At 60.7% G+C, this 57,671-nt stretch carries 47 protein-coding genes (1 of these 47 running past the window's edge); 17 read left to right on the forward strand and 30 right to left on the reverse strand.

All coding sequences use genetic code 11. The annotated features are described in order from the left end of the window. The 6 genes from P0D70_RS25220 to P0D70_RS25245 all read left to right on the forward strand — a co-directional run. Positions 1 to 609, forward strand: a 609-nt coding sequence (locus tag P0D70_RS25220) for a sugar phosphate nucleotidyltransferase (protein ID WP_408186458.1), incomplete at its 5' end; no start/stop codon positions are given. 475 nt (positions 610 to 1,084) lie between these two features. Continuing rightward, positions 1,085 to 2,575, forward strand: a complete 1,491-nt coding sequence (locus P0D70_RS25225; RefSeq protein ID WP_408186459.1) for a lipopolysaccharide biosynthesis protein — start codon at positions 1,085 to 1,087, stop codon at positions 2,573 to 2,575. Between the two features lie 9 nt (positions 2,576 to 2,584). Then, positions 2,585 to 3,586, forward strand: a complete 1,002-nt coding sequence (locus tag P0D70_RS25230; protein WP_408186460.1) for a glycosyltransferase family 2 protein — start codon at positions 2,585 to 2,587, stop codon at positions 3,584 to 3,586. A 158-nt stretch (positions 3,587 to 3,744) separates the two neighbouring features. Further along, complete coding sequence (locus P0D70_RS25235; protein ID WP_408186461.1) at positions 3,745 to 4,233, forward strand: acyltransferase; 489 nt, start codon at positions 3,745 to 3,747, stop codon at positions 4,231 to 4,233. Beyond that, positions 4,230 to 5,384, forward strand: coding sequence for an NAD-dependent epimerase/dehydratase family protein (locus P0D70_RS25240; protein ID WP_408186462.1), 1,155 nt, complete (start codon positions 4,230 to 4,232; stop codon positions 5,382 to 5,384). Before P0D70_RS25235 ends, P0D70_RS25240 begins: the two co-directional genes overlap by 4 nt. Positions 5,385 to 5,460: 76 nt before the next feature. Further along, on the forward strand, positions 5,461 to 6,369 hold the full coding sequence (locus tag P0D70_RS25245) for a glycosyltransferase family 2 protein (protein ID WP_408186463.1): 909 nt from the start codon (positions 5,461 to 5,463) through the stop codon (positions 6,367 to 6,369). On the opposite strand, the gene P0D70_RS25250 is transcribed toward P0D70_RS25245, so the two are convergent. The 3 genes from P0D70_RS25250 to P0D70_RS25260 all read right to left on the reverse strand — a co-directional run bounded on the left by P0D70_RS25250 (position 6,332) and on the right by P0D70_RS25260 (position 11,511). Beyond that, a complete protein-coding gene (locus tag P0D70_RS25250) occupies positions 6,332 to 7,678 on the reverse strand; it encodes a hypothetical protein (RefSeq protein ID WP_408186464.1) in 1,347 nt (448 codons plus the stop codon). The two genes, P0D70_RS25245 and P0D70_RS25250, sit on opposite strands and share 38 nt — an antisense overlap. A 125-nt stretch (positions 7,679 to 7,803) precedes the next feature. Then, positions 7,804 to 8,976 (reverse strand): dTDP-4-amino-4,6-dideoxygalactose transaminase, encoded by a 1,173-nt coding sequence (rffA, locus tag P0D70_RS25255; RefSeq protein WP_408186465.1) that lies wholly within the window; start codon positions 8,974 to 8,976, stop codon positions 7,804 to 7,806. Between the two features lie 168 nt (positions 8,977 to 9,144). Beyond that, entirely contained in the window at positions 9,145 to 11,511 is a 2,367-nt protein-coding gene (locus tag P0D70_RS25260) for a polysaccharide biosynthesis tyrosine autokinase (protein ID WP_408186466.1), read from the reverse strand. 932 nt (positions 11,512 to 12,443) lie between these two features. Between P0D70_RS25260 and P0D70_RS25265 the strand changes: the two genes are divergently transcribed. The 4 genes from P0D70_RS25265 (at position 12,444) to P0D70_RS25280 (ending at position 16,190) form a co-directional block, all read left to right on the forward strand. Next, on the forward strand, positions 12,444 to 12,674 hold the full coding sequence (locus P0D70_RS25265) for a hypothetical protein (RefSeq protein ID WP_408186467.1): 231 nt from the start codon (positions 12,444 to 12,446) through the stop codon (positions 12,672 to 12,674). Beyond that, the gene (locus tag P0D70_RS25270; RefSeq protein WP_408186468.1) at positions 12,671 to 13,819 is read left to right on the forward strand and encodes a glycosyltransferase family 9 protein; all 1,149 of its coding nucleotides are present in this window, start codon (positions 12,671 to 12,673) and stop codon (positions 13,817 to 13,819) included. The genes P0D70_RS25265 and P0D70_RS25270 overlap by 4 nt, the downstream gene beginning before the upstream one ends. Beyond that, on the forward strand, positions 13,782 to 14,843 hold the full coding sequence (gene rfaE1, locus P0D70_RS25275) for a D-glycero-beta-D-manno-heptose-7-phosphate kinase (RefSeq protein WP_408186469.1): 1,062 nt from the start codon (positions 13,782 to 13,784) through the stop codon (positions 14,841 to 14,843). Before P0D70_RS25270 ends, rfaE1 begins: the two co-directional genes overlap by 38 nt. Before the next feature lie 111 nt (positions 14,844 to 14,954). Then, positions 14,955 to 16,190, forward strand: a complete 1,236-nt coding sequence (locus P0D70_RS25280) for a glycosyltransferase family 4 protein (protein WP_408186470.1) — start codon at positions 14,955 to 14,957, stop codon at positions 16,188 to 16,190. A gap of 251 nt (positions 16,191 to 16,441) precedes the next feature. Here the strand turns inward: P0D70_RS25280 and P0D70_RS25285 are convergent, their stop codons facing one another. The 5 genes from P0D70_RS25285 to P0D70_RS25305 all read right to left on the reverse strand — a co-directional run bounded on the left by P0D70_RS25285 (position 16,442) and on the right by P0D70_RS25305 (position 24,656). After that, positions 16,442 to 17,275: a glycosyl hydrolase gene (locus P0D70_RS25285; protein ID WP_408186471.1), complete on the reverse strand. Its 834-nt coding sequence runs from the start codon at positions 17,273 to 17,275 to the stop codon at positions 16,442 to 16,444. 2,693 nt (positions 17,276 to 19,968) lie between these two features. Further along, positions 19,969 to 21,009: a hypothetical protein gene (locus P0D70_RS25290; RefSeq protein ID WP_408186472.1), complete on the reverse strand. Its 1,041-nt coding sequence runs from the start codon at positions 21,007 to 21,009 to the stop codon at positions 19,969 to 19,971. 344 nt (positions 21,010 to 21,353) lie between these two features. Beyond that, positions 21,354 to 22,454 (reverse strand): AGE family epimerase/isomerase, encoded by a 1,101-nt coding sequence (locus tag P0D70_RS25295; protein ID WP_408186473.1) that lies wholly within the window; start codon positions 22,452 to 22,454, stop codon positions 21,354 to 21,356. Positions 22,455 to 22,777: 323 nt separating this feature from the next. Beyond that, positions 22,778 to 23,641 (reverse strand): sugar transferase, encoded by an 864-nt coding sequence (locus P0D70_RS25300; RefSeq protein ID WP_408186495.1) that lies wholly within the window; start codon positions 23,639 to 23,641, stop codon positions 22,778 to 22,780. 736 nt (positions 23,642 to 24,377) lie between these two features. Further along, positions 24,378 to 24,656 carry a hypothetical protein gene (locus P0D70_RS25305; protein WP_408186474.1) on the reverse strand — a complete coding sequence of 93 codons (279 nt, stop codon included), beginning with the start codon at positions 24,654 to 24,656 and terminating at the stop codon, positions 24,378 to 24,380. A 13-nt stretch (positions 24,657 to 24,669) separates the two neighbouring features. On the opposite strand from P0D70_RS25305, the gene P0D70_RS25310 reads away from it, so the two are divergent. Beyond that, on the forward strand, positions 24,670 to 27,765 hold the full coding sequence (locus P0D70_RS25310; protein WP_408186475.1) for an acetoacetate--CoA ligase: 3,096 nt from the start codon (positions 24,670 to 24,672) through the stop codon (positions 27,763 to 27,765). Positions 27,766 to 27,804: 39 nt separating this feature from the next. Here P0D70_RS25310 and P0D70_RS25315 read toward each other — a convergent pair whose 3' ends face one another. The 8 genes from P0D70_RS25315 to P0D70_RS25350 all read right to left on the reverse strand — a co-directional run bounded on the left by P0D70_RS25315 (position 27,805) and on the right by P0D70_RS25350 (position 37,242). Further along, on the reverse strand, positions 27,805 to 28,539 hold the full coding sequence (locus P0D70_RS25315; RefSeq protein ID WP_091796500.1) for an ABC transporter ATP-binding protein: 735 nt from the start codon (positions 28,537 to 28,539) through the stop codon (positions 27,805 to 27,807). 29 nt (positions 28,540 to 28,568) lie between these two features. Next, complete coding sequence (locus P0D70_RS25320) at positions 28,569 to 30,509, reverse strand: branched-chain amino acid ABC transporter ATP-binding protein/permease (RefSeq protein WP_408186476.1); 1,941 nt, start codon at positions 30,507 to 30,509, stop codon at positions 28,569 to 28,571. Between the two features lie 8 nt (positions 30,510 to 30,517). Next, entirely contained in the window at positions 30,518 to 31,393 is an 876-nt protein-coding gene (locus P0D70_RS25325; protein ID WP_091796499.1) for a branched-chain amino acid ABC transporter permease, read from the reverse strand. A gap of 96 nt (positions 31,394 to 31,489) precedes the next feature. Continuing rightward, on the reverse strand, positions 31,490 to 32,707 hold the full coding sequence (locus P0D70_RS25330) for an ABC transporter substrate-binding protein (RefSeq protein WP_408186477.1): 1,218 nt from the start codon (positions 32,705 to 32,707) through the stop codon (positions 31,490 to 31,492). 225 nt (positions 32,708 to 32,932) lie between these two features. Continuing rightward, positions 32,933 to 33,955 carry a UDP-glucose 4-epimerase GalE gene (galE, locus tag P0D70_RS25335; protein WP_408186478.1) on the reverse strand — a complete coding sequence of 341 codons (1,023 nt, stop codon included), beginning with the start codon at positions 33,953 to 33,955 and terminating at the stop codon, positions 32,933 to 32,935. 12 nt (positions 33,956 to 33,967) lie between these two features. Then, positions 33,968 to 35,116, reverse strand: a complete 1,149-nt coding sequence (locus P0D70_RS25340) for a glycosyltransferase family 4 protein (protein ID WP_408186479.1) — start codon at positions 35,114 to 35,116, stop codon at positions 33,968 to 33,970. Positions 35,117 to 35,152: 36 nt separating this feature from the next. Further along, positions 35,153 to 35,983, reverse strand: coding sequence for a glycosyltransferase (locus P0D70_RS25345; protein ID WP_408186480.1), 831 nt, complete (start codon positions 35,981 to 35,983; stop codon positions 35,153 to 35,155). Beyond that, complete coding sequence (locus P0D70_RS25350) at positions 35,980 to 37,242, reverse strand: oligosaccharide flippase family protein (RefSeq protein WP_408186481.1); 1,263 nt, start codon at positions 37,240 to 37,242, stop codon at positions 35,980 to 35,982. Before P0D70_RS25350 ends, P0D70_RS25345 begins: the two co-directional genes overlap by 4 nt. A gap of 292 nt (positions 37,243 to 37,534) precedes the next feature. Between P0D70_RS25350 and P0D70_RS25355 the strand changes: the two genes are divergently transcribed. The 5 genes from P0D70_RS25355 to P0D70_RS25375 all read left to right on the forward strand — a co-directional run bounded on the left by P0D70_RS25355 (position 37,535) and on the right by P0D70_RS25375 (position 43,369). After that, a complete protein-coding gene (locus tag P0D70_RS25355) occupies positions 37,535 to 38,929 on the forward strand; it encodes a phosphomannomutase/phosphoglucomutase (protein ID WP_408186482.1) in 1,395 nt (464 codons plus the stop codon). Positions 38,930 to 39,159: 230 nt separating this feature from the next. Then, the gene (gene waaC, locus P0D70_RS25360) at positions 39,160 to 40,161 is read left to right on the forward strand and encodes a lipopolysaccharide heptosyltransferase I (protein WP_408186483.1); all 1,002 of its coding nucleotides are present in this window, start codon (positions 39,160 to 39,162) and stop codon (positions 40,159 to 40,161) included. A 49-nt stretch (positions 40,162 to 40,210) separates the two neighbouring features. Then, positions 40,211 to 41,095, forward strand: a complete 885-nt coding sequence (kdoO, locus tag P0D70_RS25365) for a Kdo hydroxylase KdoO (RefSeq protein WP_091796492.1) — start codon at positions 40,211 to 40,213, stop codon at positions 41,093 to 41,095. An 82-nt stretch (positions 41,096 to 41,177) separates the two neighbouring features. Then, on the forward strand, positions 41,178 to 42,494 hold the full coding sequence (waaA, locus tag P0D70_RS25370; RefSeq protein WP_408186484.1) for a lipid IV(A) 3-deoxy-D-manno-octulosonic acid transferase: 1,317 nt from the start codon (positions 41,178 to 41,180) through the stop codon (positions 42,492 to 42,494). Between the two features lie 125 nt (positions 42,495 to 42,619). Continuing rightward, positions 42,620 to 43,369, forward strand: a complete 750-nt coding sequence (locus P0D70_RS25375; RefSeq protein WP_408186485.1) for a Fic family protein — start codon at positions 42,620 to 42,622, stop codon at positions 43,367 to 43,369. A 4-nt stretch (positions 43,370 to 43,373) separates the two neighbouring features. On the opposite strand, the gene ureG is transcribed toward P0D70_RS25375, so the two are convergent. From ureG to urtA, 13 genes are all read right to left on the reverse strand, one after another. After that, positions 43,374 to 44,027 carry an urease accessory protein UreG gene (gene ureG / locus P0D70_RS25380; protein ID WP_091796489.1) on the reverse strand — a complete coding sequence of 218 codons (654 nt, stop codon included), beginning with the start codon at positions 44,025 to 44,027 and terminating at the stop codon, positions 43,374 to 43,376. A gap of 11 nt (positions 44,028 to 44,038) precedes the next feature. Beyond that, positions 44,039 to 44,719, reverse strand: a complete 681-nt coding sequence (locus tag P0D70_RS25385; protein ID WP_408186496.1) for an urease accessory protein UreF — start codon at positions 44,717 to 44,719, stop codon at positions 44,039 to 44,041. Then, the gene (gene ureE / locus P0D70_RS25390) at positions 44,706 to 45,395 is read right to left on the reverse strand and encodes an urease accessory protein UreE (RefSeq protein ID WP_408186486.1); all 690 of its coding nucleotides are present in this window, start codon (positions 45,393 to 45,395) and stop codon (positions 44,706 to 44,708) included. The genes P0D70_RS25385 and ureE overlap by 14 nt, the downstream gene beginning before the upstream one ends. 2 nt (positions 45,396 to 45,397) lie before the next feature. After that, positions 45,398 to 47,104: an urease subunit alpha gene (ureC, locus tag P0D70_RS25395; RefSeq protein WP_408186487.1), complete on the reverse strand. Its 1,707-nt coding sequence runs from the start codon at positions 47,102 to 47,104 to the stop codon at positions 45,398 to 45,400. A gap of 55 nt (positions 47,105 to 47,159) precedes the next feature. Further along, positions 47,160 to 47,465, reverse strand: coding sequence for an urease subunit beta (locus P0D70_RS25400; RefSeq protein ID WP_091796485.1), 306 nt, complete (start codon positions 47,463 to 47,465; stop codon positions 47,160 to 47,162). Between the two features lie 18 nt (positions 47,466 to 47,483). Then, positions 47,484 to 47,786: an urease subunit gamma gene (gene ureA / locus P0D70_RS25405; RefSeq protein ID WP_011487082.1), complete on the reverse strand. Its 303-nt coding sequence runs from the start codon at positions 47,784 to 47,786 to the stop codon at positions 47,484 to 47,486. A 175-nt stretch (positions 47,787 to 47,961) separates the two neighbouring features. Next, on the reverse strand, positions 47,962 to 48,765 hold the full coding sequence (locus P0D70_RS25410) for a transporter substrate-binding domain-containing protein (protein WP_408186488.1): 804 nt from the start codon (positions 48,763 to 48,765) through the stop codon (positions 47,962 to 47,964). 487 nt (positions 48,766 to 49,252) lie between these two features. Further along, entirely contained in the window at positions 49,253 to 50,134 is an 882-nt protein-coding gene (locus tag P0D70_RS25415; RefSeq protein WP_408186489.1) for an urease accessory protein UreD, read from the reverse strand. Between the two features lie 116 nt (positions 50,135 to 50,250). Next, positions 50,251 to 50,943, reverse strand: coding sequence for an urea ABC transporter ATP-binding subunit UrtE (gene urtE, locus P0D70_RS25420; protein ID WP_408186490.1), 693 nt, complete (start codon positions 50,941 to 50,943; stop codon positions 50,251 to 50,253). A gap of 45 nt (positions 50,944 to 50,988) precedes the next feature. Then, positions 50,989 to 51,852, reverse strand: a complete 864-nt coding sequence (urtD, locus tag P0D70_RS25425; RefSeq protein WP_091796480.1) for an urea ABC transporter ATP-binding protein UrtD — start codon at positions 51,850 to 51,852, stop codon at positions 50,989 to 50,991. Then, the gene (gene urtC / locus P0D70_RS25430) at positions 51,849 to 53,033 is read right to left on the reverse strand and encodes an urea ABC transporter permease subunit UrtC (protein ID WP_408186491.1); all 1,185 of its coding nucleotides are present in this window, start codon (positions 53,031 to 53,033) and stop codon (positions 51,849 to 51,851) included. The genes urtD and urtC overlap by 4 nt, the downstream gene beginning before the upstream one ends. A gap of 1 nt (position 53,034) precedes the next feature. Then, the gene (urtB, locus tag P0D70_RS25435; protein ID WP_408186492.1) at positions 53,035 to 54,696 is read right to left on the reverse strand and encodes an urea ABC transporter permease subunit UrtB; all 1,662 of its coding nucleotides are present in this window, start codon (positions 54,694 to 54,696) and stop codon (positions 53,035 to 53,037) included. A gap of 201 nt (positions 54,697 to 54,897) precedes the next feature. Beyond that, entirely contained in the window at positions 54,898 to 56,196 is a 1,299-nt protein-coding gene (gene urtA, locus P0D70_RS25440) for an urea ABC transporter substrate-binding protein (protein ID WP_091796478.1), read from the reverse strand. Positions 56,197 to 56,403: 207 nt separating this feature from the next. Between urtA and P0D70_RS25445 the strand changes: the two genes are divergently transcribed. Then, positions 56,404 to 56,562: a hypothetical protein gene (locus tag P0D70_RS25445; protein WP_408186493.1), complete on the forward strand. Its 159-nt coding sequence runs from the start codon at positions 56,404 to 56,406 to the stop codon at positions 56,560 to 56,562. 134 nt (positions 56,563 to 56,696) lie between these two features. Here the strand turns inward: P0D70_RS25445 and P0D70_RS25450 are convergent. Next, positions 56,697 to 57,671 carry part of the coding region annotated (locus tag P0D70_RS25450; protein ID WP_408186494.1) for a DUF3443 domain-containing protein on the reverse strand (this coding region is incomplete at its 5' end). Its footprint extends 307 nt past the window's final position, so 975 of the 1,282 annotated nt are shown.

A 57,671-nucleotide genomic window follows, 5' to 3' on the forward strand; every position in this document is an offset into this window, starting at 1 on the left:
CGGGAGTTCGTGGGTAATGATCCCTCGGCGCTGATTCTCGGCGACAACATCTTTTACGGTCATGATCTCGCCGGCCAACTTGAGCGAGCAAATACGCGTAGCGACGGTGCGACCGTATTCGCGTATCACGTGCACGACCCGGAACGTTATGGCGTAGTTGAATTCGACAAGAATTTCCACGCGCTCTCCATCGAGGAGAAGCCCGCGAAGCCGCGCTCGAATTACGCGGTCACCGGTCTCTATTTCTACGACAAGCAGGTGTGCGACATTGCCGCCGATATCAAGCCGTCGGAACGCGGCGAACTCGAGATTACCGACGTCAACTCATGCTACCTGCGGCGCAACGCACTCGAAGTGGAAATCATGGGGCGAGGCTACGCCTGGCTCGACACGGGCACGCACGACTCGCTGATCCAGGCGGCTACGTTCATCGAAACGCTGCAGAAGCGGCAGGGACTGGTGGTCGCGTGTCCCGAAGAGATCGCATTCCGCAGACAGTGGATCGACGAGGAGAAACTGCTTCAACTTGCAAAACCGCTTGCCAAGAATGCGTATGGCCAGTATCTGCTCAACCTTCCAAACGATCAGGTGGCGTGGCCAACCCGCTGACAAGACGACGGCTCAACCGGCGTGGAGTGGCTCGATGCCGGTACGCAAAGCGTTGAACGTGCGCCGCCGCACATTTAATTGGAAACTGGACAGGTACGCTTCAACGCATGGACCGCAGGGAGTGCATTGCTCGCCAGCGATTTTCAAGGGTTCATTCGCGAGGTCTGCGCAAGCGCCCGGAGGGCTTCTCCGATATCCGCGATATACCGCCGAGCGCATCAAGTAGCCTGCCAATACGTCGAGTTTGCGGGCGTGGTTTTCGAATCGTCGATACGTTGTGGTCAATCTGAATCGTCAATCCGCTGACGACCGGCCGGAATGATAGTTGAATCTTTCGGTCGCTTGACGAATCACGCGCCCGCCCTAAGGCAAGTTTGCGGCGAATTGACACCAACGACGGAGCCAATTCGATGTTCGCAAATCTTCCGGCGGCTCCTGCAGCGCTTATCTTATTTACAGGCAGACCCAGATCGCGATGTTGAGACGAAGCCTGCTCGCAAATTTTGTTGGCCAGATGGTGACCGTATCGCTCGGTATCGTCATGGTGCCAATCTACGTGCGTCATCTCGGAGTGGAAGCGTATGGACTGATTGCCATCAACGCCGTGCTCCTTGCATGGGTGCTCGTTCTGGATTTCGGGCTCTCACCTACGTTGTGCCGCGAATTAGGCAGTCTGCGTGCCGGTACTGGCTCGAAAGCGGAAGTGGGACTTCTGCTGGAATCGCTGGAGAAGCTGATTCTCTGCACAAGCGTGGTTCTGTTCATCGGCTCGATCTTCGCGGCACCTTATTTTGCCGAACGGTGGCTGAACGCCTCTACATTGCCGCCAGCCGAGATCCGCACGGCATTCGTTCTGATGATGCTGACTGCAATCGCGCGCTGGCTTTCCGCTCTATATCGAGGCGGGGTGGTCGGTATCGACCGGCAGATCGCGCTCAATGTCATTGGCGTTACTTTTGCTGTGATACGCAATGTGCTCGTTGTGCCGGTCATCATGATCTGGCCGCGCGTCGAATTCTTCTTTGTCTGGCAATTCCTCGCTATTGTCGGAGAGGCTGTCGCGCTCCGTATCCTGCTTGGCCGCACGATCGACATACCGTTCGTGTCGACACGTTTTTCGTGGAAGGTATTGTCGTCGCGCGCAAAGCTCTCGCTGTCGATCGCATTGTCGGCGCTGATCTGGGCGTGCACCGCGCAGATCGACAAGATCGTACTTTCGAAGGTGCTGCCACTGGCGGATTTTTCCGTGTTCAGCATGGCAACGCTGCTTGCGAGTGGCATCGTGTTGCTCGCCAACCCAATTCAGCAAGCCTTCATTCCGCGCTTGAACGCTGAAAGCTTCGGCGGCGGCGAGCGGATTCGTCAGATGTACGCGCTCGCCACGGAGGTGACGTCACTAGCGGTAATTCCCGTCGCAGCGGTGTTCGCGTTTGCGCCCGAAGCCGTGCTCCGATTGTGGTCCGCTAGCGCGCCGGTAACCCCTGATGCGCTGCGGACAATGCAGTGCTACGCAGTCGGAAACGCGTGTTCCGCGCTCGCCTCGCTCGCGTTCTTCGTGCAGTACGCAAAGGGGGATTTGTCTCTCCACCTGAAAGGCAACATTGGCTTTCTGATTCTCTTTGCGCCCGCGGTCGTATACGGCGGCATTCATCTCGGTGCGATCGGTGCGGCCTACGCGTGGCTCGGGATGAATGTTCTGCTCCTGTTCGGCTGGGTTGCGATCGTCCACCGCAAGTTTATGGCTGGAATCAACGCTAGCTGGTATCGCGGAGTCGCCGTGCGCGTCGCCGCGGTTATACCTGTCGGCCTGTTGGTGAGCTACGCGGACTTGACCACGTCTTCGCGTATTGGTCTTTTCTTTGCTCTGTCGGGCACATGGCTCGCCATGGTCGCACTGACCGTCGCGGTTTCGCCGATCGTTCAACGCAAGGCTCGCCACCTGGCGGGACGACTGGTCCTCAACTGAGAAAACAGCATGGATACAACTCTTCAGCATCCGGTCCACCAGCAGGCTGCGCCTGTGTTGTCGGTCATCGTGCTTTGTTATCGGCAAGGCGAATACGTTGGCGCATGCATTCAAAGCGTGCTCGACCAGAAGCTCGACGTGCCGTTCGAGGTTATCGTCGGTGACGATAACTCACCCGACAATTCACTCGAAGTGATCGAATCGTTTCAGCGGCGCTACCCGGATTTGATCAAGGTGGTGGCGCATGAAAAGAATGTTGGCTTTTCGGGCAATTTCGCGGACACGGTCGCTGCCGCGAGAGGCGAATTTATCGCCAACATCGACGGCGACGATGTCATGTCGCCCGGCAAACTGCAGCGTCAGATCGATTTCCTGAGAGCTCACCCGGAATGCGGTCTTGTCGTGCACAAGATGCGCCCCGTCGATCAGGATACGTTGGAGACGGTGCCGTTTCCGCTGGCGGAAAACAAGCCGGCAACGTTCGACGCTGAGTATCTCATCAAGAACGGGCCGTTCTTCTTTCACAGCTCCGAAATGTACCGGGCGCACTTGCGCCGCCGTCACCCTGTCGACGTCGGCCTCAAGTCAGTGGCTGACGTGGCCCATCTGATGCAGGTCTTGATGGGGTCGCAGGGCTGCTATCTGGATGAAGAGTTGGGGCTGTACCGCGTCAACCGAACGGGTTTGACTTCGGTGCGCATCAACAACCCCTCGCGCCATCGGGAATGTCTGAACGACGTGATCCAGACCTGCCAGATCGCGGCCGATCTCGGCATGGCAAGCGACGCGGTCAACCAGGGGCGAGCAAAGTTCTATCTAACCTCCGCGATCTTCTTTCTGGAGCATGGTCACGAGGACAGCTTCGAGGACTGCATCGAATCGAGCTGGCGCGCGGCACGAATCGGTTCGAAACAGACGGTGTTGTACGCCATGCGCCGCTGGCCTCGTATGCTGCGCACTGTCTATACAGGCCTTAAGCAGATGGCCGGGCGCCAACGGGCCAACGCATGAGTACGACCGTACACGAGAATGAGCGGCCTGCCGCCCGGAGGCTGAGGCTCCTTGATTGGTGTAACCGGGCTTTTCTTGCCTGGTATCGGCTGAAGACGCGCGTGTGGTACACGCACGTATTTCAGTCGGTCGGAGCGAAATCAACAATCTTTCGTCCCATGCTGCTCGTCAACGTACATCACGCGTCGATCGGCGAGCGAGTATTGATTCGGCCGGGCGCGCGCATCGAACTTGTCGTGACGGACCCCGCTGCGCCGCCGCGGCTCACGATTGGAAGTCGGGTCAATATCGAGCAAAACGTTCATATCGTTTGCGGTTCTTCGATTGAGATCGGGGACGGCGCGACCATCACAGGGAACGTGGCAATCGTCGACGTGGAGCATCCGTATGAAGACGTCAACGGCAAGGTTCGCATTGGCGATCGTATCCGCACGCGAGGCAATTACGTGTCGATCGGGCAGGGCGCCTTCATTGGATTTGGGGCGGTCATTCTGCCTAACGTAAAGATCGGCCGTCACGCCGTGGTGGGCGCGCATTCGGTGGTGACCCGCGACGTTCCCGACTTTAGTGTGGCCGCAGGAAATCCGGCGCAAATCATGAAGCGCTTCAACTTCGAAACGAAATGTTGGGAACGGGAGAAGCAATGAAAGTCCTGATTACGGGTGGCGCCGGCTTTATCGGCTCGAGTCTGGCGCGCAAGCTCTGCGCAAACAATGCGGAAGTTACGGTACTCGATAACCTCTCCCCGCAGATTCACGGAGAGAATCCCAGTGTCACGTCCGCGATTTTTGCGTCCTTGCCTGAAAGCGTGCACTTCGTGAAGGGGTCGGTGACCGACCGGGCCATGCTCGAACGTGTCATGCAGGGGCAAGACGCGATCGTTCATCTTGCGGCCGAGACGGGCACGGGCCAGTCGATGTACGAGGTCGATCGCTATGTCGACGTGAACGTGCATGGCACGGCCTTGATTCTCGACATCCTGGTGAAGAACAGCCGCAATTCCGTGCGCAAGGTCGTCGTTGCTTCTTCACGCGCGATTTACGGTGAAGGCAAGTACCGATCTCCGGCCGCGGGCATTCTTTACCCTGGGCCGCGAAAGGAAAAAGATATGCTCGAAGGTCAGTTCGAGCACCTCTGTCCGGTCAGCGGCGAAGCAATGGAGTGCGTGCCGACCGATGAGGAGTCGAAAATCCATCCGACCTCGCTCTATGGTATTACCAAGCAGACTCAGGAGCAGATGGTGATGACGACCTGCCGTTCCATTGGAATCGATGCGTCGGCGCTGCGTTACCAGAATGTGTACGGCCCGGGCCAGTCGTTATCCAACCCTTACACGGGCATTCTCTCGATCTTTTCGACGCGCATCAAAAACGGCAATCCGATCAATATTTTCGAGGATGGCCTGGAGAGCCGTGACTTCGTTTACATCGATGATGTGGTCGATGCGACCTATGCAGCACTGACGAATGCCAAAGCCGCGGACAACGTGTTCGGCATCGGCTCGGGCGTGCGCACTTCGGTCATGGATGTCGCAAAGACACTGTGCGATGTATACGCCAGCGATGTCAGCGTTGCAGTAACGGGCGCATTCCGGCTGGGCGATGTCCGCCATGTCTATGCCGATCTGACCAAGGCAAGGGACATGCTCGGATTCGAGCCCAAAGTGTCGTTCAGTGAGGGCATCGCACGCTTTGCCCGTTGGGTCGACCAGCAGCAGGTGATGGCCGATACCTATGAAAAGAGTATCGCCGAGATGCGGGAGAAGGGGCTGTACAAAGGCTGTGAACGCGCGGCCTGACAAAGGACGACACGCGCTCACGCCATGACGGAGGCGCCCCGACGGCTGCCTCCGCAATTCATTTGAAGGAAGCAATATGTCAACGAGAAATGCTTCGCCGCTGATCGGGATTGTCACCGTACTCTATCGCTCCGATTCCGTGCTTCCCGATTTTTTTAAGAGTCTGGCCGCCCAGCGCGATGCGAACTTCAAGCTATACGTGATCGACAACAGCGAGAAGGATACGGGGTGCGTGATATCAAGCGAGCTTGCGGCGCTCCATGGTCTCAATGCGGACATCGTGTTCAACAATGAGAATGTCGGCGTTGCCCGCGGGAACAATCAAGGCATAGAAATGGCCCTTGGGAACGGATGTGACTACGTTCTGCTGGCCAATAACGATACTGATTTTCCCGATGCCGATGTGATAGCGGGACTGGTACGGCACACCGAGCGGGCAAGCGCATTGGCAGCCGTACCCAAGATTACTTATCACGGCACTAACCGCATATGGTGTGCGGGAGGACGGTTCTCGCCGCTCACGGCCACCACACCACATGTCGGCGATCGGAAGGAAGATCGCGGGCAGTTCGATGAAGAAATGTTTACGGAATATGCGCCGACCTGCTTTATGTTGCTGCACAAGAGCATCTTCAAGACGATCGGTATGATGGATGAAAAGTACTTCGTCTATTACGACGATAGCGACTTCGTCTGGCGTATGAGGCATGCCGGGATCGGCCTACTGTACGTGCCGACCTCATCCGTTGCTCACAAGGTGGCAGTGTCCACAGGCGGCAATGAGAGTCCCTTTAGCCTGTTCTATACGGCGCGCAATCGCGTTTATTTCAGTCGCAAACATCTGGCCCCCGTGCATCGGGCGATTGCGATTGCGTACGCAATCGTCACGTTGACGCTCAAATGCGTGAAGTTTTCGCCGGCGGCCAGATCGAGCGTGTTCAAAGGCCTTAAAGCCGGCTTCTCACTGTCAATCGCCGATCATTGACAGCCGGACTGTCCGGCAGCGCGCCATTGCCTTGGCGTGCTGCCAGTTTCACGGTACGCACCCGGGCATAAGCGATGGCGATGAAAGTCCATGGCGCCAGATACGAGAATTCCGGAACGGAGATCATCATCATTACCCAGGTCGTGACGCAACATTGGCGCAATGCCATTCCCTCCGTCGACCAGTCTAGCCGGAAAGCCGGGTAAAGAATTAGCGTGCTCACCAGGATGAGTCCTACCACCCCCGTATTGACGAGCAAGGTGGAGAAAAGATCGGTCGATCGTATATAGCCGAAGCCGATCCCGAACAGTTGATTGCCGAGTGATCCCCCTGCCCACATTTCCATCGAAGCATGGAAGAAGCCGGATCTCTCGGCACCGGACACGTTGCGCCCGTCCATCTTGTCGATGATCATCTGCTGAAAGAGATCGCCGATGTAGTCCCATGCCAGATACGCCACCACACAAACCACGAGCGCACCGACCATGGCCTTGATCGGATGGAAGCCGATCTTTCTTATGCGAATGAGTGAGTAAACGACGTAGCCGATGAAAGCCGTCGACGAAGTACTCATGATGAGCGATGCCCCGATGATCCACACCGGCAGGCGGCGCTTGGATGTCGCGTTGAAGTAAGCCCAGAACGGGAACATCGACAAGGCATACATCGACGGTTCGCCAGTCAGGCTTTTCAGCCGTTGCATGTGGAAACCGTGGATGTCGACCCATTGAAAGGAGCTCCCGTTCAGCGGCTCGTCCCCTGCACCCGGGTCGCCATTTCGAAATTCGGAGCCGAAAGACCGGTTGGAAATGAAGTCCCCCGGCTGACCGGTCACAATGAAGTAGATCACTTCATAGATGCCGTACGCGGCAAAAATAGCGGCGGAGGCAAGCAACCACTGCTGCCACGACGGTTTGTAGAAGATATAGACATACGCTGCATAGAGCACCACAGCACCGAGATAGATCGTCTGGGTGAACAAGCTCTTTCTCAGGATGAATGTCAACACATCGCTGTCGTCGATGAGCAGAACTTTTGTAAAGTCGGGTTCGTACGTTGCAATGCTGTCAGCGAGCAGAGACGCCAGAAAGAAAATTGTCCAGATCACTGCCGCCGCGACGAGGAAGTTGATATAGCGTCTGCGCGAAGCGCCACCCCACGCCAATGCGAGCGGCAGCGAGAGAAAACACATGATGTAACCGACCGTCGTTCCCTGAATGGTGGGCACCAGCAGTACTGATGTCACGGGTACGGCGAAGACCCAGATGAAATAGTAAAGGTCGGCGTGCGACGAAATGCTCTTTTTCATGAGGTTCCAGAGGAAGCTTGCAGACCGCTGCAGCAACCGTAAAGGGACGACATCCGCTGCGCTGACAAAGACCTTTTGTCAACGCTGCGGATGTTCGCGTGTGCCGGCATGAAAGTCGGCGGACCCTATTTCAGCAACGCGTCAAAAATGTCGACTACTCGCATTTGCTGCGTTTCGGTCAAGCCAGCCCAGAGCGGAAGCCGGATCAGGCGTTTCGACTGGTTGATGGTGACGTCCAACGAGCCACCCACTCTGCCGTACCGTTCTCCGCCGGGAGATGAGTGAAGCGGAACATAGTGAAATACCGAGCCGATTTCGTGCCTTCTGTACTCGTCGAGTATGCGTTGGCGCACGTCTTCATCTTCAACCAGCACGTAATACATGTGTCCGTTGTGCTGGCATTCCTTCGGCACGACCGGCCGGCGCAGAGCGCCTTGGCGCTCGAACGGCTCGAGAAGCGCGTGATATTGGTCCCAATGCGCAACCCGTTCCTGCGTAATCTTCTCGGCACCTTCCAGCTGAGCCCAAAGGTAGGCGGCGATCAACTCGCTCGGCAAGAACGAGGAGCCCACTTCCTGCCAGGTATACTTGTCGACTTCGCCGCGCAGAAAGCGGCTTCGGTCAGTGCCTTTCTCGCGGATGATTTCCGCGCGTCGGCTGAGACCAGGGTCATTGATCAGCAGGGCGCCACCTTCGCCGGAGACGATGTTTTTGGTTTCGTGAAAACTGTACGCGCCAAGGTCGCCAATGGAGCCCAAGCCGCGCCCCTTATAGGTGGCCATGACGCCTTGCGCCGCATCTTCCACCACTTTGAGTCCGTGGCGTTGAGCGATTGCCAGGATCGTGTCCATTTCGCATGCCACGCCGGCGTAATGCACCGGTACGATCGCGCGGGTCCGTGGCGTGATCGCTGCTTCGATCAACCGCTCGTCGAGATTCATGGTGTCCTCGCGGACGTCCACGAAAACGGGCACACCGCCGCGTAACACGAACGCATTCGCCGTCGAGACGAACGTATACGAAGGCATGATGATCTCGTCGCCGGGCTGGATGTCCAGCAAGAGAACCGCCATTTCCAGTGCGGCGGTGCAGGAGTGAGTCAGCAATGCCTTGGCCGAACCGCTTCTTTCCTGGAGCCACTTGTTGCAGCGTCCCGTGAAAGAACCGTCGCCAGCGAGTTTTTTGTTGAAATGCGTTTCCGCGATGTATTTGAGTTCGTTACCCGTCATCGCGGGCGTATTGAAGGGAATACGGTTTTCGCTTACTCCGATTCCAATTTGCGGCGTAGATCGGCTCATGAATAGTTCACCCCACATGATCGAGAACCAAAGGTTCTCGCTGCGACACATCGTTGGATCTCGAAGGCGGATGGTTTCGAGGTCCCGCTTTCCGGCGAACTCGCCAGGTGTTTCAATGAAAAGGCTGCACGAACGCGCTTGTCATCAACCCCCAACAACTCTCCAGCCTTACACTTCGTCGGTCTCGTTGACCGTGCGCGTGTACTGCGCGGCCTGCTCGTAGCTTCTCCAGTTGCTGGCCCGCTTGGGTATGGCGTTGAAAACCGATCCAAGGATTCGTCCTCCCGCGCGCCGCACCTTTTTGACGGTTTCCGAAATCTCGTCCTCGCTCTGCATGCCGGAGCGAAGCACGAGGACAGTTGCACCCGCATGGGGGGTCATGATTGCGGCGTCGGTCACGACCAGGAATGGGGGCGTGTCGACTATGACGAGATCGAACTGCTCGCTCAGTTGATCGACCACCTGCTTGAAGTCGTGCATCATCAGCAGCTCTGATGGATTGACCGGATAGGCCCCGCACGAAATGAAGGAGAGGCCGCGAACTCCGACTGAGCGGATAGCGTCGACGCTGCGGAGCTTGCCCTGAAGAACTTCGGACAGGCCGCCGCGATTGGATTGCTTGAAGAAGGATGCGAGATTGCCGCGGCGCATGTCGGCGTCGATTAGCAGAACACGCAGGCCGACTTCCGTCAGAAGGATGGAAAGATTCGCTGCAACGAAGCTCTTCCCGGTGGACGGACTCGGGCCCGTCAACATCACAATGTTGTTCTTCTGGTTCAGCCGATCGCGGCACACTTGCGTGCGCACTTCGCGAAGCGCCTCGACCGAGGGCTCATGGGGTAGCCGGCTGGCGAGAATCCGAGCGGCCGCCTCACGCGCCAATCCGGGGCCGAAAGCGGCTCTCGAGGCCTGTTCATCGAGCGGATCCAACGTTAGCGCGTTCGGATCGGGTAAGCCCGGCACCCCGTCGTCACGCCCGGAGAGCGTTGGCTGGCTGGTCTGAATCGCGGATTCATTCTCTAGCTGAGCTTGTTGCCGGCTGAACAGCACTTCGCCGAGAACCGGCACGTCCAAACGTCGTTCGACAAACAGCGGGTCGGTGACACCGGTTGTCGCATAGCGTCGTAGCACGATGAAAAATGCGCCGATGAAAAAGCCCAGGCCGCAACCCGCGACGATGACTAAGGGGCGATTCGGCTTAACCGGACGATAGGGCTGCATCGCTTGGTCGACGATGTGTGCGCCGCCGGTTGCACTCGCGCGGCGCACGGAGAGCTCCTCGGCTTTGCTCACCATACCCAGATAGATGGTCTCCGCCACTTTCGCATCGCGAGTCAGTTCGGCGTTGCGCCTTTCGGAAGTCGGCATGCTGACAAAGCGCGAGTCGAATGCGCGTCTCGCTTCGGCCAACTGCGCAAGTTGCGCGTCGATCGTCTTGACCTGCTGACTGCTAGGTGTAAAGAGCGACGCTGCCTGCGTGCGTTGCAGTTGCAGTGCCGACGTGCGCTGCTGGAGTTCGATGCTACCCTGAAGATAGGATTGGGCTTCGGTCGTCGGGCGCATTGTTTCGGTAGACGATTGATAGTCGCTCAGCGCCTGTTCCGCACGGGTGAGATCGGCTTTCAGCCGCGGCAACTCGCCCTGAATGAATTCCAGCGTTTTCGTGTCGTTCAACTGGCGGCTCGAGACCGACGATGCAATGTATTGCTGAGCAACCGCGTTGGCGACCTCTGCGGTCAGAACTCGATCCTTCGATGCAAAGGAGATCTGTACGATGCCCGTGTCCTTGGTCACTTCCGCAATCTTGAGTTGACGTCGCAGCTCGTCGATTGCGTCGAGCGTATTGCGGTGGGTCACCGTAAACTGCGTACCGGGTCTGGCAACGAGTTCCTTGACTGTGAGCGATAGCCCATCCGGCGTGCTCGCGGGTTTGCCTGTTTCTCCATGCAGCAGAAGATCTCCGCTGGGCGTGCGAAGGTCGTACTGTCCCTCGTCGAGCGCGGTCAGTATGAGAGGCTTCTCCTCAAGGTGAGCCGGCACGTTGAGCGAGGGAATCTGGAGCTTTTCTCCGCCCCATGCAAATGAACTCAGTCCGAACCACGGCTTCGAAGGATGGCCCGGATAGGCGAATTGTTCCGCGAAACGTCCGAGGATCGGGAAGTTGTGCGGCACCACCTCGACATCGAACTGAAATTGGCGGACCACCGGTTCCAGCACGGAGCGGCTCTGCATGACTGAGACCTCCGCGCCGGTCGCTTGCGTGCCTGGTTGTTGCTGCGCCATGCCATCCTGGCGCGAGATGCCGAGAGCATTAGGATCGGGCGGAGCGGGCGGGTCAACACGCACTACGACATCAGCGGAGTAAGTGGGAGCTGAAAGGTAGGCGTAGCCGGTCGCGAGCGTGGTCGCTACAGCGACGAATGCCAGCAGTGTCCAGATATGGTCTCGCAACAGATGAAGCATTTCGCGCAACGAAAAATTACCCTCTTCGTTGCCTACGCGAGATGATCCGGAATTGAGAATATGCGTGTTCAAAGGCGCCATCTCCAAGGTGCGGGGGTAATAAGCTTCTCGATAGTGCGACAAGCTTCGCCGCGTCGATCATTGGAAACCGGCCCTGAGATTCGTCCAGGGCCGAAATTCGTACATGGGTTCGCATTGATTCGACGAATCGTCGGCTCAGATTTGATCCCCTTGCCGGTCCGCCACGCATCGATTCATCGCAGGCGCATCCATCGACGCGTCTCTGGGCAGGTACGATATGAATACCGCCTTTACCGCTTCGGAGTCTGTGGTTTAGCGCACGTTGCACTACGCTGATGCGTTTCTGTCCGTGAATAGTCGGAAAACAAGCGCGGCGATTTATTTTGCCGATTGTGATGTGCGAGGATTGGCGCTAGTCGCGTCATATTTACCTGCTACGGGCGTCGGCAATATGAAGGACGGAAGTCTGACGTAAGCGCTAAATCGACGCTTGCCGCAAATTCAATTCCATAAGCAAGGAATATAAGCGCGACTTTGCGTGGCGACAGCTTTTCCATCGCAAGCTTTTCGGCGACAAGACCTCGACGCCTGTTGGGAGGAGGTTTCACGCGAACAAGTGAACGTTCGGCGCCGCACAGACACCGGCCGCTCCCGCATGGATCATGCAGTTGCATCATTGACCATTGATGACTGTTGGTTGTTCGACGCCATCATCTATAGCTATGACCTTCCGTCTGGTCGTGCGTGTGCGCCGAGGCTTATCGTCGGATCTGCATATTGAGTGACGCGCGGCGTTCAGAAGTCAGCGGCGGTGGGCTCGGCATGGTGCCTATCTAGAGTCAGAACCAGGCTAACGGACATCCACCGTCAGGAGTGAGCTGAAGGACGAGCGAACAACGGTACGGCGGCAACGTTGGGCAGCCTGGATGGACCTGATCCAGAGTGGTGCCCGTCAGATCATCAAGTAGACGATCGAGGCGGAATTGGCGACATTGCTCGAAAAGTGCGGCAACCTGAAAACACCCGGCGACAAACGCGCGGCGCTGCGCAGCCGCACATGTTCCGGTCCGACATTCAGCTCAAGTATTCTGCCGACCGGTATCGGCGTGATTATCGGGTTCACCCCGGCAGGCAAGAAGCAGCGCGTGGCGATGGCCGGCCCCTATGGTGAACGCACGGATTTCCTGGCGAAAATGTTGCTGGACGTGAAATGAAAAATGAGCGCGGACAAAGCCTTCTGAAGCGCGTCGACCTTATTCTCGGCGGCGCGTTCCTATACCTGCTGGGATTGCTTCGCACAAAGCGACGCTTGCCGGCCGAGTGCAAGACAGCCGGTATTTTTGCCTTCGCCGCGATTGGCGATTCGATTTTGTCATCGATAATCATTTCCGAGTTGCGGAACGCAAGAAAATTTTCCAAAGTCGTGATATTTGCGTCTCGAAGCAACGCGCGTATCTATGATTTGTTCGATGGCCTGGACGAGGTCGTAGTAGTCCCTTTGACTAGTCCTCTGAATGCACTCAGGGAAATAAGGAAATACGAAGTCGACGTCCTGATCGACACATCCCAATGGCCGCGAATTTCGGCGCTGCTGGCCGCCTTCATGAAGGCGAAATTTACCGTTGGTTTTAGAACCAGTCGTCAATTCCGTCATTACGCCTACGACGCGAGCGTTGAACATCGCGAGGAGCTTCATGAACTGGACAATTTCAGAAGCTTATTGCGGCCGCTTGGAATCGTGTCGACGGAATGTCCGCGTATAACCAAAGCCATTCGCCCTTCTGGTTCGCCATTCGTGCTGGACGAGAAATTCTTTGTTTTTCATCCATGGGCCTCCGGGACCAATTTTGCCATGCGTGAATGGCCCATAGAATCCTGGCGCAAGCTTGCGCGGATATTGATTGATAACGGATACGCCATCGTCATCACCGGCGGTCCGGAGGACGCCGCGCGCGCCCAGCAACTGGTTGACCTGATTGGCAGCCAGAAGGTCGTGAGCGTGGCAGCCAAGGTAAGTTTGGCTGAGGTTGTCGGAATAGTAAGGCAAGCTGACTGCATAGTCTGTGTCAATACCGGAATCATGCATCTGTCCGCCATGCTGGACACGCCGATGATCAGTCTGCACGGTCCAACGAATCCGTTCCGCTGGGGCCCTGTGAACAAAGAGCGTGGCGTCATTGCGGTGTCCAAGCGTGACGGCGGAATGTTCCTGAGCCTCGGATTTGAATATCCCAGAAATGCGAAGTATGTGATGGAAAAAATAAGCGTCGCTTCTGTCGCCGACGTTCTGAGTGAAGTGTATTCGATCAATTTAGGCCGCCATGACAAGAAACCCGCCGGTGAAGCTTTCGCCTCCTGATTTCGACTGCGCTCGACTATTGATCGTGGGCGACGTGATGCTCGATTGGTACTGGCACGGCTCGACATCCCGGATCTCGCCGGAGGCGCCCGTTCCGGTCGTCCATGTGCAAACTGAAGAAACGCGTGTTGGCGGGGCAGGAAACGTCGCACTGAACGCGGCAGCGCTTGGTGCTCATGTTCGTCTTCTCGGGTTGGCCGGGCAGGACACTCACGCCGATCGGATTGAAGAATTGTTGCGCGAAGGCGGGGTCGACTGCTTGCTGCAGCGCGTCGCGGGCAGCAAGACAATCACGAAGCTTCGTATTCTGTCTCGGCATCAGCAGATGATCAGGGCGGACTTCGAGGACCACTTCCCCGCACGCAATGGTGACGAGTTGATCTTCGCCTTCGAGCGACAGTTGCACGAAGTGGATGCCGTGGTCCTATCCGATTACGCTAAAGGCTCACTACATGATTCGAAGAACCTGATCGCGGCCGCGAGGCGTGCGGGAAAGCCCGTCATCGTCGATCCAAAAGGAACGGACTTCGAGCGTTATCGCGGTGCCACTGTCATTACGCCCAACCTTTCCGAGTTCGAGGCGGTGGTTGGGAAATGCGAGAGCGATGCCACGATCGAACGGAAGGCCAGCGCTCTTTGCGATACGCTCGAACTCGACGCGGTACTCGTCACACGCAGCGAGAAAGGCATGACGTTAATTGCTCGCGGGCAGGCCCCGCTGCATTTGCCGACGCGCGCGCGCGAGGTGTTCGATGTCACGGGCGCGGGGGACACCGTCGTTGCCACGCTGAGTGCCGCACTCGGTGCCGGTATGCCGATAGACGAAGCGGTCGCGCTTTCCAATGTCGCGGCAGGCATCGTCGTGGCTAAATTGGGAACTGCGACGGTCCGCCGCCCTGAACTTCAGCAGGCACTGCAGCATGATGTGCATTCCGCGCGTCGGGGAAATATTCTCGCTCGCCTTTCCCTTCTTCCTTGGCGGGCGAAACCTCGCACTGAGAAGCCGAGCACCGTGAACACCTGATCCATGGGTTGGACGAACCGCACGTCCAAAGATTGCACTGTACGAACGCATTGCGCCGGCTGGTCGACCCTTCCCGATGCTCACACCACTAGTACACCGGAGCGATATTTGATGAGACAGTTAGTGGAGCCGCCAAACGCGCGCCGGGAAAATACCGCTGTTCGTGCGTCGCCGCCGGCCGAAGCTCGCCCGGCGCAATGCTCGCAGTGGCAGGGGCCCTCTGCGGGATTCGCATTCAATGGAAAGTTTGCGTCTCAACGCATAACTGGGGTGCAGCGCGTTGGTTACGAGCTGGTGATGGCGTTCCAGAAACTGTTTCATGAGGAAACCGAACTGCCTGTATTGATTCCCGCGAACGCACGGACTGACGTCAGTTTGCCGAAAGCAAAAGTGGTCGGGCCGTGGTTGAAGGGTTCTCTGTGGGAGCAGTTGGTGCTGCCGTTCGCGGTTGGCGGCCGAACCCTTCTCAGCCTTTGCAATATGGGACCGTTATTCGTTCGTCAGCAGGTCGTGATGGTGCATGACGTCGCGATCTACGATTTGCCGGAAAATTACTCGTGGAAGTACCGCCTCTGGTATCGCGTTGCGCTGTCACTCCTGAAGCGTAACGCGAGGCACATTGTGACAGTGTCGGAATTTTCGAAGACTCGAATCATGGAGCGCCTTGGCATCGACGCGTCGCGGATTTCGGTTGTTTGGAACGGCGTGGACCACTTTGACAAGATTGAGCCGGATACGGCGATTCTGTCGCGTCTGAACCTGCGCAACGATGGCTACATACTTGCTGTCGGGAGTCTTTCGGTCGGAAAGAATCTTCCGCGAATACTTGCCGCCATGGAGCGGTTGAGTGAGCACCATGACTGGAAGTTTGTCGTCGTTGGTGGATGCGATTTGGGGGTGTTTAATCCGCAGGCGAAGGCGAGCTACGACCTCGCGAAGAATGTCATATCGGCTGGATTCGTATCGGACGGTGAGTTGAGAGCGCTGTATGAGAATGCAGCCTGCTTTGTGTTTCCGTCGTTGTACGAGGGCTTCGGATTGCCGCCACTCGAGGCGATGTCTTGTGGATGCCCTGTCATCGTGTCACGTGAAGCGTCGCTTCCGGAGGTATGCGGTGATGCAGCGATGTACTGCGACGCGCATTCGGTCGATGACATCGTCGACAAGGTCACGCAGATGATGCAGGATGCCGCGCTGCGCGAATCCTGGCGCGAACGCGGAAGGGAGCATGCACGTGGCTTCCGCTGGGAGCGGTCCGCGCGACAGTTGCTCGATGTTTTGGAACGCGAACTCGCGGGCGGTGTGGCTCGATCTGTTCAGACGCAATCTAAACCGTCGCGCGTCTAGCCAAAAAACCACAGGGTCCGTGCGATCCTCCGGACTGACAACACAAGCAAAAATTTGCATGTCGATTAGCGTTCCTCCGCACGCTTCACTGAGATAAAACTTCCTCTCTGTTCGAGCGGCCATCGTAGAGCAGGCCGACTCGGCGTCGCCGGTGATGTGTCGTCGTAGGCGGCTACACCGCGTTCGACTCGCCACCACCGGCAAAGCAATACAGTCTCAGAGATTTCCGCGGCGTTCGCTATGCAAGGCCGTTAAACAGGGTTCGATGCAACAGCGTTGGTTACCGCGGTTGCACGACCGGCGTTGCCTACGCCAGGCGAGCTATACAAGCCCATATAAAATCCATCGATATTCTGGAAATTGTAAAGCTCGTACCAGTCAACGCCGATGATGTTGTAGGTCTTCGCGCTGCTGGCATACTCGGCAATCGTCGACGCTACGTACGAGTTGTACACAGAATTCGACACACTGGTCTGCACGCCGATTTCCGTCAGCATGATCGGGAGGTTGAACGCAGATTTGAGTTCCGCCAGGGTGTTGACGCCCGCTGCATTTTCGATGTCGCCGAAGTCGTAGTACCAGTGATAGTTCGTGACATCCCACGTCGCGGTAGGATGACCGGTCGAGCCGTCCGGCGACTGACCCGTCCACAGGCCTTTGAGCATTCCGTAGTGAAGCCAACCGACACTCGGGCTAGCAATGAGAGTCTGCTTGGTCGTATCCACCGAGCGGAATCCTGCGTAGAAACCACGCACTGCACCGCGGAACGCCGCCCACTGACTGTTTGAAGCCGACCAGTCGGTGACGTTCTGTCCATTGTTCGCGGGGCCATTGGAGAAGTACATATTCTCCGGTTCGTTCATCAATTCGATCACCGCGACCTTGCCGGCGAGTTGACCGGCCACGGTCTTGCCATAGGCGTAGTACTGATTGTACGCGGTGGTTTCGTCGGTGGTCTGCGGGAAGACGTTGAAGGCCGGCTGGACTTTGATAGGCGCGAACGAACTCACCAGACTGGCCATGGTCGCCGTATCCGAGGTGCTGTAGCAGTCCTGGCGGATCGAGTTGACGCCCATCGCTTTCATGTCGGCGACCTGTTGCGGGATGTTCGTCGAGTAGACGCCCCCTTGGACATAATGCCCATTGACCCCGTAGAACGGGACGGAGGTAGACGTCGTGGGTGTGGATGAAGAGGACGACGAAGTTGTTGACGAACTGCTCGACGAGCTTGTGGATGACTTTGTCGGTGACTTTCCGCCCGCGCGTTGACGGTTCGCGACGGCTGCCGCGTCTGTCGCGTCGGATGATCCGCCGCCACCGCACGCAGTCAAAGTGGCACTGGCTGACACGAGTAGCATTGTGAACGCCAAAAATCGAATTTTCAAAACGTAGCTCCAACTAGATGAAAGTAATTGGGTCGCATTGACCCCCAAATAGATGGCACTACTTACTATTTGTAAGCGACCATCATCGAGATTTGAGTGAGCGGACTCAGATCAGAAATGCAACACCTGTTTCGCACGGAGGGTTGCGATGCACTAAAAACCCGAATAAACAGCAACTGCTACCCGAGGAACGGACCATTTCAGGCCTGCACCTGCAGGGTTTGAGTATCCGAACCGCGATTCGAATGCTTTGGTGCGCGCGGCACGGTTGGCCGCAAACTCTTGCCAATCAGCTTCTCTGACGGCTACGCATACCTGTCGGTTGGGGCGCTCAGCGCCGCTAAAAACCGTGGCTGCACGAAACGATCTACGTCCCAAAGAAAACCCCTAGGGACGTCTGCGTCCCCGCCTTGCGGTGAACTGCGCCAACTTTGTTGCTTGCCGCGCCATGGTCATGGCACCCGCTTATGGAGCACAGAGCGACGCGGCCGGGTTTCCAGCAAAGTCAGCTGTGGAGCGCGGCCGCCTGAACCGAAGAACGGCACCATCTGGAACATCTGCAGGGTGACCTCGTAGAGGACATAGCCAGTTAGCCGCCAGCAGTTATTGCAGACGAGTTGAAGCATCGCTAGCAGTACTAACGAAAATAGAAATTCCCGCCGCCGTATGAGTGAACACCGGCTGCTCCGTCAAACTCAATTCGACTGGCTGACCCTTGCAACTAACCCTTCACCCGCGAACAGGACAGGAAATGTTGCGCCTTCAGGAGTCACCGCCGCAACCGACGTGACACGTCCTACTTACACGGACCTAACTGTCCGAAGGCTCTATTCCATCCGACACAGGTCAAGAAGAGATCGGAACCATCAGCGACAGCCTGAACAGCGGTGTCGCGCGACTCACGCCCTCGGCTTGCCATCCAGCGTGTCGCTGGGATGCCAGCCGCGGCGGAGCAACCTTATGCTTCAAACATGAATCTCGCTGTTCCACCTCACGTTTAAACGGTTTCGTGAACCCGCCGAAGCGACGGCTATCAAACTCGACGCTCTCGTTCCTGCGGCTTGGGTCCAGAACCCAAAAAACTATTCGATCCGCGGTTAGGCGGCAGAACCAACGGCCGATGCAAGTAGGCGTTCAATTCGACACACCGCGCCCGCACACCGATCCCGCTTCGCAGCGGGAAATGCGCTGCCGCAGCGCAGCAACCACCGGTGTAACTGTTACAGAGCAGACGGTGCCCAACCCTGTGCCCGGTATAAGTTACAGAACTTTCTGGGCAGACGAATTATAAACGTTTCATTCGTGTAACGTGGCGGGGCTGGCGGGAGATAAGTGACAATTACAAAAAATTTCAATGAGATTCGCCCGAAGCTTTTTCAGATGCGTTGCAACGGGAAAGCTCTTCCTCACGATAGCGGGGAAAACGTAAATCTTTGATTTGTCTGCAGATTGGCGGGGATAATTTGCTGCATTGCGACCATGGAGTTATTACATTTGTAATATCAATAAGTCCACGAGTTCTATCCGTCCCTTTATTATAAGAAAGGCAGAAAAAATAGACTGAAATACGGAAATAGTGTCGAATCCTTTTTACCCGAAATTCTGTTCAATTCTGGTAATACCAGAGTTGGAAATCTGTCGTCCAGACGCCTCGGGTCGGAGCCTCGGTCGCATGAACATGCGTACGTTTTAGTTCGCATAACGAGATATTGCAGCACTTCAATCAGAGCGAAACGTCTCCCTGTGCGCCAAAGGTCTTGCTACAACGGCGCGGCGGTCAGTCTGACCGAGCTCGGAACATCTGACCGAAATGTCGGACGTTTTGTCGAATTGCGTTCGCGTTGCCGATGCGCGGATAGCAACAGTTCTACGGACGCACCTGAATGAAGTGACTGTCGGCGTCGCTGTTCACGCAGATGTCGCCACGGCGGGGTTTTAGTCGGAGTGTCGGCAAGATGCTCGGACTGTGGCCATTACAAGAGGCCGCGTGCAGGATTTTGAATGAGATACGGATAACTAACAGTATGATGCGATTCCTGTCCGAAGGAGGCATCGCGCGCGACATCCGCCGTATTTGCCGGCGTACATGATGGACGTGCGAGTGTCTGACGAATGCGCGAGCTGTGGCTTCAGCGCGAAGCGCCGGGGACGACCAGCGTCGCACGTGTACCGTCAGGTCGTGACGCAAGCCGCGCGCACACGCGCAGATGCATTTTCAGCGCGATAGAGCGCCGTGAAAACAGGAATGCCGCGCTTGATAGAGGGTGGAATATGCGCGAGCGCGCGTCACCATCTCGATACAGCGCACCCTTTCTGGCGCTTGGTATAACGCTCTTGAAAGTGGTTCGGTATTCGAGCCGCCAGGAAGGCTGTGGCTCTTTGAAAACGACGCGTCAAGGTGCAGGATTTGCGGCGACGGCGCTGGCCATCGCGGACGCGCGACCCGTGTTAATGACCCCGGGCGAGCTATACAGGCCCATATAAAATCCATCTATATTCTGGAAATTGTAAAGCTCGTACCAGTCTATGCCGATGATGTTGTAGGTCTTTGCGCGGCGCGCATACTGGGCAGAGCTCGAAGCGACATACGAGTTGTAGGTGGGTGCCGACACGGATTTTTGCACGCCGATTTCAGTCAGCATGATCGGTAGATTGAACGCAGATTTGATGGCGGCTAGTGTATTGACGCCTCCTGCATCCTCGATGTCTCCGAAGTCATAGTACCAGTGATAGTTCGTGATATCCCACGTCGCGCTCAGGTGCCCGGTCGAACCATCCGGTGCTTCACCTGTCCACAGACCTTTGAGCATTCCGTAGTGCAGCCAACCTACACTTGGGCTGGCAATGAGAGTCTGCCCGGTCTTATCAACGGAGCGGAACCCCGCGTAGAAGCCGCGCACGGCACCGCGAAATGCCGCCCACTGACCATTCGACTCCGACCAGTCGGTGACGTTCTGGCCACTGTGCCGGGGTCCTTTGGTGAAGTACATGTTCTCCGGCTCGTTCATCAATTCGATCACCGCGACCTTGCCTGCGAGTTGGCCGGCCACGGTTTGACCGTAGGTGTAGAACTGGTTGTACGCGGTGGTTTCGTCGGCGGTCTGCGGGAAAACGTTGAAGACGGGTTGGATTTTGACTGGCGCGAAGGCATTCACGAGACTGGCCATTTTCGCCGTATCCGCAGTGCTGTAACAGTCCTGGCGGATCGACGTGATGCCCATCGCCTTCATGTCGGCGACCTGTTGGGCGATGTTCGTCGAATAGACGCCTCCTTGAACATAGTGACCGTTCACACCGTAAAACGGGACGCGCCCGGCGGTAGGTAACTGCGGCCGCTTCGGTTGATCATTGACACCCGTGCTCGCAAGGTACGCCGCCAGAGAAATCCCGGCTGACAAGAGCAACACTGTCAGCATAATCAGTCGAATCTTCAAAACGTAGCTCCAATCAGGTGAAGATGATCGAGACTCAGCGCGGATCGCTATCCCTCACGACGGTCGCGCAGCCGACTTGGGCACGAAGATCGGCGACCATTCGTTGCGCGCGCCGAACTCGCGGCGTCAATGCAAAACGTCGGCACGCTCGAAAGTGCGCCGACGTTGATGAGCCATGCATCGGCGCCTGGCAGTCAACTCTACGACTGATGTTCGTATGGCATAAGGAACCGCCATTGAACGTGCAACCTCATCACGTGTAGGCCCGCGAACCGGGAGATTCCGTAGGCCATGTTTTCTTTGGACAGAATCGAGCCGTAGCAGTCTTGCGAACAGTGCGTTCGTCAGTCCCGTAGCGCCGCATAGGCGGTAGCGAGATGATAGGGCGTAGTCGAAGGCATGTCCGCGCGCGATACCTCTCCCGCGGCCGTCTTGCATTCGAACCAGCCGTGCGCGTGCAGAAACCGCTGTTGGAAGCGTTCGATCTGCGTGGGCAACACGGCGCGCGACGCGGCGTCGTCGCGGACGGCGAGCGCGCGCAGATATTCGCTTTGCGCCCAGATCCGCTGGGTCGCGTCCTTGACACGACCGGTTTCGTCGAGCGATGCGCATACGCCGCCGGTGACCGGATCCACGCCATGTCGCTGCGCAAACGCAAAAGCGCGCGAGAGCGCGCCGTCCAATTCCGACCCATCCAGTAGCGTGCCCGCCTGCCTGATCAGCCAGAACCATTCGAACTGATGGCCGGGTTCGAGGCGGTTGTCTTCGACGCCCAAAGGTAGTTCCGCGATGCAACCGGTCGCCGCATGCACGAAGGTGCGCTCGATGGCGTCGGTCAGTTTGCGCAACGCGGTATCGAACGCGCTGTCCTGGGTTGCATCACGCGCTGCGAGCCAGGCTTCGGTGAGATGCATCAGCGGGTTTTGCGCTCGCGCGCCGGTTACTGTCGAGAAATCCGCGTTGAGCGCCGCGTTGAATAGTCCATCTTGATCGCCGAAACGCGCTTCGATCAGTGCCGACGTGCTGTGGACGAGCCCGCGTGCATCGGCATTGTCGAAGCGTGCGGCATATTCGGCGCACGCGAAGACCACGAACGCGTGCGTGTAGAGATCTTTTGTCGTATCAAGCGGCGCTCCTTGCGCATCGACACTGTAGATCCAGCCGCCGCGCTGCTTGTCCTTAAAGTAGTGCAGCATGGCTTCGAACAGCACATGCGCGTGGGCCGGCTCGCCGGCCTGCGAGAAGACGAACAACTGTCGCGCGCACGCCATAGCGCGATAACGTTCGACCGGCAATGACGAGTGCCCTGCGGCAGCGCTCACAGCTTCGTACGGGAGGTGCATCACGGTATTGAACCCCGGTCCGCGCCAGATCGGCAGCACGACACTTGCGAAGTGATCCCGTAGCGTGGCGGCAAGGGGGAGCGAGACGGCGGCCGTATTCATGCTGCGAATTCTCCTTCGATCAGGTCGCGAAAAAGCGGAGGCGCGGCGGGCGCTGTCGCTGTAGGGCTTGAGAAGGAACGGCTGATCGATCCGCGAAGCGCCGGCGAGGCCGGCCGTTCGTAGCCTTCAAACTTGTCGCGAGCTGAGTGTCATTTGGGACGTTTCGTTGCGCGGCGAGAATAGAACGCAGATCGTGTGACCTTCACAGGTGACGGGTTTTTAGATCGAACCCACTATCGAGAGCTTGTCCGTGAACACAGGGTTGCCGAATTGTCTTCGCCACTCCGTAAGGTTTGCTTTTCTGTTGCCGCAGTACATGCTGTTCAATACGCCCCGCTTCCTTCAAAAACCACCTTGAACGTTCGCAGCAGAATGCTGATATCGAGCAGGGTCGAACGTTCCTTTACATAGGAGACGTCCAGTGCCACTCTCGTTGCATAGTCAACATTGTTTCGTCCGCTCACCTGCCACAATCCTGTCACTCCGGGTCTAACCGACAGGTAATAATGGGCGTCCGCGCCATATCGTTCCAACTCCTTGGTGACAATGGGCCGAGGGCCAACGAGGCTCATGTCGCCGCGAAGAACATTCCAGAGCTGGGGTAGTTCATCAAGGCTCGTCTTGCGCAGAAACCGGCCAACGGCGGTAACGCGAACATCGTTCTTCAGCTTGAAATCGCGATTCCATTCTTCACGGGCGCTGGCGTCCGCAGCCAGGAGTTCAGCGAGAACGACATCGGCCTTCGGTACCATGGAGCGGAACTTCAAACAGCGAAACGATCGGCCACCTCGCCCAACGCGCGGATGACCAAAGAAAGCCGACCCGCCGTCGCTCAGTACGACGCAACCTATTACGAGGAAAATCGGCAACAACGCGATCAGCATCGCCGACGCACCGAAAATGTCGAAAGCGCGTTTCGTGAACTCGCCTTTCCTCGTTGGAATATCGGGGTCGTTCGCGGCCGACAGCGTGCGGCAAGCCACAGGACTGGTCACGGTTTCGGGTGACAGGTCCGAAGAAAGTGATTCCTCACCGCGACTGAATTCCGAGACGTTATCTATGTGCGTAGCCGAAAAACCGCGGCCGCCCAATTCAGAATGGTCGGCATGCGAACGACCTTCGTAGCGGGCATCGAAAGGATTAACTTCCTTTGATACTGATTCCGATACCTTGCCGACTAAAGCCATTGCTGCCCCCCGATCGAAGTTCGTTGACGAGTACATCAGTGTTCGGCATTGCGGGCCACTCCGGTTAATTCCACCGGTGAGGCGGGGTACCAGCCGCACAGACAGAAAGAGGCGGGTTACCAGTCGAGATGTGCTGCGGACTACCCGAGATAGGAAAGCAGAGGGAGTAGCAACGTCGAATTGCTATGAAAATGATATTAATAATTGAGAAGAAAAATATGTAAAAAATACGAATTTTCGCTTCTCCATATAATGCGGAAATGCATGCCGCAAGACGTCTGGCACCGTATTCCCCACCACCCAGATTATGATTTTTCAATGGAAAGTATAGCTATGCAATTCAGCATCCGTCATTCGATGAGTCGTAAAGCGACGATATCCTGGCCGACTCAGAAAGATGCCTCAGTCAATTTCCGCCATACCTTAGACAGCGATACGTTGGACTAGCGAGCGACTTATTCGCTATCAGCATTACGAAAGTCACGTGTCAATCCGGGCAAGAGAGAAATCGGGGTTCCCTCGCCGCCTGTTGCCGGGTCGATCCCGCAGTCTCAACTAATGCGATGAATGCCCGCTTGCCCTGTCTTTAGTCGAGCATGTGTAGACGTAGAGTATCCGTACGAATACCGCTACTCCGTTCGGTACAGCACATAAAGCGCGGTTAGAACACGCGTCAAAACATGCGTCCATGTGTATGATGAAACGGCTCAGTCGGCAGAAGCAAGTTTGGTTGAGATCACGGTGCAATGCCGTGAATCATGCACTGCATATTCGATTCGAGAAGGCGGCGTGTGTGCGGCAAAGCTTCTACGGATTGAAGGGTGCAATCAAAGGCGGAAATAGGCGTGTTCGATTCCGTACAGAACACGTTACATCGGCTAGCTGGCTTGTTCAGCCGGTCGGCATGCTTGAACACCCCGAGCCTCCCGTCGGGTAATAATTGCGAAAGCACGACGGCAGTCGGTGTGCGCGCCGCGTTCGGCGCCGCCGTTTTCCAGATGGCATCGCATGACATAGGTGCAATCTCCATGAATCCTGTCGACCTACCTGGTGCGTTCCGCGGGTCAAACCGCTTGACGGAGCGCGCGCCCATTCATGTGAGCACGTCCGAGCGAATCGACGCTTCGCAGTTGAGCGCGTTTACCGCTTTCCTGCGCACCCATACCGGTCAGCCGCTTTGTGACTTCGATGCACTGCACGACTTCTCCGTGCGTGAGTTCAGGACCTTCTGGCGATGTTTCGTGCAATGGTCGCCTGGACTGGAATGGTCGGGCGCCATTGAGCCAGTGTGTGACGGCGATGATTGCGAACACTCGAGCTTCTTCCCGCAAATGCTGTTGAATTACGCGGACAATCTGCTCAGGCTGTCAGCGGCGAAAGGCGACGCACCCGCCGTGACCGCCTGCCATGCCGACGGGCGTCGCATCCATCTCACTCGCGCGCAATTGCGCGAGCGCGTGGCGCGCGTCGCGCAGGCACTGTCGGCGCTAGGATTAGGCGAGGGTGACCGCGTGGTGGCGGTCATGCGCAACGACGCCGATGCGATCGTTGCCGCGTTGGCCGTCACCGCCCTTGGCGCGACGTTGTCGACGGCGGCCCCCGAAATGGGCGTCGATGCGATCCTTGATCGCTTCATGCCGCTCGAACCACGAATGCTGCTCGCCCATGCCGCGGCGCGGACCTTCGACACAGGCAGGTCGGTAGCAAGCAAAATTTCCGAGTTGGCGGTCGCGCTGCCATCGCTGCAAGGCGTCGTCTGTCTCGACGAAGGAGTTCTGCCGAGCACGCTGACGCAACCGGTCTATTCGCTCGGCGCACTGCTCAACACCGGCGATGCCGGCCGCTTCGAATGGCGTCGATTCCCCTTCAACCATCCGCTTTTCATCATGTTCTCGTCGGGAACCACCGGCAAGCCCAAATGCATCGTACACGGCGCCGGCGGCACGCTGCTCGAACACCTGAAGGAGCATCAGCTCCACAGCGATCTGCGCCCAGGCGATCGAATGTATTTCCATACGAGTTGCGCGTGGATGATGTGGAACTGGCAACTCTCCGCATTGGCTTCCGGTGTCGAGATCGTGACATACGACGGCCCGATCTCGACGGTCGACACGCTATGGCGTCTCGTAGCGCAAGAGCGCGTCACCGTATTCGGCACGAGTCCCGCTTACCTGAAAATGTGCGAAGAGGCTGGCCTGGAATGCGGCGAACAGTTCGACCTCGGCGCGTTGCGAGCGATGCTGTCCACCGGATCTGTGCTGTTCGACTCGCAATTCGAATGGGTACGCACTCACGTCAAGCCGCTGCAACTGCAATCCATCTCGGGCGGCACGGACATTCTCGGCTGCTTTATGCTGGGCAATCCGAATCTGCCCGTCTACGCTGGCGAGGCGCAATGCAAAAGCCTCGCGCTCGACGTGCAGGCATGGGAGCGGGGAGCGCGCACCGACGCCGTCGGCCAGCTCGTCTGCGTGAACCCGTTTCCGTCGCGTCCTCTTGGGTTTTTCGGTGATGTCGGGGGAGCTGCCTTTCATGCTGCCTATTTCGCCAGCAATCCGGGTGTGTGGACCCATGGCGATCTGATCGCGTTCTCGCCAGACGGTGGCGTGCGCATGCACGGCCGCTCGGACGGCGTGCTGAATGTGCGTGGCATCAATGTGGGCCCGGCTGAGATCTACCGCGTATTGAACGACATTCCCGAAATCCGCGAGGCGTTGGTCGTCGAGCAGCGAATGCACAGCGCGGCCGGTCATCAAGCGATGCCCGACGATTTCGAATCGCGTGTCGTGTTGCTACTGGTGCTAACTGACGGCGCGGTGCTGACCGGTTCGCTCGCCGCCCGTGTGCGCCGTGACCTCGCGCGCCGTGCCTCTCCGGCGCACGCGCCGGACCGGATCCTTGCGGTCGACGCTTTGCCGACAACACACAACGGCAAGCTTTCCGAAGCCGCGGCGCGCAACGCGATCAATGGATTGCCGATCGGCAATACGGCGGCGTTGCGCAATCCCGAGTGTCTCGATGCGATCCGGCGTCACCCGGCGCTGAATCTGGGCACGCGTGAGTTGCCACCTGTGGGTGAGACGCGTGAGCAACTCGAAGCGCATCTGCAGGCGCAATGGGAGAAGCTGTTCGGCGTCGCGCCGATCGGCCGCGACGACAACTTCTTTGATCTCGGCGGCCATTCGCTGCTGGCGACGCGCTTGCTCGCCGACGTCCGTGAGTCGACGGGACGCGCAATTCCGTTCGCCATGCTGATGACTGCGCCGACCATCGCGCGGCTCGCCGCCCTCATTGATGACGACGCGCTGCCGCCGGCGTCGCCGACGCTCGTGCAGGTGCGTGCCGGCACCGGCTCGCCGCTTTTTCTCGTGCACAGCGCGAGTGGTTCGGTGATGGAATGTCTTGCGCTGATCGGCGCGCTGAATAGTCCACGTCCGGTTTATGGACTGCTGGCGCGCGGGCTCGACGGAGAGCAACCCGCGCAGTTGCGCGTCGAAGACATGGCGGCGAGCTACATTGAACAGATGCGTGTCGTGCAACCAGAAGGGCCCTACGCGTTGGCGGGATATTCATTCGGCGGGCTGGTGGCGTTTGAGATTGCGCAACAGCTGCAAGGCGCCGGCGAGCGGATCAAGATGCTATTCCTGCTCGACACGTATGTGCATGAACATTGCCTGCCCTGGACGGCGCGGTTGCTGCGGCGTGCCGGTTCTGCGCGCTCACATTGGCGGGCAGTGCGGGCGATGCCGGCGGCGCGGCTGCCCGGCTATCTCACGGACCGCTTCGTAAGCGTGATGGACCAGGTGCGGATGCGCCTCGGCCGCATGCCACAGCGGCCGGAAGGCTACACACCGGCGATGCCTCCGGTGCTCAGGCATATGCGCGAAACGATGCGGGTTGCGATGGCGAGCTATCGGCCCAAGCCCTATGACGCGGGGCTGATTATCTATGTCCGTGCGGCGGTTGCACAGAATGGGCATGGCGATCCGCTGCTGCTTTGGCGGCGTGTCGCCCGTGCCGGGCTGACAGTGACGGAAATCTCCGGCGGCCACGCCGACCTGATCGTCGAACCCAACTTGCAGCTCGTGGCGGCGGAACTCGACCGGGGTCTCGCGAGCTTATGACTTCGATTAACGCGCTATCCACCGGAATCCGCGCGCACCTCAGTGACTCGCACCCAGATACGCCGCCTTCACCGAAGGATCGTTGCGCAACTCCGCGGCGGGCCCATGCGCCGCGATCCTGCCGTTCTCCAGCACATAGCCATAATCGGCCACATTGAGCGCGGCAGCGGCGAACTGTTCGACCAGCAACATGGTGACGCCCTCGCTTTTCAGATTCCCAATGATCCGGAACACCTCTTCGACCAGAATAGGCGCGAGCCCCATCGACGGTTCGTCGAGCAATACCAGATCCGGGTTCATCATGATCGCGCGCGCCATGGCCAGCATCTGCTGCTCGCCGCCGGAGAGTGTGCCGGCCAGTTGATGACGCCGTTCCTTGAGCCGCGGAAACATCTCGATTGCACGCTCCAGATCGGCCTTCACGTCACCGCGAGGCCGCGCCGACGTCAGGCGGGGGAACGCGCCCAGCATGAGGTTGTCGGTCACGCTCATGGTCGCGAACACGCGTCGGCCTTCCGGCGAATGCGCGAGTCCGAGCCGCGCAATGCGATGCGATTCCAGAGCGTCGATACGCTTCGCGTCGGCGCCGACGCCCATCGTGATCTCGCCCGCACTCGGCCGGATCATGCCGGAGATCGCCCGCATGGTCGTCGTTTTACCCGCGCCGTTCGAGCCGATCAGCGTGACGACCGAAGCCTTCGGCACGTCGATCGAAATGCCGTGCAGCACTTTGACCTTGCCGTAGCCCGCATGCAGATTTCTGATCGATAACATGTCTGTTCCTGTAGTGGCGCCCGGCGGGCTCACGCCGCCTGACCGGCAGGCTGGCCGCCGAGATAGGCTTCGATGACTTTTTCGTTGGACTGAATATTGGCGGGCTTGCCTTCAGCAATCTTCTGCCCGAAGTCCAGCACCGAAACCCGGTCGCATACGCTCATCACCACGTCCATATGATGCTCGATCAGCACGACGGTAATGCCGTGATCGCGCACCTTGCGAATGATCGCGACCAGCTCCTTGATGTCCGGCGCGGTGAGTCCGGCGGCCGGTTCGTCGAGCAGCAGCAATTGCGGATCGAGCGCGAGCGCCCGCGCGATTTCGAGCAAGCGCTGTTTGCCGTACGGCAGGTTGCGCGCTTCTTCGGCCGCGACATTGTCCAGGCCGACAAAGCGCAGCATGCCGAACGCGCGCTCGCGGGCGGCGCGTTCCTCGCGCCGGTAGCGCGATGACATCAGTCCGACGTCCACGAGATTCGCGTTGAATGTGTGATGCAGGCCGACCAGCACATTCTCGAGCGCGGTCATTTCGCCGAACAGTTGCACGTTCTGGAACGTGCGCGCAATACCGGACAGCGCGATCTGCGAAGAGGTTTTCCCCGCGAGCGATGCGCCGCGATAGGCGAGCGTGCCCGCGGTCGGCACATAAATGCCGGTCAGCACGTTCATCATCGTGCTCTTGCCCGAGCCGTTCGGTCCGATCAGCCCGTGAATCGTGCCGCGTTGCACGGTCAGATCGACATTGTTGAGCGCCTTCAGTCCGCTGAACTGCATGAGGATGCCGCGCAGTTCCAGAATGTCTTCCGTGCCCCCGGCTTGCACCGCCTGAATCGCATCGCCGCCAATCGTCGCCGGTTTCGTGGTGTCGACGGTGACGGTGCGGACCCGGCCATGCGTCACGATCTTGCGCACGAAGCCGACCACGCCATCCTGCAGGTAATACACGACGAGCAGGATCATCAAGCCGAATATGGTGAGCCGCCAGTCGGCGAGTGTGTCGATCCGGTAGGAAAACGCGGCAAGACCCACCGTGCCCAGAACGGGAATCGCAACTTTGCGCGGCGTGGACACCTTACGCGCCAGCGCGACGCCCGCGCCGATCACGACGACCGCCGCCAGCACCGAGGCGACAGTGCGGAACATGTCGATGTCGTCGAGCAGTTTCGGCAACAGGACGATGATCGCCGAGCCGAGCAGCGCGCCGGTGCGGGTTTTACGGCCACCCATGATGATGGCGAGCAGGAACAGAATGGTCAGCTCGAAGTTATAGGTGTTCGGCGAGATGTACTGCTCGGAATACGAATAGAGGCAGCCGGCCAGCCCGGCAAACCCCGCGCTGATCACGAATGCATAGACCTTGTAGCGGTACACCGACACGCCCATGCAGTCCGACGCGATCGGACTGTCGCGCAACGCCTCGAACGCGCGGCCCAGATGCGATTTGAGCACGCGATGCACGACGATCAGCGAGGCAACCAGTAGCGCCGCGACGAGCCAGTAATATTCGACCTCGTTCATCGGCCGGCTGCCCAGTGAAGGCTTTGGAATCTTCACGCCCATCGGCCCGTTGGTCAGAAAATCCATCTCGTTGATGAGAATCTGGATGATCGTGCCGAACGCAAGCGTCACCATCGCGAGGTAGGGGCCGGACACGCGCAGCGCCGGCAGCGCGAGAATCGCGCCGAAGCCCGCGGTGACCAGGATCGCCAGCGGCGCGGTAACGAAGAACGGCATGCCGAGTTTGAAGAACAGTACGCCGGCCGTGTACGCGCCTACGCCGAACAGACCGGCGTGGCCGAGCGACACCTGCCCTGTATAACCGACCACGATATCGAGACCGAAGAGCAGGATCGCGTAGATCATGATCGTCTCGAGCAGATGGATGTAATACGGATTCCCCGACAGCACGGGAAACACCGCGAGCGCGATCAGCGCCAGTGCGGACGCAATGAGCTTCTTGGGATTCACGGCGGTCCTCACACTTTCTTGATCGAGGTCTTGCCGAACAGGCCGGCAGGTTTCAACGCGAGCACGATTAGCAGCAACACGAGCCCGGGTACGTCCTTGTAGCCGGTGGAGAGGTAGAAGCCGGTCGTCGTCTCCGCAATGCCGAGAATGACGCCGCCCACCACGATACCCAGTCCGCTCGACAGTCCGCCGATAATCGCCACCGCGAACGCCTTCAGCCCGAGAACGGCGCCCATCGTCGCGCCGGTCAGCGTGAGCGGCGCGATCAGCACGCCCGCAAAGGCCGCGGTCAGCGAAGACAATGCGTACGAAAACGTGATCACGAGGCCGGTATTGATACCCATCAACGCCGCGGCGTCGCGGTCGTTCGCGGTAGCGACCACGGCCTTGCCGAAGATCGTCTTGCGGTTGAAGAACTCGACCGCCAGCATCATGACGAGGGCGCCGCCGACCACCAGCAATTCCATTGGCAGCACATTGGCACCGAATATTTTCAGCGGTGCTTCCGGCAGCGGGGAAGGGAAGCGCAGATCGTCGCGGCCCCAGACGTTCTCGGCGACGTTCTTGAAGATAATGCCGAGTGCGATCGTCGACATGATCCAGCCGAATTCGGATTTGATCTTGATCGCGGGCCGCACCCCGATCCGTTCGACAAACGCGCCTTGCAGCAGACCGAACACGCAAACGAGCGGGATCATCAGCCAATAGTTGACGCCGAGTGTGACGAGCGTGAGGCCGACCAGTGCGCCGAGCATCAGCGCGTCGCCCTGGCCGAAGTTCAGCGTGCCGGAGGTGGCGAACGTGAGTTGATAGCCGAATGCGATCACGGCGTAGATCATGCCGAGCGCAATGCCGCTATAGATGAGCTGCAGAAGAATGGCCATCGTCGAGCGCCCTGGAATTCACCGGATATGAAGCAAAGCCGCGCCCGCCTTCAGACGGGTGCGGCTCCGTAGCAAGCTGCTGCGCTTATTTCAAACTCAGTTCGCGGAACTCGCCTGCTTGCTGCGCAACTGCCCGCCGCCTTTGCGGTCGGCATCGTACGCGTAGACCACGCGGCCGCCCTTGACCTCGCCGACCACCGGCACGTTCGGGCTGATCGCCTCGTGGTCGTCGTGCGTGAACGGCTTGTCATAGACCATCACGACGCCTTCCACCTTGGTGTTGAGGCTTTCGAGCGCGGCGCGCACCTTCGGGCCGTCGGTCGAGCCGGCCTGGGTGATCGCGGCGGCCAGCAGATAAACCGAGTCGTAGCCTTGCGCGGCGGAAACCGGCGAGTCGATGCGGTTGTTCTTCGGCTTGAATTCCTTGAGGTATGCGTCGATGAAGGCTTTACGCTTGGGCGTGTTCGCTTCCTGAATGAACGTTTGCGGCATGCGCGCGCCTTCGCCGTTGGTGCTGGCGTTGTCGATGTAGTTCGCCATCGAAAGCGTCCAGCTGCCGATCAGCGGTACTTTCCAGCCGAGCTTGGCCATGCCGTTGGCGATCTGCGCGAGTTCCGGTCCGATCCCGTATGTCAGCACCGCTTCCGCTCCGGCCTCTTTGGCCTTGAGCAGTTGCGCGGTCATGTCGACGTCCTTGATATTGAATTTCTCGACGGCGACAGGCTTCACGCCTTTGGCGGCGAGCGCCTTTTCGAGGTCTTCGCGGCCGAGCTGACCGTAGTTGGTCGAGTCGGCGAGAATCGCGACCTTCTTGAAACCGCGTTTGGTCACGGCTTCTTCGACGATCATGGGCGCCTGGATGCGGTCCGCGGCGGCATTGCGGAACACGTAGTTATCCGGCTGATCGGTGAACTGCTTCGTCACGATGCTACCCGTCGCGACGTTGTTGAAGACGGGAATCTTCGCTTCCTGGAAGAAGCGCTGCGAGGCGAGCGCGACGCCGGTGTTGATGTAACCAACCACCGCCACGACTTTTTCCTTGTTGATCAGCTCTTGCGCGATCTGCACGCCGCGTTCATTTTTCGCCTCGTCGTCGCGTTCCACCAGCACGATCTGGCGGCCGAGCACGCCGCCGGCCTTATTGATTTCGGCGGTAGCAAGGCGCACGCCGTCGCGCATGCTGACGCCCATCGAAGACGAGCCACCGGTGAAAGGTCCATCGACGCCGATCTTGATCGGATCCGCCGCGTAGCTGACATTGGTGAGGGCACAAAGCGCGAGCGCGCCCACTACGCTCTTCAAGCGAATTCCCATGACTGTCTCCGTAGCATGTCTTTTCTTGCACGAAGCCTCGATGCGGGCCCGTGCGCCCCGATTCGAACGTTCTTAGGAAGCCTGACCGTCTGACGGTGAGCCAGTATAGGAAGCTGTAAAGGGTTAGTAATATTCGGAATTACCCGCTTGGTGCAATCCCTCAATCGACGGCGGCGGCGCTCCTGCCTGGCGACGCCTTCGCGCCGCCGTCTACTTTGCTTCGACTCAGGCGAATCCGTGCGGATTCGTGGATTGCCAGCGCCAGTGATCCGCGCACATCCGCTCGATGCCGAACTGCGCGCGCCAGCCGATGATCTTCTCGGCAGCGGCCGGGTCGGCGAAACAGGAGGCGACGTCGCCCGGGCGGCGCGCCACGATCTCGTAGGGCACCGGCCGTCCGGCGGCTTTTTCGAACGCCTTGACCACGTCGATCACGCTATAGCCCTGGCCGGTGCCGAGGTTCACGACGAAGCTCGCGTCGCGCGTGACGAGCGCGTCGAGCGCGGCCAGATGCCCGCGCGCCAGATCGACCACGTGGATGTAGTCGCGCACGCCGGTGCCGTCGGGCGTGTCGTAATCGCCGCCGAACACGCGCAGCTTCTCGAGCTTGCCGACCGCCACCTGCGCGACATACGGCATGAGGTTATTCGGAATGCCGGCGGGATCTTCGCCGATCAGGCCGCTCTCGTGCGCGCCGACCGGGTTGAAGTAGCGCAGCGTGGCAATGCGCCACGACGGATCGGCCACTTCCAGATCGCGCAACACCTGCTCGGCGATCAGCTTCGACTGGCCATACGGATTGGTGGCCGACAGCGGGAACGACTCGTCGATCGGCGAGCTTTTCGGCACGCCGTACACGGTGGCCGAGGAACTGAACACGAACTGCTTGACGTTGCGGTCGCGCATCACGCCGAGCAGGGTCAGCAGGCTGCCGACGTTGTTGCTGTAGTACTCGATCGGCTTGGCCACCGACTCGCCCACCGCCTTCAGCGCGGCAAAGTGAATCGCGCCCGTGATGGGATGGGCGTCGAAAATACGGTTGAGCGCCGCTTGGTCGCGCGCGTCGGCTTCGTAGAAGGTCACCGCCTTGCCGGTAATCTTTTCCACGCGCCGCAGCGATTCGCGGTTGCTGTTCACGAGATTGTCGATTACCACGACGTCGTAACCGCCGTTTAGCAGTTCGACACAGGTGTGCGAGCCGATAAAGCCCGCGCCGCCCGTTACCAGAATCGTGCCCTTCGTGGTCATGCTGTTGCTCCGTTAAAGTAAAACGCCCGTCATTTTTTGCACCAGGTCCTTATACGTTTCGACGACCACGCGCTCGTCGAATTCTTCCGCGACTTTCTTTCGGCCGCGTTCTGCCATGGCCCGGCGCTCGGCGCCGCTCATGTCGAGCATGCGCGCCAGCGTGGCCGCGAGGCTTTCTGCATTGCGCACCTCGCACAGCAAGCCGTTGACGCCGTCCGCCACCACCTCGCGGCAGCCCGGCACGTCGGTCGTGACGATGGGGCGGCCCATGGCCGACGCTTCCATCAGCGTGCGCGGCACGCCTTCGCGATACGACGGCAACACGACGCAATCCGCATCGGCGATGAAAGGCCGCACGTCATGCGCTTCGCCAAGATACTCGATGACGCCTTCCTGTTCCCACGCCGCCACTTCTGCGCGCGTAATCGCACTGGGATTGTCGACACCCACCGGGCCGAGCAGTTGGAACCGCGCGTGCGGATAACGTTCACGCAGGCGCCGTGCGGCTTCCACGTATTCGGCCACGCCTTTGTCCCACAACAGCCGCCCGATCAGCACGAAGCGGTAATCCGCCCGCTCGGGCAACGGCGTGAAGGCGAATTGGTCCAGATCGACGCCTTCGCCATGCAACAGTCTTGCGCGCTCAGGATGCACCAACAAATTCTGTTCGACAAATGCGGCCTGATCGTCGCGATTCAAAAACCATATTTCGCGCGGGAAACGGAACGCGAAACGGTACATTTTCTTGGCCACCTGAGCGGCGCGGCTTTGCTGGATGAACACGTAGCCCAATCCGGTTGTGACCGCAACCGATTGCACGCCCGCCAGCTTCGCGGCGATCGAGCCATAAATATTCGGCTTGATCGTGTAATGGAACACCACGTGCGGGCGGATCGTGCGGTATTGCCGATAGAGCGCGTACAGCGTGCGCAGGTCGTCGCGTGGATTGGTGCCCTTGGAGGCGACCGGCAATTCGATGCAGCGGCAGCCCATGGCGGCGAGCAGTTCGAATGTGCGGTCGCGCGGCGCCAGCACCGTCACGTCGACGCCACGTCCGACCAGCATACGGATCAGCCCTTGCCGGTACGTATAGATTGCCCAGGCGGTGTTACAGACGAGTGTAATGCGCAACGCGGGCGTCGACTTCAAGGCAGGCTTCATGCGGGAACGAACTCGGCGGTCAATTGGGGGAATGATTCAGTGGCTCGCGCGCGGCGTGAGCAGGCTGCGCTTGATCCGTTGCAGCGCGCGGTAAGGCGTCACCAGATGCAGCAGATTTTTGGCGAGGCCCAGCCAGTCGTATGGATTGGCCGCGTTGAAGTAGCGCAGTTGCAGCCGCAGCGTCGAATTCACCTGGCGGCGCCGTTTGGTCGCGCTAATGCCGCCTTCGTTCAGCTCGTAATAGAGCCCGAGCTCCGGCAGGTTCGCGCAGTCGTACTGCTCCATGAGTCGCACGAACAGATCGAGGTCCTCGGCGGAGCGGTACTCGGCGCGGTAGTTGCCGACCGCGCGCACGGCGTCGATGCGCAGCATCATCGAAGGGTGCGCGAGGCATGAGCGGAAAAAGCGCAAGCGGCGGATCGCGTTCGGTTCGGCGGGCGGCGTCAGCATGAAGAGCGGTTTGCCTTCGCGAGTGACGACTTGCGTCCACATGCCGAGGCCGGCCACGCGCGGATGCAATTCCATGAACAGGCGTTGTTTGGCAAGCCGCTGCGGCACGCTGCGGTCGCCCGCGTCGATGCGCGCCGCATAGCGAAAGCCGCGCTGGGCCAATGCGTCGATGCCGGTTTGCAACGCGCGTTCAATGCCGCCGTTCTGCGCCATGCGCAGCACTTCGATCTTCATATTGGCGATGGCCGGCGCGACGATCGGCGGCGTGCTGCCGTCGTCGACGATCAGCACATGCACCGGCGCGCTTTCGCTGAACGACGCGAGCGTGAGGTCGACGTCGGCCTGGCCGTTGTAGGCGGGAATCAGCACCGCGACGTCGTCGAGGGTCATTTGCGCGGTGGCGGATGCGTTCGTCATGGGCGCAATTTGAAACGAATGTAATAAAGATTAACCGACGCGGCCGCCAGATAGCCGGCCGCCAGACCCACCAGCGCGCCGTAAGCGCCAAGCCGTGGAATCGCCAGCAGATTGACCACGAATGCTACAGCCAGCGCCAGCAGCCACTTCGAGAGTAATACGAACTTGGCCTGATACTTGAGCACGATCAGATTGCCGATCGCTTCGATGCCGGCCGGCACGGACAGCCACACGGCCCAGCGGAAAATTTCGATCGCGCCTTCGAACTGCGGCCCGAACACGCGGCGAATGATGATGCCGGCCAGCAGATCCAGCACGAGCGCGCCGCCCACCATCAGCGCGGCGGTCATGGCGGTGAGCCGCCACATGTTGCGGCGCAACTGGGTGGCGTCCTGCACACGGTAGACGAAGGCGGGCGCAATGGTCTGCGCGAGCATCAGCGCGAGCGTGATCCAGTTTTCGTTCAACTGCTGGGCGGCGGAATAACGACCGAGGTCGGCAAAGGAGATCGCCCGTTCGAGCATGAGCCGGTCCAGTTTCAGGAACAGATACATACAGATCAGGCCGAGCCAGAACACGGTGCCTGCACTTGCGAAGTGCTTGAAGAGCGCACGGTCGACATGCCAGCCGAGCTTGCCGCCATGCCGGCGCATGTAATAGAGCACGAGGACGGCGCCGATGGCCGCCGATTCGAGCGCCCACAGCCAGCCAAAGCGCGCGGGCGTGGCCGCGGCGCGCACCAGCAGATACACCAGAGCGGCTTTCAGCACCGCGGTGCTCATACTGGTGAGCAGTTGCGGCTTGCTGTAGGTCATGCTTTGCAGCCACGCATTGATCACGCCGACGAACGGCTCGCGAAACAGCATGGTCACTGCGAGCCCGGCGAGCATCGCGCCGACCAGCGGCTCGAACACATGCAGGGCAATGCCGAGCCAGGTGAGCAGCAAGGCCGCGGCGGAGACCGATATGCGCAGCGCAAACGCACTGCCGAGCACAGTGCCGAGTTGCGCCGGCGGCCGGTTGACGATGGTGGGCACGAGTATCTCCGCGCCGCATACCCAGGTAATCGGCGAGAGCACCAGCAGCAGCGTATTGGCGTATTGCCATTTGCCGAAAATGTCAGGCCCGAAGTAGCGCGCCAGCAAGCCGCTGATCGCGATCGCCACGCCGATCTGCGTGAGCCGTTCCAGTCCGAGCCAGACGATATTCGTGAAGGCGCGCGTGACGTCCGGATTGGCGAAGCGTTTGAGCGTCAGCATCCGCTTGACGCTCGGCGATCCGCTCGCACCGTTCGCGCCGATCGCGCGGGTGGCAACGGTGGCACGAATGACCCGAGCGGCGCAGTGCGCGCGTTTGCCCACCCAGCCGACTGTCGCGGCAACTTTACAATTGGAGGGCGTCTAAGCATTAGAATGGTGTTTTAAGGCTGGTCCGAAAAGCGCAATTATAAGTTGGAACCGGATCGCTTCCGGCAAGGGCGCATCGCTGTGTTTTACCGATTTGTCATCGGTGCGCCGGTCAAAATTTTCCATTGCACGCAAGTGAGCCAACATGATCTCCAAATCTATTTTCAAGGCATATGACATTCGCGGTGTAATCGGCAAGACGCTCGACGCCGACGCAGCGCGTTCGATCGGCCGCGCGTTCGGCAGCGAAGTGCGGGCGCAAGGCGGCGACGCCGTGGTGGTCGCGCGCGACGGCCGCCTGTCGGGACCCGAACTGATCCAGGCCCTGTCGGACGGTCTGCGTGCGGCCGGTGTCGACGTGGTCAACGTGGGCATGGTGCCCACGCCGGTCGGTTATTTCGCAGCCAGCGTGCCGTTGCAGCTCGATGGCGGCGAGCGCCGCGTCGATTCGTGCATCGTCGTGACGGGTAGTCATAATCCGCCGGACTACAACGGCTTCAAGATGGTCCTGCGCGGCGCGGCCATTTACGGCGAGCAGATTCTCGCGCTGCATCAGCGCATCGTCGACGAGAACTTCTCTGAAGGCAGCGGCACGTACACCGAGTACGACATCGCCGACGCCTATCTCGATCGCATCGCGAGCGACATCAAGCTCGCGCGTCCCATCAAGATCGTGGTCGACACGGGCAACGGCGTCGCCGGCGGCCTCGCGCCCAAGCTGTTCAAGAAGCTCGGCTGCGAACTGGTCGAACTGTTCACCGAGATCGACGGCAACTTCCCGAACCATCACCCGGACCCGGCTCACCCGGAAAACCTGCAGGACGTGATTCGCGCGCTGAAGGAAACGGACGCCGAAATCGGCTTCGCGTTCGACGGCGACGGCGACCGCCTGGGCGTGGTCACCAAAGACGGCCAGATCATCTATCCGGACCGTCAGCTCATGCTGTTCGCGGAAGAAGTGCTGTCGCGCAACAAGGGCGCGCAGATCATTTACGACGTGAAGTGCACGCGCAACCTCGCCAAGTGGGTGAAGGACAAGGGCGGCGAGCCGCTCATGTGGAAGACCGGCCACTCGCTCGTCAAGGCGAAGCTGCGCGAAACCGGCGCACCGCTCGCCGGCGAAATGAGCGGCCACGTGTTCTTCAAGGACCGCTGGTACGGTTTCGACGACGGCCTGTACACGGGCGCGCGCCTGCTCGAAATCCTCACGCGTGTGGAAGATCCGAGCAAGCTGCTGAACTCGCTGCCGAACTCGAACTCCACGCCGGAACTGCAACTGAAGCTCGAAGAAGGCGAAAACTTCGAACTGATCGCGCGCCTGCAGCAGAGCGCGAAATTCACCGGCGCGGACGACGTCGTGAAGATCGACGGCCTGCGTGTCGAGTATCCGGACGGCTTCGGTCTCGCGCGTTCGTCGAACACCACGCCGGTCGTGGTGATGCGTTTCGAAGCTGATAACGACGCGGCGCTCAAGCGCATTCAGGAAGACTTCCGCCGCGTGATCCTCGCGGAGAAGCCCGACGCGAAGCTGCCGTTCTAAACGCTGAAGCGGCGGCGCGGTTCGAAGTGAGCCGGCGCTGTCGTCGAACGCGGCGCGGGTTTCTTTTACCGCGCCGCGTTTTTTCATGCGATTTACATGTAACGCGCTAGAATTGCCGTCCTCGTGAGAAAACGCCGAGTTTCTCACCTCCTTCGAGGGCCCGGCGCACAGCGACGGGTTCGAGGGCTCTCTCAACGCATCTTCGGGCCGGATAGCCGGTTTTCCCACTCTTGAGCGTGCAAAAGATATTGATCGTGAGGGTGTCGTCACTGGGCGACGTCGTTCACAACATGCCGGTGATCGCCGACATCCGACGCCGCCATCCCGAGGCTCAGATCGACTGGCTCGTCGAAGAAAGCTTCGTGGGGCTCGTGCAGCTCGTGAGCGGCGTGCGGCGGGCCATTCCGGTGTCGCTGCGGCGCTGGCGCAAACGCATTCTGTCGCTCGACAACTGGCGCGAGATCGGCGCCTTCCGCCGTGCGCTCGCCGCCGAAAATTACGATCTCGTGATCGATTGCCAGGGGCTGATCAAGACCGCGTGGGTCGCGAGCATGGCGCGCGGGCCGCTGGTCGGCCTCGCGAACCGTACCGAGGGCGCGGGCTTCGAATGGCCGGTGCGCTTCTTCTACGACAAGCGCGTGCCGATCGAGCCGCGTACGCATGTGGTGGAACGCACGCGCCAACTGGTGGCCGCGGCGCTGAACGACCCGGCGCCGCAATCCACCGACGACATCGACTTCGGTCTCGACACCGGCCGGGCAGCGCTGGCGTTGTCTGAAGCGAACCTGAACCTGCCGGTGCCGTACGTCGTGTTCGTGCACGCCACCTCGCGCGCCGACAAGCAATGGCCGGATACCGCATGGATCGAACTGGGGCAGTCGCTGGTGCGGCGCGGCGCGTCGATCGTGCTGCCGTGGGGCAGTGAGGAGGAGCGCGCCACCAGCGAGCGCCTCGCCAAAGAATTCGGTGCCGCGGCCATCGTGCCGCCGAAGCTCTCGTTGCCGGCCGTGGTCGGCCTGATCGAAGGTGCGGCGGCGACGGTCGGAGTTGACACAGGTCTCGTTCACATCGCCGCGGCGCTGAAGCGCCCGACCATCGAGTTGTACAATTTCGCCACCGCGTGGCGCACCGGCGGCTACTGGTCGCCGAACGTCGTCAATCTCGGCACGGCCGGACAGCCGCCCACGCTGCAACAGGTGAAGTCGGCACTCGCGGGCTTCGGCCTGCTGTAACACGTCCGGGGCGCTTCGCCTTGCGCTCCAACCGTTTTCAAGGGCGACCATGAACGAAACCCAGATCATCGAAGTAGCGAACGCCGACTGGCACGGACGCAATCTGTCCGTGCCGCGCGAGACGCTGCTCGCCGGCGTCGAACGCGGCAAAGTGCTGTATTTCCCGAATCTGCGCTTCGCGATCGAAGGCGGCGAGCAGGCGCTGCTCGACCCCGCGCTCGCCGACCCGAACCGCAAGAACATCAGCCTCGAACCGAATGGCGGCGCGTTGCACGGCGTGGCCGGCGACGCCGTTACGCAATCGGCGGTCCGCGCGTTGATCGCGCGTTATCAGGCCAACGCGCGCACGCTGGTCGACGGGCTCTTTCCCGAATACAACGGCAGACTGCGGGTGGCGCCGACCAGCCTGCGGCTGCATCAGGTGGAAACGCGCGAGACCTCATGGCGCAAAGACGACAGCCGTCTGCATGTGGACGCCTTCCCGTCGCGGCCGAACTATGGCGAGCGCATTTTGCGCGTGTTCACCAACGTCAATCCGCATGGCGCGCCGCGCGTGTGGCGAGTCGGCGAACCGTTCGAGGACATGGCCAAACGCTTCCTGCCGCGCATCAAACCGCAAATGCCGGGCTCGGCATGGCTGCTGAACCTGCTGCACGTGACCAAGTCGCCGCGCAGCGAGTACGACCATCTGATGCTGAACCTGCACGACGGCATGAAAGCCGATCTCGAGTATCAGAAGTCGAGCCCGCAGGAGACCATGCCGTTTCCGCCCGGCAGCGTGTGGGTGTGTTTCTCGGATCAGACTTCACACGCGGTGATGTCCGGCCAGTTCATGCTGGAGCAGACCTTCTTCCTGCCGGTCAAGGCAATGGCGCAGCCCGAATGCGCGCCGCTCGGGATTCTCGAACGCCTCAAGGGCAGGGCGCTGGTTTGAGCGCCGCGGTCCAGTTGCGGGTTTTCCGATCGCCGGTTTCGCTCAGCGCGCCGGCTCGCGCTTTCAGACTGGCGGAGCGCCAATGCTGAGGGCGATCTATCAAGCACTCTGGTGGATCATCGCGCCGCTGGCCGTGTTGCGTCTGTTGATCCGCTCGCGCAAGGAACGTGGCTATCGCGAGCATATCGGCGAGCGTTTCGGCTATTCGCGCGGCCGGCTGCCTGAGGACAACGCGCCGTTGATCTGGGTGCACGCGGTGTCGGTGGGCGAGACGCGCGCCGCGCAACCGCTGATCGACGCGCTGATGAAGGCGCGTCCCGACGCCCGCATTCTGTTGACCCATATGACGCCGAGCGGGCGCGCCACCGGCGAGCAGATTTTCGGCGACCGTGTTTTGCGCGGCTATCTGCCGTACGACATGCCGCACGCGGTGCGGCGGTTTTTGCGGACGTGGCGGCCGTCGCTCGGTCTGGTAATGGAAACCGAAGTGTGGCCCACGCTGATCGACGAATGCCGTCGCGCGGACGTGCCATTGGTGCTGACCAATGCGCGGATGTCGGCGCGCTCGTACAAGCGCGCGGCCAAGTTCGGCAATGCGACCAAAGACGTGTTCGGCGGCTTTGCACGCGTGCTGGCGCAAAGTCCGTCGGATGCCGAGCGGCTGACCGCGCTCGGCGCGCGCAATGCAGCGGTGCTCGGCAATCTGAAATTCGACATGACCACGCCGCCGGAGTTGGCGGCGCGCGGGCATGCGTGGCGTGCGGCGATTGGCGCGCGTCCGGTGTGGGTCGCGGCCAGCACGCGCGAGGGTGAAGAGGAACTGGTGCTGCAAGCGTTCGCGGCGCTCGGCATGAAAGAGGCGCTGCTGATTCTGGTACCGCGTCATCCGCAACGTTTCAACGAAGTCGCGGGGCTGGTCGAGAAGGCCGGGCTGCGGCTCGAACGGCGTTCGGCGTGGGCGCCGGATGCGAAGGTGGCGTCGGCGGCACATGCGAGCGGCGGGGTGGCGGCTTTGCCCGCGGGCGTCAACGTGCTGCTCGGCGATTCGATGGGCGAATTGGGCGCTTACTATGCCGCTTCGGATCTGGCGTTCATCGGCGGCAGTTTGTTGCCGTTGGGCGGGCAGAATCTGATCGAGGCGTGCGCGGTCGGCGTGCCGGTGCTGATTGGGCCGCACGTGTTCAACTTCACGCAGGCCACCGCCGATGCCGTGGCGGCGGGCGCGGCCGTACAGGTGCAGGACCCGGCCGATCTGGCGCGGGCATTGCGTGAGTTGTTCGGCGATAAGGCCAGAAGGCTGGCCATGGGCGGCGCGGCCTCGGCGTTCGCCGCGCGCCATCGCGGCGCGACCGCGCGAACCGTGGATGTGTTGATGGCGTTGTTGCCGGAAGTGGAGTGAGGAAGGCCGACCGTGAAACGCGGCGCTGGGTTTATCGCTTCGAGCGTCGATAAATAATATATTCTCCGAAGGTCGGGCCGGTCTGTTTCCAGCCCTGTGACTCAAACGCTTTATCACCGCCTGCAATGACGCTTTTCACCGACCTCGGTTTTCAATGGGACCGCACCGCGATTCCGCAAGACATTCCGACTCATTCGATCAAACGGGTCTGCTTCCGTTTTCATCGAATGCTGCCGGAATTCGTGTGGGATGCGAGTGTGCTCGAAGGCAATCCTTTTACGTTTCCAGAGGTCAAGACGCTGCTTGACGGCATTACTGTCGGTGGCCGGAAGATTTCTGATCAGGAGCAGGTTCTGAACCTCGCGGAGAGTTCAAAGCACCTGCTCGCGATCGTGCAGAACGGGCGGTTTGCACTCGACAAGACCACGTTCTGCGACTTGCATCGCCTTGTCGCGCGTAACGAGGCTCTCGAGTGGGGCGTCTTCCGCGGGGAGGGGGAGGAAACGCGATACACGCCCGACGTCGCATTGGGCGAGGCAGGACGCCATACTCCATTGCCGACTTTGCCGGGCGCGCCGGAACTGAACCGCGTTTTTTCCGCGGGCACGCGTGCACTGACTGATCAAGTCTCCAACGCCTTCGAGCGCGGTTGCGCTTTTTTCCTCTTCGGCGCGTTGCAGCAGTTCTTCTTCGACGGCAACAAACGCACCTCACGCTTCATGATGAACGGCGTGCTGATGGCGAACGGTATCGACGCGATCAGTGTCCCCGCGCAACGCGCGGCCGACTTCAACGAAAAGATGGTGCGTTTTTATCTATCGAAGGACGGCTCCGAAATGATGGCATTCCTGCTTGAATGCCATCCGGGCGAGTGAAGCTTCACACCTTCAACAACCCCTTCTTCTCGATAAACTTCACCACCTCATCCAACCCGTCGAGCGCCTTCAGATTGGTCATCACGAAGGGCCGCTCGCCGCGCATCTTCTTCGCGTCCGAGGCCATTACTTCGAGATTCGCGCCGACCATCGGCGCGAGGTCCGTCTTGTTGATCACGAGCAGATCGGACTTGGTAATGCCGGGGCCGCCTTTGCGCGGAATCTTCTCGCCGCCCGCCACGTCGATCACATAGATCGTCAGGTCCGACAGTTCCGGACTGAACGTCGCCGCGAGGTTGTCGCCGCCCGATTCGATAAACACGATATCCGCATCCGGAAAGCGCGTCAGCATACGGTCGACAGCTTCGAGATTGATCGAAGCGTCTTCGCGAATCGCCGTATGCGGACAGCCGCCGGTTTCGACGCCCATGATCCGCTCAGCGGGCAACGCGCCGGCCACGGTCAGCAGACGCTGGTCTTCTTTCGTATAGATGTCGTTGGTGATGGCGACGAGGTCGTACTGTTCGCGCATCGCCTTGCAGAGCATTTCGAGCAGCGTGGTCTTGCCCGAGCCGACCGGACCGCCGACGCCCACGCGCAGCGGCGGCAGCTTTTTCGTGCGAACGGTCGAGTGGGCGGAATGATGAGGTGCGTTCATGATGGATCGTGTTATGAGCGAAAGAGTCGCGAATACTGCGACTCGTGGCGCGCCGACAGAATGCCGAGCTGCGGCGCGAAGGTGTTGATGTTCTCGGGCGATGTGGCGAGAGCGCGCGTCACGGCGGCGTCGATTGGCTCGCGCAGCGCGACGATGATGCGTTGACCGGCGAGCTGTCCCAGCGGCACGGCTTTCAACGCGGCGGCCGCCTGGTTTTCGACCCAGCTGAAGGCGTAGGCGGCGAGGGCGGCGTCGACGGCTGCGTCGTGCGCGTAAGCGGCGAAAGCGAACGCAGTAGGTTGGGCGAGCGGTGTCATCGAGGCGAGCGTCGCGCGCCGGTCAGCGTCGCCCCATTCGAGCGACGCGCACAACTGCCGCAACGACCAGCCCATCTGTTCCGTTTCGCGGCGCAATTCCGTGGAGTCACGGCTTGCGAGGAATTCGCTGTTGGCAACGCGCAAGCCTTCGGCGTCATGCGCGCGCCAGCGCTCCATCTGGTGCGCGAGGAACGGCAGTTCGCCGTGCGCGAGCACGTCGGTCAAGCCGCTGGCGATCCACGCGCGGGCGGAATCCGCATCGGTGATCAACTGCGCTTCGATGGCGGCTTCGAGACCCTGCGAGTAGCTGAATGCGCCGATCGGCAACGCCGGCGACGCCAGATGCAGCAGCGCCGTCAGTTCAGCGATGCGCATGATGATGGTGATGTCCGTGGCTGCACGATTCGTCGTGAACGTGATCGCCGTGATCATGCGCATGATCGTGCGCATGGTCATGGCCGTGATCGTGCGCATGCGAATGCTCATGCGCCGCGTGACTATGCCCATGCTCATGGTCATGCGAATGCTCATGCCCATGATGCTCACCGAACACCTGCTGCGCGAGCGCGTAGTCTTCGGCGAAGGTTTCGTCGTGACCATGTTTATGGCCGCCGCCATACGCGCCGGATTCCGGCTGGAATGGCATCGAAACCTGATCGACCGTTGCGCCGATGCGCTTGAGCATATCGGCCAGCACCGGATCGTATTCGAGCTTCAGATAATCGGTGCCGACTTCCACCGGCGTATGCCGATTGCCGAGGTGATAAGCGGCGCGAGTCAGAGTCAGCGCATCTTTCGCGCGCACGTAGAGGACCGTTTCAGGTGCCGCGACGACGCGCACGAGGCCGCCGTCGCCGGCGATCAGCACGTCGCCGTCGCGCAGCACGGTGCCGCGCGGCAACACCAGCGCGACTTCTTCGCCGCTGTCGAGCGTGGCCGCGAGCCGGCTCTTGCGCCGGTCGTCGAACGCCAGCGTCAAGGTCGGCGCGCGCTTCACCAGCACGGGCGCGAGCTTCAGATGCGGCGCAATCAGTTTGTCGATGGTACGCATGGTCAGAACAGGAAGTAGCGTTGCGCCATCGGCAGCACGGTGGCCGGTTCGCAGGTCAGCAACTGACCGTCGGCGATCACCTGATAGGTTTCCGGATCGACGCTGATCGCCGGACGCCACGCGTTGTGGATCATGTCTGCCTTCGAAATGTTGCGGCAGTTCTTGACCGCAACGATACGCTTGTTCAGACCATAGCGTTCGGCGACGCCGGCTTCCGCGGCCATCTGCGAGACGAAGGTGAGCGACGTGCGGCCCAATGCGCCGCCGCGCGTCGCGAACATCTCGCGATAGTGCACCGGCTGCGGTGTGGGGATCGACGCGTTCGGGTCGCCCATCTGCGCCATCGCGATCATGCCGCCCTTGAGAATCAGCGACGGCTTGATGCCGAAGAACGCCGGCTCCCAGAACACCAGGTCGGCCCACTTGCCCGGCTCGATCGAGCCGACTTCATGCGCGATGCCGTGCGTGATCGCCGGGTTGATCGTGTACTTGGCGACGTAGCGCTTTGCGCGGAAGTTGTCGTGCCGCGCGTTGTCTTCGGGCAGCGCGCCGCGTTGCACTTTCATCTTGTGCGCGGTCTGCCATGTGCGGATGATCACTTCGCCCACCCGGCCCATGGCCTGCGAATCCGACGACAGCATGGACAGCGCGCCGAGATCGTGCAGGATGTCTTCGGCGGCGATGGTTTCGCGGCGAATGCGCGATTCCGCGAAAGCGATGTCTTCCGCAATCGACGGATCCAGGTGGTGGCACACCATCAGCATGTCGAGATGCTCTTCAAGCGTATTGACGGTGTACGGGCGCGTCGGATTGGTCGAGGAGGGCAGCACGTTCGCTTCGCCGCATACCTTGATGATGTCCGGCGCATGGCCGCCGCCCGCGCCTTCCGTGTGATACGTGTGGATCGTGCGCCCCTTGAACGCGGCCACGGTCGCTTCAACGAAACCGGCTTCGTTCAGCGTGTCCGTGTGAATCGCGACCTGCGTGTCGGTGTCGTCGGCAACGGAGAGGCAGTTGTCGATCGCGGCAGGCGTCGTGCCCCAGTCTTCATGCAGCTTCAGGCCGATCGCGCCCGCGGCGATCTGTTCGAGCGCCGGTTGCGGCTGGCTCACGTTGCCTTTGCCGAGAAAGCCGAGGTTCATCGGATAACCGTCGGCCGCTTGCAGCATGCGTTCGAGATGCCACGGACCCGGCGTGCAGGTAGTCGCGTTCGTACCCGTGGCCGGACCCGTGCCGCCGCCGAGCATCGTGGTCACGCCGCTCGCAAGCGCTTCTTCGATCTGCTGCGGGCTGATGAAGTGAATGTGCGTATCGATGCCGCCCGCCGTGACGATCAGGCCTTCGCCCGCGATCACTTCGGTGGAGGCGCCGATCGCGATCGTCACGTTCGGCTGGATGTCGGGATTGCCCGCTTTGCCGATCGCGGCGATGCGGCCGTTCTTGATGCCGATGTCGGCCTTGACGATGCCCCAGTGATCGAGAATCACCGCATTCGTCACGACGGTATCGACCACGTCGGCATGCACGCGTTGCGACTGGCCCATGCCGTCGCGAATCACTTTGCCGCCGCCGAATTTCACTTCTTCGCCGTAGGTGGTGAAGTCGCGCTCGACCTCGATCAGCAAATCGGTGTCGGCAAGGCGCACGCGGTCGCCGGTGGTGGGGCCGAACATTTCCGCGTATGCGCGGCGGCCAATGCGTAATGTCATGGTGTGGGTCCGGAAATGAGCAGGGCGGTTCGGGCGAAGGAGCGCGCGTGGCGCATCACAGCTTGCCCATCACCTTGCCGTTGAAGCCGTAGACGACGCGATCGCCCGCCAGTTCGACCAGTTCGACGGTGCGCTCCTGACCGGGCTCGAAGCGCACGGCGGTGCCCGCCGCGATGTTCAGCCGGAAGCCACGCGCAGCCTCGCGATCGAACGCGAGTGCCTCGTTCACTTCGTAAAAGTGATAGTGGGAGCCGATCTGCACTGGACGGTCGCCGGTATTCGACACGACCACCGTGACGGTCGCGCGGCCCGCGTTGAGCTCGTGTTCGCCGTCGTCGATGAGGAGTTCGCCGGGAATCATCTGGGCAGCCTTGCGTGTTTAAGGAATCGGGTGGTGAACGGTGACGAGCTTGGTGCCGTCGGGGAACGTGGCTTCGACCTGGATGTCGGGGATCATCTCGGGCACGCCTTCCATGACGTCGTCACGGGTGAGCAGCGTGGTGCCGTAGTGCATCACTTCGGCGACGGTCTTGCCGTCGCGCGCCGCTTCCATCAGCGCGGCGGTGATGAAGGCGATCGCTTCCGGGTAGTTCAGTTTGAGGCCGCGTGCGCGGCGCCGTTCGGCAAGCAGCGCGGCGGTGAAGATCAGCAGCTTGTCCTTCTCGCGAGGTGTCAGCTTCATCGAATGTGTGCGTAGGGTTGCAACGGTTGTGGCGGCGGTCCTCGTCGGGACCGGCTGCGACAATGATAGGCGCTGCGCGTCATGGCCGCGATCAGGTGCGAGGCACGGGATGCGTCCATGACGAATGCAATGCCGGATAAGCCGGTCACGGTATCAATTTCGCCTAACGTCACGCTTACAGATCGGTCGGCAGCGGCGCGCTGAACCACTTCTTCGACATCGTGTTGAGCGTGCCGTCCTGCTTCGCCTGTGCGATGGCCGCGTTCACTTTTTGCTGCAGGCGCGGCTCGTTCTTGTTCATGCCGACGAAGCACGGCGAATTCTTGATGACGAACTTCGGTTCCGGGCGGCGCGGCGGATTCTTCGCGAGGATCGCGGCCGCGACGATATTGCCCGCGGCGATCAACTGCACTTGGCCCGAGAGGAACGCGGCGATCGTTGCGTTGTTGTCCTCGAAGCGCTTGATGGTCGCGTTCGGCGCCATTTGCGTGAGACCGATCTCTTCCAGCGCACCGCGGGTTGCGCCGACCGTCTTGCCGGTCAGGTCGGCGGGGCCGCTGACCTTGATGTCGGCCGGACCGAACACGCCTTGGTAGTACGGCGCATAGGCCGTCGAAAAATCGATCACCTTCTCGCGATCAGGCGTCTTGCCGAGCGACGAGATCACCAGATCGACCTTGCCTGTTTGCAGATACGGAATACGGTTGGCGCTATTGACCGGCACGAGTTCGAGCTTCACGTTCATCGACTTCGCGAGCAGGGCGGCCGTGTCGATATCGTAGCCTTGCGGCTTCATGTCCGCGCCGACCGAACCGAACGGCGGATAGTCTTCCGGCACGGCGACTTTCAGCACGCCGGCCTTGGCAATGTTATCGAGTGTGTCCGCGTGAGCGGCGGGCGCTTGGATGGCGAGGACGGGCGAGAGCAACAATGCGGCGAGCCAGGCGCGACGCGCGGGGCGGAGAGTCGATCGTGTCATGTTCTGTGAGCGGAGGTGGCAACGAGCCGGTCGGCTGCCGTCAGGGCGCGGCAGCATCGTGGGGGATTTTGACGCAAGGTATGTGCCATGGCGGTGCAGCATAGGCTGGCGGCCGACGGAATAACGGGCGCACGCAATTGATGCGGGGCGACGCGCCAAATTGGTGCGCGACGCGTCTTACGACGGTGAAAGGAGGGCGGTCACTTTCCGCAGGAAAGCATCCACGAATACCGTGAGGGCGCGCGCAGCGCCGCCGGAAGAATGACTGCTGTGTCACAGACGGGGAATGTGCGAGAACACAGATTCCAGATGGACCACTACCGTGGCTGCGCGGGAGACCCGCTTATAAGCTGGCGGTTCAAAGCCGCTTTCTTTGCTTACTTTCTTTGCGGCAAGCAAAGAAAGTGAGTGCCGCCCCGCACAGGGGCAACGCTAATAGACCACGAAGAAATCAAGGAAAGGCCAAAAACCAAAAAAACCACCAAATTCAAGTCGCCCAAATCCGCAAAGGCACAGCCCCAACCCCATGCACAACCGGCCGCAACTGAAGCCAGCACTGAGTCAAAGCCCGCTGCAGCGTCTCCATAGACCGCGAGACAGCGCGCACGATCACCACCCCTGAGGTCACACAAGAAGCCGCACCTCTAAGCGAGCCACTAAACGACAACTGAGCGGTCAAAGCTTCAGCGAGCGCATCATCGCAAGCCGCGCCGACCGCCCAAAGCGTTCCATAAGCAGGAAATCCGGCGAGCCCCTGAGCCGCATCGCGCAGCGAGTCATCCGCCGAGAGGCTGGCCCGCTCGAGCCAAAGCAACTCGCCGTTAGCGCCAACGATCCGCGACAGCGAACGCAAGCTCCCTTGCGACCACCGCTCACCGGCAGCCTGCCGTCCGAGTTGAGTTGCATCCCATCCCAAAGCCGTGGCACCCTCACGGAGTGTCAACGAAAAATCCAGCTTCGCATTCGCGTGATCGAAAACGATATTATTCTGCGGCAGCCAATCGAGCTTCGCCCGCGCGCCGACACGCACATCGATACGCTGTTGCGCTTCACGCCCATTGGACTTGTACCACTTGGTCGCCCCAGGCGTGGTAATGACAGCATGCGCTGCGTCGCCAACCGCAACATCAATCGCGAGCTCATCACCGCCCGCGATCCCACCAGGCGGATGCACGATCACCGCATGACAAACGCCATATCCTTCCGGATAGAGCGGCCTTTGAACCCGCAAAGGCCCATCATGCAGCCGATGCTTGAGCGTAGTCCGCTCGCCATCCCTGACAAAACCGAGTTCAAGGCGCGCGCGCCATTGCGAATGCGCGCCGGCTTGCGCGGTAGCGAGGGTAGCGTGATTTTCGTGAAGCGACATGCGAATGAAATGCGACCAGACGGAGAACAGCAAAGCGTGCCTGCGCACGTCAGACAGCGCTCAACCGCGCTGCCACAGGATGCGTCGAGAATAGCACGCGCGGTGCGTGACGCCGCTCACACGGCGATCAGCGTGCGCACGCCATCGGCATCCATATTGGCGCCTTCTCCGCCCGCGATGATCTCGCCGCGGCTCATCACCCAATACCGATCCGCGATCTCTTTGGCGAAGTCGTAATACTGCTCGACGAGCAGCACCGTCATGCCCATTTCCTCGACCAGTTGACGCAGCGTGCGGCCGATATCCTGAATGATCGAAGGCTGAATGCCCTCGGTGGGCTCGTCGAGAATCAACAGTTGGGGATCGCTCATCAACGCGCGGCCAATGGCGAGCTGTTGCTGCTGCCCGCCGGAGAGATCGCCGCCGCGCCGGCTGCGCATATCCTTTAACACCGGGAACAGTTCGTAGATACGATCCGGGATCTTCTTGGGCGCCTTCTTGCTGGCGGCGCCCACCAGCAGATTTTCCTCGACGGTCAGCCGCGGAAAGATATCGCGGCCTTGCGGCACATAAGCGAGGCCTTTTTCCACGCGCGAGTAGGTCGGCAGTTTGGTGATCGGCGCGCCGCGCCAGGCGATCGAGCCGCTTTTCGTCTGCACGACGCCCATCAGGCAGCGCAGCAGCGTGGTTTTGCCCACGCCGTTGCGGCCGAGCAGGACAGTGAGTTTGCCGTCGGGCACGGTGAGCTTCACATCGCGCAAGATGTGGCTGCCGCCGTAGTACTGGTTCAGGTTTTCTACTTCTAGCATGTCCGTTTGACCCTTTGTTTCACCGTCCCGTTTGAGAGACCCGCTTCACCGGCCCAGATAAGACTCGATGACCGTCTCGTCGCGCTTCACTTCGTCGAGCGTGCCGTGAGCGAGCACACGCCCCTCGGCCATCACCGTCACCTTGCCGGTCGAGCCTGATAGCGCCGCCACGAACTCCATATCGTGCTCGACGACCATCATCGAGCAGGTGCCGCGCAGATGATTGAGCAATTCGGCTAACTGCATGGTTTCGTCGTCGGTCATGCCGGCGGCCGGCTCGTCGAGCAGGAGCAGCGCCGGTTGCTGCATCAGCAGCATGCCGATTTCGAGCCGTTGCTTCTGGCCGTGCGACAGTTCGCCGGCAAGACGCCGCGCTTCGCTCTCGAGGCCGATCAAGGCCAGCGTCTCTTCGATGCGCGCCTGTGCCTCGCGGTCGAGCCGCGCGCGTAGCGACGCCCACCAACCCTTGTCGGCCTTCATCGCCAGTTCGAGGTTTTCCCACACGGGATGCTGTTCGAAGACCGTGGGCTTCTGAAATTTGCGGCCAATGCCCGCACGCGCGATGGACGGCTCGTTCATGCGCGTCAGATCGATCGACTGGCCGAGAAACACCTTGCCGGAATCCGGCTCGGTCTTGCCGGTGATGACGTCCATCATGGTCGTCTTGCCGGCGCCGTTCGGACCGATGATGCAGCGCAATTCGCCGGCGTCGATCGTCAGCGTCAACGCGTTCAATGCACGAAAACCGTCGAAGCTCACGGTCACGTCTTCGAGATACAGGATCGTGCCGTGCGACACGTCGATCTCGCCGGGCACGACCGCGCGGCCCATGCTCGCCACACCGCTCAACGAGGTTTCAGCGGGATCTTCCGGTAACGCCAGATCAGGAACCATCGGGTTTTCGTTCATGAGCGGTTCCTTTTGCGCGTCACGAGTTCGATCAGCCCCATGATGCCGTTCGGCAGGAACAGCGGGACCAGCACGAAAATCAGACCGAGAAAGAACAGCCAGTATTCAGGGAAGTTCGCGGTGAAGAAGCTCTTCGCGCCATTCACGGCGAAGGCGCCGATGATCGGGCCGATCAGCGTGCCGCGTCCGCCCACGGCAACCCAGATCGCCATTTCGATCGAGTTGCCCGGCGACATCTCGCCCGGGTTGATGATGCCGACCTGCGGCACGTACAGCGCGCCGGCAATGCCGCACAACACGGCGGACACGGTCCATACGAAGAGCTTGTAGGCGAGCGGGCTATAGCCGAGGAACATCAGGCGCGTTTCGCCGTCGCGCACCGCGGTTACCACGCGGCCGAGCTTCGAGGTGACGATGGCGCGCGCGCCGAGGAACGCGAGGATCAGCACGGCGAACGTGATCAGCAGCAGCGCGGTGCGCGTGCCTGGATGCGTGATCGGAAAGCCGCCGATGCGCTTGAAGTCGGTAAAGCCGTTATTGCCGCCGAAGCCCGTCTCGTTGCGATAGAACAGCAGCATCGCGGCGAAGGTCATGGCCTGCGTGATGATCGACAGATACACGCCCTTCACCCGCGAGCGGAACGTGAAGAAGCCGAACACCCACGCGACCACCGCCGGCACCAGCACCACCAGCAGCAGCGCGTAGCCGAGATGCTGCGTGCCTTGCCAGTACCAGGGCAACTGATGCCAGTCGAGAAACACCATGAAGTCGGGCAGGTCGCTGCCGTATTTGCCTTCGTGGCCGATCGAGCGCATCAGATACATACCGATCGCGTAACCGCCGAGCGCGAAGAACAGCGCGTGCCCCAGGCTCAGAATGCCGCAGTAGCCCCACACCAGATCGAGCGCCAGCGCCGCGATCGCGTAGCACATGAACTTGCCGGTGATCGTCATCGCGTACGCGGACAGATGCAGCGCGCTGGTCTCCGGCACGACCAGCGTGGCGAACGGCACGCCGAGGCCGAAGACGATGATCAACGCGATCAGCGCGAGCCACGCCCGCCGTGACAGCAGCGCGGGGCGCGGCGGCAGGCCGAGCGCGAAACCCGCTTGCGCTTCGCGTCCGGCGAGCGCGCCGCCGCCGCTTGCGCCGACGTGAGCCGATGAAGTTGCAGATGTCATCTCATGCCTCCGCGCTACGGCCCTTGAGGGCGAACATGCCCTGCGGACGCTTCTGGATGAACAACACGATCAGCACGAGCACGGCGATCTTCGCGAGCACCGCGCCCCAGAACGGTTCGATCGCCTTGCTGATGAGTCCGAGGCCGAAGCCGCCGATCACCGTGCCGGCCAACTGGCCGACGCCACCTAGCACCACCGCCATGAACGAATCGATGATGTAGCTCTGGCCGAGGTCCGGTCCGACGTTGCCGATCTGCGAGAGCGCACAGCCGCCCAGACCGGCGATGCCCGCGCCGAACGCGAACGCATACGAATCGACCCGTGCGGTCTTCACGCCGACACAGGCCGCCATGCGCCGGTTCTGCGTGACGGCGCGCACGAACAGGCCGAGCCGCGTCTTGGTGAGCACGGCCCACGCGATGCCGACCACGATCAGCGAGAACACGAGAATCGCCAGCCGGTTGTACGGCAGGATCAGATTGGGCAGCACGGTGACGCCGCCGCTCATCCACGCCGGGTTGACCACCTGCACGTTCTGCGCGCCGAACAGCATGCGCGTCGCCTGAATCAGGATCAGGCTGACGCCGAAGGTGGTCAGCAGCGTTTCGAGCGGGCGGCCGTACAGATGCTTCAGCACCAGCCGTTCGAGCACGATGCCCACCAGCCCCGCGGCGACGAACGAGGCCGGAATGGCGAGCAGCGGATACCAGTCGAACGCGCCGGGCGCGAAGCGCTGAAAGAGGTTCTGCACCACATAGGTGGCGTACGCGCCGATCATCAGGAATTCGCCGTGCGCCATGTTGATCACGCCGATCAACCCATAGGTGATGGCAAGGCCCAGCGCGGCGAGCAGCAGCACGCTGCCAAGCGAGAGGCCCGCGAACAGCGTGCCGGCGATCTGGCTGCGGCGCTGGATCGCGTCGAGTTCGTCGATGCCGCTTTGCGCGGCGGCGCGCACGCGGTCGTCGGCTTCCACGAAGGTGCCGTCCGGCTTCTTCGCGACGATCGGCCGCAGCAGCTCGTTCATGTCGAGGTCGTGTCGCGCGGCGACCAGTTGCACGGCTTCGAGGCGCCTGCCGGGGTCGGCGTCGTGCAGCGCGGTCATCGCCCACAAAGTGTCGAGGCGCTTCTTCAGCGCGGGATCGGTTTCCTTTGCGCGAGCTGCGTCGACGAGCGGTTTGATCGACGGATCCGGGTTCTGCAGCAGCGCGGTGATCGCGGCTTCACGTGTCGCCTTGTCCGGCGAATCGAGCTGCAGACCCGACAGCGCGCCGGCCACTTTCGAGCGCAGCAGATTGTTTAGCGTGACCGGCTGGGCATCGCCCGCGGCGACGGTCTTGCCGGTGACCGCGTCCTTCGCGGTGTCGCCGTCCTGCAGCAGCACGGCGCCCGAATCGGTGGCGAGCGCGCTGTCGTCGGACAGCGCCTTGAGCACCGCCATCGACTCCTTGTCGTGATTGGCGATCAGTTTGTCGATGGCGGCGGATTTCGCGTCGAAGTCGTCGCCGGCAAGCGGCGCCACATCGGCTTGCGTCAGCGCGAAAGCGCTCAGCGGTGCGCCCGCGAGGAGCACGAGCGCGACACCGGTCACGCCGCGCTGCGCGAGCCGCAGCGACAGTTTTTGCGCCAGTGTTCGTGTGGACCTGAGAAATGAGAACGCCATGGTGGCCTTTGAAGAAAAACCGGCGGAGCGGCGCGGCATGTGGGCAAGCGCCGCAGCTGCGCCGTCGAATTGCCGCGCGCGAAAGTCGTGCCGTCGGGACGGCGGATCACGGCACGAACGCAGGCGCGGTCGGCGCGCCTGTCGCGGGATTGCATCGGCGTGCCATGCCGGCCGACGTCGCCGTCACGGCACGCCTTCCTGTCAGGCGACGCGCGAACGCTTCAGGAACGCCGGGATCGAGCTGACCACGTCCGGCTTGCTCGAATTGCCGGCAATGAACGGGCTCCACGGCTGCGCGCGAATCGCGGTCTTGGTCCGCCACACCACGTTGAACTGGCCGTCGGCGCGCACTTCGCCGATCATCACCGGCTTGTGCAGGTGGTGATTGCCGTCCATTTCGAGCGTGAAGCCCGAAGGCGCGGCGAACGTCTGGCCGACCATCGCCACGCGCACCTTGTCGACTTCGGTGCTCTTGGCCTTCTCGACCGCCTGCTTCCACATATGGATGCCGACGAAGGTCGCTTCCATCGGGTCATTGGTCACGCGCTTGGTGCCGCCCGGCAGGTTGTTCTGCGCGACCCATGCGGCCCATTGCTTCTTGAACTTTTCGTTGGCCGGGTTGCGCAGCGACATGAAGTAATTCCACGCCGCGAGGTTGCCGACCAGCGGCTTCGTATCGATACCGCGCAACTCTTCCTCGCCGACCGAGAAGGCGACCACCGGCACGTCCGACGCCTTCAGCCCCTGGTTGCCGAGTTCCTTATAGAACGGCACGTTCGAGTCGCCGTTCACCGTGGAGATCACCGCGGTCTTGCCGCCTTGCGAGAAAGTCTTGATGTTCGCGACGATGGTCTGGTAGTCGCTATGGCCGAACGGCGTATAGACCTCCTGAATGTCGGCTTCCTGGACGCCCTTCGACTTGAGGAACGCGCGCAGGATCTTGTTGGTCGTGCGGGGGTACACATAGTCGGTGCCCAGCAGGAAGAAGCGCTTGGCGCCGCCGCCTTCCGCGCTCATCAGGTATTCGGTCGCCGGAATCGCCTGCTGATTCGGCGCTGCGCCCGTGTAGAACACGTTGCGCGACATTTCTTCGCCTTCGTACTGCACCGGGTAGAACAGCAGGCCGTTCAGTTCCTCGAACACCGGCAGCACCGATTTGCGCGACACCGAGGTCCAGCAGCCGAACACCACGGCGCACTTGTCCTGCGTGATCAGCTGACGCGCTTTCTCGGCGAAGAGCGGCCAGTTCGATGCCGGGTCGACCACCACCGGCTCCAGTTGACGGCCCATCACGCCGCCGTTCTTGTTGATGTCCGCAATGGTCATCAACGCGGTGTCTTTGAGGGAAGTCTCCGAGATCGCCATCGTGCCCGACAGCGAATGCAGGATACCTACCTTGATCGGGCCGCTGCCCGACTGCGCATGGGCGAACGGAACCTGACCAGCAAGCGCCAGCGCGCCCGACATGGAGCCGAACTTCAACAGACTGCGACGTTTCATGTATATCCCCTTGCCATTGATGGTGACTGTTTATGGGCGTCGATTTCAGCCAGCAGGGCTTATCCCGCATGACTTGCCGCTTGTGTACTGCAAGTGACATGCCATGCAGTAAATTCGACTCGAAGGTCGTGCATGGCATGCTGCATCGCGGCTACCGCCTGGCCGGTTCATGCGGATTGCGGCGCGAAATTGGTGCAGGATCGAACCATGCGCCTCGTTCAGGTGCGCGCCGCGCCGCAACGAAGCGTGCGTATCCGCCAACGGGCGTCGACGGTGCATCTGCGCCGCGCCTTTGTGCATGCGCCGTCGCGCTATACGGGCGATATCCTGGCGTTCTCGCCGCCGTTGATCGTCGAGGAGGTGTAGATCGAGGAGATCCTGTGGGACGGTGGCCGAGGTGTTGAGGGAGGTGGACTAGTAGCGCGGCGTTTCGGAGACCGCGGTATGAAAGAAGGCCGGCGATTTGCGGGGCGCCGGCCTTATCGATTAGATCGCCGAGTTCAGAACGCGACGAAGGGGCCAGTCTGCGCGCCGACCTGGGCGCCGTTCAAAGCGGTGTAGACGTCGCGGCCGAAGAAGAACGGCAGGCCCCAGATAAAGTAACTGGAAAGCGACGTATAGACGGCCAGATCGTCATGCGCTGCGTATTGGCCGTTCATCAGGTTCGCCGTATTGGCTACCTGGAACGGTACGGTTGCGGACGCCGCCGCTCCGCTGTTGGGTTTGAGTATGGCGGACAGGCTGAGTGCGGTCGACGGCGTGTAACGTCCCCACGAGTCGAACGGGATCGAGCGATCCTGGAAAGTGTTCGTGTTCGACCCGCTATCCATCACCCCCCTTCCGAACAGCGAGCCCTTGTACGCCGTCGTGAAGAAGCCGTTGCCGTCGAGCGCAATGATATTGGCATTCGACGACAGCCTGTTGTTCTGTTGCGTGCCAATGCCGAACACCAGTTCGCCGGTGGCGCTTGGCTGGCCGCCCGCAGGCAGGGCAGGCAGACGGATGATCGTGCCGTTGTTGTCCGAAGTGAAGTTGGCGACGGGATTCATGACCTGCGTGTCGAGCGGCACGCGTGTGCCTTTGCACGAACCCGTGGACGGACAGTAGTAGTAAGTGGCCGACAAGGCATATTGGGCCGCGAGCGGAAAGTCGCGTACCGCGGAACTGATGCCGACCACGCCATTGGCGCCGAGATCGGTCACCGTGCCGATGTTCCCGAGCCCCACTGATGCGCAATCCGCGGGCGTGGCATACGCGCTGTCGCCGATCACCTGGATCGGCAGGTTGCCTGCTGCCTTGGCGCCGATCGTTACGTCGGCGCGCCTGATCGGCCCCCACGCATAACCGGATGCAAACTGCGCGCATTGGGCAATCGGGGCTGCGCTGGTGGGATCGTCGGTGGCGCCGGTTTGCGCCGGCAAACGACCCGAGAGCGCCGGGCCCAACGCGCTCGCCAGCACACGCACGCCTGCCGA

The sequence above is a fragment of the Paraburkholderia sp. RL17-381-BIF-C genome (genome assembly GCF_046026435.1).
Classification (GTDB): domain Bacteria; phylum Pseudomonadota; class Gammaproteobacteria; order Burkholderiales; family Burkholderiaceae; genus Paraburkholderia.

Excerpts from the sequence above, each read along its gene's own strand:
- P0D70_RS25225 (WP_408186459.1), top strand. The coding sequence starts at position 1,085 with ATGTTGAGACGAAGCCTGCTCGCAAATTTTGTTGGCCAGATGGTGACC.
- urtA (WP_091796478.1), bottom strand. The coding sequence starts at position 56,196 with ATGAAACGTCGCAGTCTGTTGAAGTTCGGCTCCATGTCGGGCGCGCTG.
- P0D70_RS25305 (WP_408186474.1), bottom strand. The coding sequence starts at position 24,656 with ATGTCATGCGATGCCATCTGGAAAACGGCGGCGCCGAACGCGGCGCGC.
- P0D70_RS25400 (WP_091796485.1), bottom strand. The coding sequence starts at position 47,465 with ATGATTCCCGGCGAACTCCTCATCGACGACGGCGAACACGAGCTCAAC.
- P0D70_RS25345 (WP_408186480.1), bottom strand. The coding sequence starts at position 35,983 with ATGACGAACGCATCCGCCACCGCGCAAATGACCCTCGACGACGTCGCG.
- P0D70_RS25325 (WP_091796499.1), bottom strand. The coding sequence starts at position 31,393 with ATGGCCATTCTTCTGCAGCTCATCTATAGCGGCATTGCGCTCGGCATG.
- P0D70_RS25230 (WP_408186460.1), top strand. The coding sequence starts at position 2,585 with ATGGATACAACTCTTCAGCATCCGGTCCACCAGCAGGCTGCGCCTGTG.
- P0D70_RS25340 (WP_408186479.1), bottom strand. The coding sequence starts at position 35,116 with ATGAAGCCTGCCTTGAAGTCGACGCCCGCGTTGCGCATTACACTCGTC.
- P0D70_RS25315 (WP_091796500.1), bottom strand. The coding sequence starts at position 28,539 with ATGTTATCGATCAGAAATCTGCATGCGGGCTACGGCAAGGTCAAAGTG.
- rffA (WP_408186465.1), bottom strand. The coding sequence starts at position 8,976 with ATGAGCCGATCTACGCCGCAAATTGGAATCGGAGTAAGCGAAAACCGT.
- P0D70_RS25415 (WP_408186489.1), bottom strand. The coding sequence starts at position 50,134 with ATGTCGCTTCACGAAAATCACGCTACCCTCGCTACCGCGCAAGCCGGC.
- P0D70_RS25295 (WP_408186473.1), bottom strand. The coding sequence starts at position 22,454 with ATGAATACGGCCGCCGTCTCGCTCCCCCTTGCCGCCACGCTACGGGAT.
- P0D70_RS25310 (WP_408186475.1), top strand. The coding sequence starts at position 24,670 with ATGAATCCTGTCGACCTACCTGGTGCGTTCCGCGGGTCAAACCGCTTG.
- P0D70_RS25300 (WP_408186495.1), bottom strand. The coding sequence starts at position 23,641 with ATGGCTTTAGTCGGCAAGGTATCGGAATCAGTATCAAAGGAAGTTAAT.
- ureG (WP_091796489.1), bottom strand. The coding sequence starts at position 44,027 with ATGAACGCACCTCATCATTCCGCCCACTCGACCGTTCGCACGAAAAAG.
- P0D70_RS25350 (WP_408186481.1), bottom strand. The coding sequence starts at position 37,242 with ATGCTGACGCTCAAACGCTTCGCCAATCCGGACGTCACGCGCGCCTTC.
- ureC (WP_408186487.1), bottom strand. The coding sequence starts at position 47,104 with ATGACATTACGCATTGGCCGCCGCGCATACGCGGAAATGTTCGGCCCC.
- P0D70_RS25410 (WP_408186488.1), bottom strand. The coding sequence starts at position 48,765 with ATGACACGATCGACTCTCCGCCCCGCGCGTCGCGCCTGGCTCGCCGCA.
- P0D70_RS25245 (WP_408186463.1), top strand. The coding sequence starts at position 5,461 with ATGTCAACGAGAAATGCTTCGCCGCTGATCGGGATTGTCACCGTACTC.
- urtB (WP_408186492.1), bottom strand. The coding sequence starts at position 54,696 with ATGGCGTTCTCATTTCTCAGGTCCACACGAACACTGGCGCAAAAACTG.
- P0D70_RS25445 (WP_408186493.1), top strand. The coding sequence starts at position 56,404 with ATGCGCCTCGTTCAGGTGCGCGCCGCGCCGCAACGAAGCGTGCGTATC.
- ureE (WP_408186486.1), bottom strand. The coding sequence starts at position 45,395 with ATGCGTACCATCGACAAACTGATTGCGCCGCATCTGAAGCTCGCGCCC.
- P0D70_RS25285 (WP_408186471.1), bottom strand. The coding sequence starts at position 17,275 with ATGAAAGCGATGGGCGTCAACTCGATCCGCCAGGACTGCTACAGCACC.
- rfaE1 (WP_408186469.1), top strand. The coding sequence starts at position 13,782 with ATGACAAGAAACCCGCCGGTGAAGCTTTCGCCTCCTGATTTCGACTGC.
- P0D70_RS25375 (WP_408186485.1), top strand. The coding sequence starts at position 42,620 with ATGACGCTTTTCACCGACCTCGGTTTTCAATGGGACCGCACCGCGATT.
- galE (WP_408186478.1), bottom strand. The coding sequence starts at position 33,955 with ATGACCACGAAGGGCACGATTCTGGTAACGGGCGGCGCGGGCTTTATC.
- P0D70_RS25235 (WP_408186461.1), top strand. The coding sequence starts at position 3,745 with ATGCTGCTCGTCAACGTACATCACGCGTCGATCGGCGAGCGAGTATTG.
- P0D70_RS25330 (WP_408186477.1), bottom strand. The coding sequence starts at position 32,707 with ATGGGAATTCGCTTGAAGAGCGTAGTGGGCGCGCTCGCGCTTTGTGCC.
- P0D70_RS25240 (WP_408186462.1), top strand. The coding sequence starts at position 4,230 with ATGAAAGTCCTGATTACGGGTGGCGCCGGCTTTATCGGCTCGAGTCTG.
- P0D70_RS25280 (WP_408186470.1), top strand. The coding sequence starts at position 14,955 with ATGAGACAGTTAGTGGAGCCGCCAAACGCGCGCCGGGAAAATACCGCT.
- urtE (WP_408186490.1), bottom strand. The coding sequence starts at position 50,943 with ATGCTAGAAGTAGAAAACCTGAACCAGTACTACGGCGGCAGCCACATC.
- kdoO (WP_091796492.1), top strand. The coding sequence starts at position 40,211 with ATGAACGAAACCCAGATCATCGAAGTAGCGAACGCCGACTGGCACGGA.
- waaA (WP_408186484.1), top strand. The coding sequence starts at position 41,178 with ATGCTGAGGGCGATCTATCAAGCACTCTGGTGGATCATCGCGCCGCTG.
- urtC (WP_408186491.1), bottom strand. The coding sequence starts at position 53,033 with ATGACATCTGCAACTTCATCGGCTCACGTCGGCGCAAGCGGCGGCGGC.
- P0D70_RS25270 (WP_408186468.1), top strand. The coding sequence starts at position 12,671 with ATGAAAAATGAGCGCGGACAAAGCCTTCTGAAGCGCGTCGACCTTATT.
- ureA (WP_011487082.1), bottom strand. The coding sequence starts at position 47,786 with ATGAAGCTGACACCTCGCGAGAAGGACAAGCTGCTGATCTTCACCGCC.
- P0D70_RS25355 (WP_408186482.1), top strand. The coding sequence starts at position 37,535 with ATGATCTCCAAATCTATTTTCAAGGCATATGACATTCGCGGTGTAATC.
- urtD (WP_091796480.1), bottom strand. The coding sequence starts at position 51,852 with ATGAACGAAAACCCGATGGTTCCTGATCTGGCGTTACCGGAAGATCCC.
- P0D70_RS25385 (WP_408186496.1), bottom strand. The coding sequence starts at position 44,719 with ATGCGCATCGCTGAACTGACGGCGCTGCTGCATCTGGCGTCGCCGGCG.
- P0D70_RS25250 (WP_408186464.1), bottom strand. The coding sequence starts at position 7,678 with ATGAAAAAGAGCATTTCGTCGCACGCCGACCTTTACTATTTCATCTGG.